Raw genomic sequence first — 57671 nt, forward strand, 5'->3', positions numbered from 1 at the left:
CACATACGGCGACAGGCGAGACATCGGCACACGCCTCCGAGCACGACGAATCACGGAGGCTCGGCGCTTCCCCCTGCCGAGACGCGGCTCAACTTACGACGCTGTACTTCCGAGCGCGACCACTAGCCCCGGTACGACGGTGGCCCAGGACCCGATCGGGTCCTGGGCCACCGTCGTCTCCGGATCAGCGGGCGAGCGCGGGCTCCGGCTCGTCGGCCTGCTCGGCCTCGGCGCGCATCCGCTCCTCGCCGTTCTCGGTCTTCAGCGCGACCTCACGGATCAGCAGGATCGCCGCCACGGAGACCACCGCGACCACCGCGGACACCAGGAAGATCCGGCCGGTCGCGTCGCCGTAGGAGACCGTGATCAGCTCGCGGATCGCCGGCGGCGCCACGGAGAGGTCGGCCAGGCCGACGTCCCCGGAGCCCGAAGGGGCCGCCCCCGCCGGCAGCCCGGCGCTGATCAGCGAGCCGACCCGGGAGCTGAGCACCGCACCCAGGACCGAGACGCCGATCGTGCCGCCGAGGCTGCGGAAGAAGGCCACCGCCGAGCTGGCCGCGCCGAGGTCCTGCGCGGCGACGGTGTTCTGCACCGCCAGGACCAGGTTCTGCATCGTCATGCCGATCCCGGTGCCGAGCACGAACAGGAAGATCCCGAGCAGCGGCATGGGGGTCGCGTGGTCGATCGTGGCCAGCAGCCCGAAGCCGACGACGACGGCGAACGAGCCACCCACGAGGAAGCGCTTCCAGCGGCCGGTCCGGGTGATGAGGATGCCGGAGACGGTCGAGGAGATGAGCATGCCGGCGACCATCGGGATGGTCAGCAGGCCGGCCGCCGTCGGCGAGTAGCCGCGCGAGATCTGCAGGTACTGGCCGAGGAAGACCGACGACCCGAACATCGCCACACCGATCGCGACGCTGGCGATGATCGCCAGGGTGGTGGTGCGGTCACGGAACAGCCGCAGCGGCACGATCGGCTCGGCGGCCCGCATCTCGGTCACGATGAACGCCACGACCGCGAGCAGCCCACCGGTCAGGAACAGCGCCGTCTCGGCCGAGGCCCAGGCGAAGGTGTCGCCGGCCAGGGTGACCCAGATGAGCAGCGCCGAGACGCCCGCGGTCAGGAAGGCCGCGCCCATGTAGTCGATCCGCACGTCGCGCTTGGTCACCGGCAGGTGCAGGGTCCGCTGGAGCAGGACGAGCGCCACGGCCGCGAAGGGCACGCCGACGTAGAAGCACCAGCGCCAGCCCAGCCAGCTGGTGTCGACCAGCAGTCCGCCCAGCAGCGGGCCACCGACGGTGGCCACGGCCATGACGCTGCCGAGCAGGCCGGAGTACCGGCCGCGCTCGCGCGGGCTGATCATCGCGGCCATGGCGATCTGCACCAGCGCCTGCAGGCCACCGAGGCCCAGGCCCTGGAGGACGCGCCAGGCGATCAGCGTCTCCACCGACTGGGAGAGGCCGGCCAGCATCGAGCCGACGATGAAGATCACGATCGAGAGCTGGATCAGCAGCTTCTTGCTGAAGAGGTCGGCGAGCTTGCCCCAGATGGGCGTGGAGGCGGTCGAGGCCAGCAGGGTGGCCGTGACCACCCAGGTGTACTGGCTCTGCGAACCGCGCAGGTCGGTGATGATCGTGGGCAGGGCGTTGGACACGACGGTCGAGGACAGGAACGCCACGAACATCGCGAGCAACATCCCCGAGAGGGCCTCGAGGATCTGGCGGTGACTCATCCGGCCCTGCTGTTCCACGGGTGCCGGTGCGTCGACGGTGCTGGTCACGGTTCTCCTGGGTGATTCGGGGAGGGGCACGGCCGCGGCGGTCACGAGGCGGCCCGGGAGGTCACGAGGCGGCCCGCGTCGGTCGCGGTGGCGTGCTCGAGGTCGACGAGGAGGCGCTCCACCAGCTCGGAGAGGCGCACGGCGTCGTCCTCGTCCCAGCCGGCGAGCGCGGAGGCCGCCCAGTCATCGCGCAGGGCGCGGGTGGTGGCCAGCGCGGCGGTGCCGGCGTCGGTGAGCCGCAGCAGGCTCGCGCGGCCGTCCCGGGGGTCGGGACGGCGCTCGACGTAACCGGCCCGCTCGAGGACGGCCACCTGCCGGCTGGCGACCGAGACGTCGACGCCGAGCGCTCCGGCCAGGGCGCTGCAGCGCTGCTCCCCGCCCTGCTCGAGCGGGACGAGGATCGCCCAGCCGTAGGAGGGCAGATCGCCGTAGAGGGAGCCGGCGGCGTGCACCGAGAGGTGGCGGCCGGCGCGGACCAGCTGGGCGAGACCGCTGGTCAGCCGGAGACGGGTGTCGGGCGTGGTGGGCATGGATCCCTCGATGTCAGGTACTTGCTGACAGCAACCATATATCCACTTGGTTGGCGTCTGCAACGACTGACACGCGTGACGTGCACCATGCCCCTCCGACGAGGGACCTCAGGGCGCTGCGGTCCCCCGGGCCTGCGCCTCACCCAGCCGGTTGAACCGGCCCAGCAGCTCACCGAGCCGGGCGACGTCCTCCACCGGCCAGTGCGACAGGTCGTCCTCCCAGCGGGCCCGGCGGGCCTCCCGGATCCGGGCGAGCCGCGCCGCACCCTCGGGCGAGGGGGTCAGCACCTGCGCACGCCCGTCGGAGGGGTCGGCCTCACGGCTGACGAGCCCCAGCTCGACCAGCGAGGACACCTGGCGGCTCACCGTGCTCTTGTCCAGCCCGAGCCGGACGACCAGGTCGGTCGCCCGCAGCGGCCCGGCGTCGGCCAGCAGTGCCAGCAGCCCGTAGGCCGCGCCGTCGAGCTCCGGGTGCAGCTCCCGGGCCAGCCGGGTGCTCATCGCCCGCGACCGGCGCAGCAGCAACCCGATCTCCCGCTCGACGGCGACGTAGGCCTCGTGGGTGTCGCCCGGGCGGTCCGTGCTCGTCGGGTCCCCGGCGCTCACCGCGACTCCCGCGGGCGCCACACCACGAGCGCCGAGGTGGCCGGCCGCATCGGCACCAGGGCGCCGCCGTAGCCGGGATCGCCCCCGTACCCGGCGCGCGCCGCGGACTCGGCGGCCATCCGGCGGTTCTCGGACACCTCGAGCTCCTCGATGAGCTCGCGCACGCGGTGCTGCAGCGCCTCGACCTGCGACTCCAGCTCGATGATCCGCTTGATCCCGGCGAGGTTGACGCCGTCCTCCTGCGAGAGGCGCTGCACCTCCCGCAGGAGCGCGACGTCGCGCGGGCTGTACCGGCGGCCGCCGCCGGCGGTCCGGCCGGGCCGGACCAGGCCGAGGCGGTCGTACTGGCGCAGGGTCTGCGCGTGCATGCCCGCCAGCTCGGCGGCCACGGAGATCACGAAGACCGGCGCGTCCTCGGCGACCGCCCGGGCCGCGTCCGCACGACCGCCGTCGGTCGGGGCCGTCATCGCGCGCCCCCACCGGAGACGGCCGCGGTGATCCGCGGCCGCGGGTCACCGAGCTCGGCCTCGAGGGTCTTGATCGCCTGCTCGGCCACGGCCGAGACCCGCTTGGGGACGGCGACCTCGACGGTGACCAGCAGGTCGCCGGCGCGCCCCTTGCCCGGCACGCCGCGACCGCGCACCCGCAGGGTCTGGCCGCTCGCGGTCCCGGCCGGGACCCGCAGGGAGACGTTGCCGTCGAGCGTGGGCACCGTCAGCGTCGTGCCGAGGGTGGCCTCGCCGAAGGTGATCGGGACGCTCAGCGTGAGGTCGTTGCCGTTGCGGCCGAACAGCTCGTGCTCGGCGACGTGGACGACGACGAACAGGTCGCCGGCCGGTCCGCCGCGCCGTCCGGGGGCCCCCTTGCCGGCCAGCCGGATGCGCTGGCCGTCCTTGACGCCGGCCGGGATGCGCACCGTGATGGTCCGCGTCTGGGTGGTCACGCCGCTGCCGGTGCAGGTCGGGCAGGGGTCGTCGACGACCTGACCGCTGCCGCGGCAGTTGCGGCACGGCTCGGAGAAGGCGAACGCGCCCTGACTGCGGCTGGTCACCCCCGCGCCCTGGCACACCGGGCAGGTGTGCGGCGAGGTGCCGGGCTTCGCCCCGCTGCCGGCGCAGGTCGGGCAGGTGCCCGGGCTCTGCATCCGCAGCGGCACGGTCACCCCGAGGACGGCCTCCTCGAAGGAGAGCGTCGCCTCGGTCTCGACGTCCTGGCCGCGGGCCGGACCGGACGCGGCCTGGCTGCGCGCGCGAGCGCTGCCGGGCGCCGCCCCGCCGCCGCCGAAGAGCCCCCCGAGCAGGTCCCCGAGGCCGCCGGCACCACCGGCGCCCCCGGCCCGCGCGCCGCCCGCGGCGCCGAACAGGTCACCGAGGTCGAACGGCTGACCGGCACCGGCGTTGTTCGGGAAGCCGCCGGGGAAGCCGGCCCGGGCGCCCGCGCCGCCGGACCCGAACAGCCGCCGGGCCTCGTCGTACTCGGCCCGCCGCTTGGGGTCCGACAGCACGTCATAGGCCTCGGAGACGTCCTTGAAGCGGGCCTCGGCGTCGGCGTTGCCCGGGTTCTTGTCCGGGTGCAGGTCGCGGGCGAGCTGGCGGTAGGCCTTCTTGATCGCGGCCGCGTCGGCGTCCTGGGCGACGCCCAGCGCGGCGTAGTAGTCCTTCTCGATGAAGTCCCGGGTGCTCATCGGGCGCCTCCTCTCGTGCTCAGTCGGACGCCGGGGAGCCGTCGGCCGGCTCCTCCGCGGCCGGGGCGCTCGCGGCCGGGGTCTCGGGCTCGGTCACCGCGACCATGGCGGTGCGCAGCACGCGGTCACCGCGGCGGAAGCCCTGCCGGAGGATCGTGCTGGCCGTCGGCACGGTCACGTCGGCGGACGTGTCGTGCATGACCGCCTCGTGCAGCGCCGGGTCGAACTCGTCGCCGCTCGCGCCGAACGCCTCGACCCCGAGGCCGTCGAGCACCCCGAGCACCCGGTCGGCCACGACCTTGAAGGCACCGGTCAGGTCGCCGTGGTCCCGGGCGCGCTCGATGTCGTCGACGATCGGGAAGAGCCCGGCGGCGAACCGCTCGGCGGCCTGGTCGGCGACCAGCGCGCGGTCGCGGTCGACGCGGCGCCGGTAGTTGGCGTACTCGGCGGTGACCCGCTGGAGGTCCTCGGTCCGCTCGGCCAGCTGGCGGGCGAGGTCGCCGTCCGCCGGGCTGCCGCTGTCCGGCTCCGCCGCGGGCTGGGCGGGCGTCACCGTCTCGTTCTCGCTCATCTGCTCCCCTGCTGCAGGACTGGTGGGCGGGCCCGGCGGGGAGCCGGCCGGCTGTGCGCCGGCCGGCTCCCGCACCGTGCCGCTGGTGGGGTCGATCCGCCGCTTGTCACGGATCACGACCCGCGGCTGCTCGTCCCCCGTCGTCATCGGCGGGTGTCGTCCTCGTCGACGATCTCGGCGTCGACGACGTCGTCGTCACCGGCCGGAGCGCCGGCGGGACCGCCGGCCTCCGGGCCGGCCCCGCCCGCGGCACCCGCCGCGCCCGCCTCGGCCTGCTGCGCGTAGAGCGCGCCGCCGACCTCCTGCGAGATGCGGGCCACCTTCTCCTGCGACGCCTTGATGGCCGCCATGTCGGAGCCGCCGAGGGCCGAGCGCAGCTCGGTCAGCGCCTCGCCGAGCTCCTCCTTCTTGTCGGCCGGGATCTTCTCACCGTTCTCGGCCAGGAACTTCTCGGTCTGGTACTGCAGCGACTCCGCCAGGTTGCGGGTCTCGGCCTCGTCGCGGCGGCGCTTGTCGTCCTCGGCGTGGGCCTCGGCGTCGCGCATCATCCGCTCGATGTCCTCCTTGGGGAGGGCCGAGCCACCCGTGATCGTCATCGACTGCTCCTTGCCCGTGCCCAGGTCCTTGGCGGACACGTGCACGATGCCGTTCGCGTCGATGTCGAAGGCCACCTCGATCTGCGGGACGCCGCGCGGCGCCGGGGGCAGACCGGTCAGCTCGAACATGCCGAGCTTCTTGTTGTACATGGCCATCTCGCGCTCGCCCTGGAACACCTGGATCTGCACCGACGGCTGGTTGTCGTCGGCCGTCGTGAAGATCTCCGAGCGCTTGGTCGGGATCGTGGTGTTCCGCTCGATGAGCTTCGTCATGATCCCGCCCTTGGTCTCGATGCCGAGGGACAGCGGGGTGACGTCGAGCAGCAGGACGTCCTTGACCTCGCCCTTGAGGACGCCGGCCTGCAGGGCCGCACCGATCGCGACGACCTCGTCCGGGTTGACGCCCTTGTTGGGCTCCTTGCCGCCGGTCAGCTCCTTGACGAGCTCGGAGACGGCGGGCATGCGGGTCGAGCCACCCACGAGGACGACGTGGTCGATCTGGCCGACGGAGATGCCGGCGTCGCGCACGGCCTGGTTGAACGGCGCGCGGCAGCGGTCGAGCAGGTCCTGCGTGAGCCGCTGGAACTCCGCGCGGGTGATCGTGACGTCCAGGTGCAGCGGACCGTCGGCCCCGGCGGTGATGTAGGGCAGGTTCACGTTGGTCGACTGCGCGCCGGACAGCTCGATCTTCGCCTTCTCGGCGGCCTCGCGGAGCCGCTGCATGGCGAGCTTGTCCTTGGACAGGTCGATGCCGTTCTGGGCGTTGAACGTCTGCACCAGGTGCTTGACGACGCGCTCGTCCCAGTCGTCACCACCGAGCAGGTTGTCGCCCGCGGTGGCCTTGACCTCGATGACGCCCTCGCCGATCTCCAGCAGCGAGACGTCGAAGGTGCCACCACCGAGGTCGAAGACGAGGATCGTCTGCTCGCTCTCGCCCTTGTCCAGCCCGTAGGCCAGCGCGGCGGCGGTCGGCTCGTTGACGATGCGCAGGACGTTGAGGCCCGCGATCTCCCCGGCCTCCTTGGTGGCCTGGCGCTGCGCGTCCTCGAAGTAGGCGGGGACGGTGATGACGGCGTCGGTCACCGGCTCGCCCAGGTAGGTCTCGGCGTCCCGCTTGAGCTTCTGCAGGATGCGGGCGCTGATCTCCTGCGGCGTGTACTGCTTGCCGTCGATCTCGCTGGTCTTCCAGTCGGTGCCCATGTGCCGCTTGACGCTGCGGATGGTGCGGTCGACGTTGGTGACCGCCTGGTTCTTGGCCGACTGCCCGACGAGGACCTCGCCGTTCTTGGCGAAGGCGACGACCGAGGGCGTCGTGCGCGAGCCCTCGGAGTTGGCGATGACCGTCGGCTCGCCGCCCTCCAGGACGGTGACGACGGAGTTCGTGGTGCCGAGGTCGATTCCGACCGCTCGAGCCATGGAGTGGCCTCTCTTCCGTAGTGCGAGGGGTGCTGCGTGGTCACGGGGGCCGCCGAGGGACGCCGTCGACCATCTTGCGTCGGGTCCGCTCAACTTTCCTGCCCACCCTAACGGCACGCCGCGCCACGGTGTTCCCGGGTGCCGCACGTGGCGTGGACCACGCAGCGCCGTGCTCCACGCCCCTGCCGCGGCACTGCCGCGCTACGGGGGCGGGTGCCGCGCTGTGGGACGGCGATCGCGCCCGTACGGCGGCACCCGGCTCGTCCACCGCCGCGCGTGCTGTCCACAGCTCCGCCACCGCCGCCCGCCCTCCGGCGCGGATGCCGAGGCTGATGCCGTGCACCCACTCCTGCGCGCGGCCGCCGACCGTCGGCTCGGGATCTTCACGACGGTCGACGCACGACGGGCCGGCTACGGCTCCGACGAGATCCGCCACCTCCTCCGGTCCGGCACATGGCGTCGCCTGCGCCGCGGCGTCCACGTGTCCACCGAGGACCTGGACCGCGCCGTGGCCAGAGGTCGAGGGCACTGGCTCGAGGCGCTGGCGGTACAGGTCGCCCTCGGCCGGCCCCAGGCCGCGCTGAGCCACCTCACGGCCTGCCGGCTCTGGGGTCTGCCGATCCCCCGGGACGCCGATCCGATCATCCGGCTCACCGACCCGACGCACACGCGGACCGGACGCGGCTACCGCGTCACCTGCGGGCCGCTGGACGACGACGAGATCCGCACCGGTGGACCGCTGCGCGTGACCAGTCCCGCCCGGACGTTGGTCGACTGCGCACGGGAGGGCCCGCTCCAGGACGCCGTCATCGCGATGGACCGCGCCCTGCTGATCAAGCGACTGACGGTGGCGGAGCTGGCGACCGCCGCCGCCCGGGCCGCGCGCTGGGCAGGGGGGCCCCGGGCGCTGCGTGCGGTCTCTCTCGCCGACGGTCGGGCCGAGTCGCCGCTCGAGACGCGCGGCCGCCTGCGGATCCTCGGCGCCGCACTGCCGCCGTTCGACCTCCAGCGGGAGATCTGGGTCGACGGCCGGATGGTCGCCGTCGCCGACCTCTGGTTCGACGACGCCGCCGTGATGGTCGAGTTCGACGGCGAGGTGGAGTACACCGACCCGTGGCGCGACCCCGGTCGCGTCCTGTGGGACGAGAAGCGCCGGGAGGACACGGTGCGCGCTCTCGACGTCGGCGTCGTCCGCGTCGTGTCGGCGGACCTCGGCGGCGGATGGCCCGCCCTCGAAGCACGCCTGCGCCACCTCACGAGCGGACCCGGACCGGCGCGGAGGCGGTTCACCACCGTCCCGCGCACCGAGGGGAGGGTCCGCGCCGGCTGACAGGACCGGCAGTGCCGCGGTGCGGGAACGGCTGCCGCCCTGCGACGCGGCGGTCACCCCTCCACCGCGGCACCCGGGAGGACGACGGGGAGGCACGGCCGGGAAGCGAGGGTCCGCGGACGTCACGGGCGGGCGGCGGTTCTGGTTACCGGCGAGTAGCCTGAGGCCGCGCCGCTATCGTGCGCAGGCGTGCGGGCAGCAGCGCCCGTGGCGGTCCGCCGCCGGCCTCCCACGGCCGGCGCGCGACGGCGTCGGCTCCCGCCCTCGCCCGCGGACCGGAGATCGTCCGACGCCGACGGGCGTCCGGGAGGGAAGCACATCCATGACGGGTCCGCTGCAGGTCGTCCTCGGGACGATCAGCGTCCTGTTCCTGATCGTCGCATCCGTGCTCGCCTACCGGGCGGTCCGCGCGATGATCCGCATCATCAAGATCGGCCAGCCCGACAGCAGCCGCAACGGCCCGGTCGGCCCGCGCCTCAAGACGCTCGCGGTCGAGTCGCTCGGCCACACCCGGATGCTCAAGTGGTCGGCCATCGGCGCCGCCCACTGGTTCGTCTTCCTCGGCTTCTACGGCCTGTTCCTCACCCTGGTCGAGGCGTTCGGCGAGGTCTGGAACCCGGAGTTCCACCTGCCGCTCATCGGTGAGTGGAGCCTGTGGAACCTCTTCGCCGACATCATCGGCACCGGCACGATCCTCGGGATCATCTACCTGATCTACCGGCGCCAGCGGGACCACCCGCGCCGGCAGGGCCGCACGAGCCGCTTCGCCGGGTCGAACGAGGGCCGCGGCTACTTCGTCGAGGCCGTCGTCCTCACCGTCGGCGTCTGCATCCTGCTGATCCGCGCGCTCAAGGTCTCCTCCCACCTGACCGACGCCCCCGGCTGGTCGCACCCGGTCTCCGGCGCCCTGGCGAACGTGCTGCCCGACAGCCCGACCCTGCTCTCGGTCGTCGCCTTCATCAAGATCGTCGTCTCGCTGACCTGGCTCGTGGTCATCAGCCGCATCCTCAACATGGGCGTGGCCTGGCACCGGTTCAGCGCCTTCTTCAACATCTACTTCAAGCGGAACGACGACGGCACCGTCGCCCTCGGCCCGCTGCAGCCGATGACCTCGAACGGCAAGCCGATCGACTTCGAGGACCCCGGCGAGGACGACGTCTTCGGTCGCGGCAAGATCGAGGACTTCACCTGGAAGGGCATGCTCGACTTCACCACCTGCACGGAGTGCGGTCGGTGCCAGAGCCAGTGCCCGGCGTGGAACACCGGCAAGCCCCTGTCGCCGAAGATGGTGATCATGGACCTGCGGGACCACCTCTACGCGAAGGCCCCGTACCTGCTGGGTGAGAAGACCGCCGCCGAGACCGCGCCGGACTACGACATCCTCAAGCCCAGCGACGAGCAGGTCTGGGCGTCGGGGTACGCCCGCATCGAGGGCACCAACGACGCCCAGGCGCACCGCCCGCTGGTCGGCACCCTCGAGGAGGGCGGGGTCATCGACCCCGACGTCCTGTGGAGCTGCACCAACTGCGGCGCCTGCGTCGAGCAGTGCCCGGTGGACATCGAGCACATCGACCACATCGACGACATGCGGCGCTACCAGGTGCTCATCGAGTCCAGCTTCCCGTCCGAGGCCGGCGTGATGATGCGCAACCTCGAGAACCGCGGGAACCCGTGGGGCGTCAGCCCGAGCACCCGCGGCGAGTGGATCAAGGAGATGGACTTCGAGATCGAGGTCGCCGACGGTCCGCTCGACGAGGACGTCGAGTACCTGTTCTGGGTCGGCTGCGCCGGCGCCATCGACGACCGCGCGAAGAAGACCACCAAGGCCGTCGCCGAGCTGCTGCACACCGCGGGCGTGCGGTTCGCCGTCCTCGGCGAGGGCGAGACCTGCTCGGGCGACCCGGCCCGCCGCATGGGCAACGAGTTCCTGTTCCAGATGCTGGCGCAGGAGAACGTCGCCACCCTCGACGGCGTCTTCGAGGGCCGCGTGCCCGGCATGCGCAAGGTCGTCACGACCTGCCCGCACTGCTTCAACTCGCTGGGCAAGGAGTACCCGCAGGTCGAGGGCCACTACGAGGTCGTGCACCACACGCAGCTGCTCAGCCAGCTGCTCGAGGACGGCCGGCTCACCCCGGTCACCCCGGTGGACCGCAAGATCACGTACCACGACCCGTGCTTCCTGGGCCGGCACAACAAGGTCTACACGCCGCCGCGCGAGATCCTCGACTCCGTCCAGGGCCTCTCCACCCAGGAGATGCACCGCTGCAAGGACCGCGGCTTCTGCTGCGGCGCCGGCGGCGCGCGCATGTGGATGGAGGAGAAGATCGGCAAGCGGATCAACGTGGAGCGCACCGAGGAGGCCCTCGGCCTCGACCCGGACGTCATCTCCACCGCCTGCCCGTTCTGCATCACGATGCTCTCGGACGCCCTCACGTCCAAGAAGCAGAACGGCGAGGCCGCCGAGCACGTCGAGGTCCTCGACGTCAGCCAGATCCTGCTCCGCTCGATGGCGCCGGTCGGCACCCCGGGCACGGAGATGGGGGCCGACGTCGGCACCAAGGACGACGACGTGGCCGGGACCGGCTCCGCGGCCACGCAGCACGACTGAGCACCACCCGCACCACCCCACGACGGCGCGTGTCCCCCTCAGGGGGCACGCGCCGTCGCGCGTCTGCGGATAGAACTGGCCGGTGCTCCTCCAGCTGCGGGTGACGGTCCCCCCGGACCGCACCGACGCCGTCCGCGACCTCTTCACCGCGTGCACGGGGACCGCCCACCTCGCCGTCCTCCCCGGTGCCGCGGTGAGCCCGCCCGGCGACCTCGTCCTCGCCGACGTCGCGCGCGAGTCCGCCGACGGGCTGATCCGCGCGCTGCGCGAGCTGCACGTCGACCGGGACGGCGCCATCGCCATGGAGACCGTGGACGCCGCGGTCTCGGCCGCCGCCGAGCGGGCGGAGGAGGCGGCCCCCGGCGACGGCGCCGACGCCGTGGTCTGGGAGCACGTGGTGCGCGCGACCGCCGCGGACTCGGCGCTGTCGGTCTCCTACCTGGCGTTCCTCACCATCGCGACGCTCCTCGCGGCCGCGGCGATCGTGAACGACTCGGCGATCCTCGTGATCGGGGCGATGGTGCTGGGGCCGGAGTTCGGGCCGCTGGCCGGGCTGGCGGTGGCCGCCGTCGACCGGCGGCGCTCCGTCGCCCGCACCGCGGCGCGGGCGATCGTCGTCGGCTTCGCCGTCGCCATCGCCGTCACCGCCCTGGTGTGCCTCGCCGGGCGCGGCCTGGGCTGGTTCGGCGTGGAGCTGCTCGGGTCCGAGCGCCCGCAGACGGGGTTCATCACCCGGCCCGACCGGTGGTCCTTCGTGGTCGCCGTCCTGGCCGGGGTGGCCGGCGTGCTGTCGCTGACCTCGGCGAAGAGCGGAGCGCTGGTCGGCGTCTTCATCTCGGTGACCACCGTGCCCGCCGCCGCGGACATCGCCCTGTCCCTGGCGCTCGGTGGTGCGGACGAGCTGGCCCGCGCCGCGCTGCAGCTCGGGATCAACCTCGCGGGGATCCTGCTCGCGGCGACGGCGACGCTGGCGGTGCAGCGGGCCGTCTGGCACCGCATGCCGCGGGTGGTGCCGCGGGTCGACGCCGTGCGGACGGCGACTCCTTAGCCCGGCGAAGGACCCGGTGGCGACCCCGCGCGTCCGCCGGAGGACCATCGACCGGTGACCCGCAGCGCCGACCGCACCACCCCCGCCCTCCCCGCGACGGCGGAACGGACCGGGGGCGGACGGCGGGGGCTGCTGCTCGTGGGCGTGGCCATCGTGCTCACCGGGCTGAACCTGCGCACGGCGGTCAACAGCGTCGGCCCGGTGCTGGAGGAGCTCGAGCGCGGCCTCGGCATCTCCAGCAGCGCGGCCGGGCTGATCACGACCATGCCGGTGCTGTGCTTCGCGGCCATCGGCTTCGCCGGTCCGCCGCTGGCCGCGCGCTACCGCGACGGCCACGTCCTCGCCGGCGCCCTGCTGGCCATGGCCGCCGGCCTGGTGGTCCGGGCGGTGGCCGGGTCCTTCGCCCTGTTCCTCGTCGGCACCGTTCTGGCGATGGTCGGCGGAGCCCTGGGCAACGTGCTGCTGCCGAGCCTGGTCAAGCGCCACTTCCCCACCCGGACCGGGCTGCTCGTGGGCGCCTACAGCGCCGCGATGGCCTCCGGTGGCGCCGTCGCGTCGCTGGCCGCCGCCCCGATCGCCGAGGCCGGTGGGGAGGACGGCTGGCGGTGGGCGCTCGGCGTCTGGGCGGTGCTGGCCGTGGTCGCCGCGCTGCCGTGGCTGGCGGTGCCGGCCCGGCCCGGCGCCTCCCGGGGCACGCACGTCGCCGTGCGGATGCGCTCCCTGGCCCGCAGCCCGCTCGCGATCGCGCTGGCGGTCTTCTTCGGGCTGCAGGCCACGCAGGCCTACGTCGTCGTCGGTTGGTCGGCGCAGTACCTGCGGGACTCGGGGCTCAGCGCGGCCACCGCGGGCCTGCTGCTCGCCCTGAACACCGCGGTGGTGATCCCGATCAACGCCGTCGTCCCCGCGCTGACCGTGCGACCGCACCTCCAGCGGCCGATGCTGCTGGGCTTCATGGCCTGCTACGTCGCCGGCTGGGTGGGCCTGTGGGTCGCGCCGACCGCGGCGCCGTGGCTGTGGATGTCCCTGCTGGCGGTCGGGCTGGGCACCTTCGCCATGGTCCTGACCCTCATCGGGCTGCGTGCCCGCACCCCGGAGACCACGGCCGCGCTGTCCACGGTCACCCAGGGCTGGGGCTACGTGCTCGCCGGCGTCGGGCCGCTGCTGGTCGGCGTCCTGCGCGGGAGCACGGGTGGCTACACGGGGATGTTCGTCATCGTCCTGGCCGGCGTCGCCGGGCTGACCGCCACCGGCTGGCTGGTCACGCGGCAGCGCTACGTCGACGACGAGGTCCCCGGCTGGGCACCGCGCCGGGAGGACGACGTGGTGGGGACGGCGAGCGGAGAGCCGCCCGTCGTCGTCAGGGAGCCGGTCGTCAGGGAGCCGGGCGGCGGGTCTCCGCGCGGGTGAAGTTCCGGAAGGACCGGGACGGCGTCGGTCCGCGCTGGTCCTGGTAGCGGGAGCCGTACACCGCCGAGCCGTACGGGTGCTCCGCGGCGCTGGTGAGCCGGAACAGGCAGAGCTGGCCGATCTTCATGCCGGGCCACAGCGTGATCGGCAGGTTCGCCACGTTGGACAGCTCCAGCGTGATGTGCCCCGAGAAGCCGGGGTCGACGAAACCGGCCGTGGAGTGCGTGAGCAGACCGAGCCGGCCCAGCGAGCTCTTGCCCTCCAGCCGGGCGGCGAGGTCGTCGGGGATGGAGACGACCTCCAGCGTCGAGCCGAGCACGAACTCGCCGGGGTGCAGCACGAAGGGCTCGTCGCCCTCCGGCTCGACCAGCGTGGTCAGGTCGTCCTGCTGCTGCGCGGGGTCGATGTGGGTGTACCGGGCGTTGTTGAACACCCGGAAGAACCGGTCCAGCCGGACGTCGATGCTCGACGGCTGGACCAGGCCGGGGTCGTGGGGCTCGATGCCCAGACGCCCCTCGGCGATCGCGGCCGTGATGTCGCGGTCGGACAGCAGCATGGCCGGAGTCTAGGGACACGCCGCGGTCACCCCTTCGGACTGATCCGGCGCCACCTGCCTCAAGACCCGCGCGGACCTGGTCGATCCCGTTCCGCCGGTCCATGCACGGACCGGTCGTCGTCCGGGGGAGCGCCCCGGCCCCGTGGGGAGAACATCCGTGCCACACCTGACCAGGCGTGCCCAGGCCGTCGTCCTCGTGACGGCGGCCGTGGCCGGCTACTCCGGCGCCGCCGTGTACTCGGCTCTGGCGGGTCCGGACCTGCCACCGGTGCAGATCGCGAGCGACTTCGGGCCCGGTGACGGGCTCACCCGGTACGTGGTGACCGCGAGCGCCGGGGACGCCACCCCGCTGCTCGGGGCGCTGGAGGTCCTGCCCGGCGTCGCCAGCGCCCAGCGGCTGACCGACGGCAGCGCCCTGGTCGCCACCGACGGCCTCGCCCCCGACGTGCTGCGCGCGGTGACCGGCGTGGCCGACGTCGCCCCCAGCCCGACGCTCCCGGTGTTCGGCACCGTGACCGACCCGTACTGGTCGTCCTACGGCTGGAACCTGGAGAACAGCGGCAGCAACGCCTACCAGCAGAGCGCCGTCGCCGACGCCGACGCCGACGCGACCGCGGGCTGGGAGGCCGGCACGGGCGGTGGCGTCGTGGTGGCCGTCGTCGACACCGGCTACGACTCCGACCACCCGGACCTGGCCGGGGCGCTGTGGACCAACCCCGACGAGCGCTGCGGCGGCGCGGACACCGACGGCAACGGCAAGGCCGGCGACTGCCACGGCTGGAACTTCACGACCAACTCCGCCGACGTCGACAACGGCGTCAACGGCACGCACGGGGCCAGCGTGGCCGGCGCCGTGGGCGCCCGCGCCGGCAACGGCCGGGGGACGGCGGGCATCGCGCCCGAGGTCACGATCATGCCGCTGGTCATCGGCAGCGGCAGCGGCGTCGACGTGATGCTGGGTGCCGAGGCGATCCGCTACGCCGCCGACCACGGCGCGGACGTCGTCAACGCCTCGTGGGGCGGCCAGGTGAGCGGCTACCCGCTCACCGTGCTCCGCTCCGCGGTCGCCTACGCCGCGACGAAGGGCACCATCGTGGTGGCCGCGGCGGGCAACGACTCCGCCGACCGCGACACGTCGCCGGTGTACCCGGCGAGCCTCACCGAGGACACGGTGGTCACCGTCGGCGCGACGACCGCCTCGGACACGGTCAGCGACTTCTCCGCCTACGGCGCGACGTCGGTCGACGTGTTCGCCCCTGGCACGCTGGTCTTCAGCACCTGGAACGACGGCGGCTACCGGCTGACCAGCGGCACCTCGATCGCCGCACCGCAGGTGGCGGGGGCCCTGGCGCTGTACCGGGCGGCCATGCCCGGAGCCACCCCGCAGGAGGTCCGGCAGGCGCTGCTGGACGACGCACAGCGGGTCCCCGCGCTGGCGGGCCGTGCGGTGACCGGGGGCCGGCTGACCCTCGAGGGGCTGGCGGCGGTCGGTACCGGCGCCGTCCGGTACAGCTTCGCGTCGGTGAACGCCCCGGCCGCCGGCCCGGTGACGCCGACGGTGAGCGTGACCGGCACCGCCGCGGCGGGCACCTACGCGGTCACCCTGGGCCTGGGCATGGCCCACGACGGCGAGGTCTGGGCCGTCGCCGACGAGCCGATCACCCTCGCCGGCGCGACCCTGACCACCGGGGACACCGGCATGGTCGGCTTCACCCTGGGCGGCCGCGCCTCGCTCGACGGCCTGGTGCTCTCCCCGCGCCTGGACCTGGGTGAGGGCCGCTACGTGCTCACCGTCCAGCTGTACCGCGACGGGGACCCGCTGGGTCGCACCACCGCCGTGCCGGTGCTGGTGGGCGCTGCGGCGACGACGCCACCGGCCGATCCGGGGACCGGCGGGGGCACCACCCCCGGCACGGGCGGCGGCACCACTCCGGGCTCGGGAGGCAGCGGCTCCGGCGGTGGCACGCCCGGCACCGGTGGCGGCACCACCCCGGGCTCGGGCGGCGGCACCACCCCGGGCACCACGCCGGGCACCACGCCCGGCGGCACCGGCGGCGGCACGCCCGGCACCGGCGGCAGCGGCACCCCGGGTACCGGCGGCGGCACCACCCCGGGCACCACGCCCGGAGACAGCGGAGCCGGCACCACGCCCGGCGACAGCGGGGCCGGCACCACGCCCGGCACCGGTGGGAGCGGCAGCACCCCCGGCAGCACCCCCGGCACCACGCCGGGCAGCGGCGGCTCCGGCACGGGCGGCTCGGGTACGGGCGGCTCGGGTACCGGCGGCGCCGGCTCCGGGGGCACCACGCCCGGCTCCGGGGGCACCGCGCCGGGCGGCGGGGGCACCGCGCCGGGCGGCGGGACCATCACCTATCCCGCGACCGGTCCCTTCCAGGTCACCTCCATCAACCCCACGCAGGTACCCGAGGCGGGCGGCACGACCGTGACCGTCACGGCCCAGGCGCTGCCTGCCGGTGTCCGGGTCCGTGTCGGCGACACGGCCGCGGCGACGGTGGTCAGCTCCTCGACCACCCGGGTGGTCTTCCGGGCGCCGGCCCGTTCGGCCGGCACCTACGACGTCCACCTGTTCGCCCCCGACGGCACCACCCAGGTGCTGACCGGCGCGCTGACGTACGTCGGTGCCGCCGGGACCGGCGGCGGGACCCCCGGGACGGGCGGCGGGACCCCGCCGGGCACCGGCGGGGGCACCACGCCCGCGCCGGGCGGCACGACGCCGGGCACCACGCCGGGTGGCACGCCGCCGGGCGGGTCCACGCCCGGTGGGACCACACCGGATGGCTCGACGCCGGGCACCGGGGCCTCGAGCACGACCGGGCCGAACGGCGAGCGGCTGGTCCGCACGACACGGTTCGGCTCGCTCGACGCCGCGTTCTGGGCGATGGACTGCTCCACGTCCTGCTACGGCCGGGCGCTCTGACGGCACCCGCACCACCGCACCACCGCAGCGCCCGTCCGGGACCCCCGGGCGGGCGCTGCGGCGCTCACGGGAAGCGGCCGAACCGGTTCCGGCCGACCGAGGCACTGCCGATGAGGGAGGCGTTCCGTCCGTACCCGACCATGGAGCCCCCGTGCCGGACACCCTCGCCCCTCCCGGCGCCTCCCGGACCGCGCGCCGCGTCGTCCGTCCCACCGGGGAGGAGCGCACCTTCTCCGCCGACGAGCTGATCGTGTCCAAGACCGACCGGCGCGGGCTCATCACCTACGCCAACGACGTGTTCCTGCGGGTCGGCGCCTACACGCTGGACGAGGTCATCGGGCAGCCGCACAACCTGATCCGCCACCCGGAGATGCCCCGGGCGGTCTTCAAGCTGCTGTGGGACACCCTGGCCGAGGGCCGCGAACTGTTCGCCTACATCGACAACCTGGCCGCCGACGGCGCCTCGTACTGGGTCCTCGCGCACGTGACGCCGTCCTACGACGCCGGCTGCCGCGTCGTCGGCTACCACTCCAACCGTCGCCGCCCGTCACCGCGCGCGGTCGACCGCCTCCGGCCGCTGTACCAGCAGCTCCTCGCCGAGGAGCGCCGGCACACCAGCGCCCGCGCCGCCGTCGAGGCCTCCTCGGCCCTGCTCGCCGAGCTCGTCGCGGCACAGGCGGGGTCGTACGAGGAGTTCATCTGGTCGGTCATCGACGCCGAGGAGCGCTGACGTGGGCATGCGGGCGAACGGACGGCGCGGTGACGCCGAGGAACTGGCCGTCTACCGGGCCTTCGTGGCGCAGCTGACCGCGTCCTGCGCCGCGGCGGCTCGCGGCGACCTGGAGGCGAGGGTCACCCCGGTGCCGGGCTCGGACGCACTGCCGGACCTGGTGGCACTGGGGGCCGAGGTCAACCGCGTGCTCGACGTCGGCGACGCCTTCGTCCGGGAGTCGAGCGCGGCGCTCGCAGCGGCTGCCGAGGGCCGCTACCACCGGAAGGTGCTGCTCACCGGGCTGGCCGGCGCCTACCGGAAGGCGGCGACCGACATCAACACCGCGCGCGAGGCGATGCAGCGGACCAGCGGCCGGGTCGCCGAGGCCCAGGACGCCCGGCTGACCATGGCCGACGGGTTCGAGTCGGTCGTGCTGGCGATGTCCGAGCAGGTCGCCGCCGCGGCCACCGAGCTGAGCGCGACCGCGGCCGGCCTGGCCTCGGCCGGGACGGCGGCCACCACCGAGGTGGAGAACGCGCAGAGCACGATCGCGTCGCTGACCCGGTCCTCCGCCGAGATCGTCGAGATCATCGCGCTGATCGACGCCATCGCGGCCCAGACCCGGCTGCTGGCGCTCAACGCGACGATCGAGGCGGCTCGCGCCGGGGAGGCCGGCAAGGGCTTCGCCGTCGTCGCCTCCGAGGTCAAGGAGCTGGCCGACCAGACCGCACGGGCCACCGAGCGGGTCGCCGGCCAGGTCGAGCAGATCGGCAGGGCGTGCGAGGACGTCGCCTCGGTGATGAGCGGCATCGGCGGCACGGTCGGCGAGATGAACGGGCTGAGCGACGGCATCGCCGAGGCGGTCGACGGCACCCTGTCCGCGGGCCTGGCCGGTACCGAGGGCGCGGGCCTCTCCCGCATGGCCGAGCAGCTGCGCGCGGAGGCGATCTCCTTCCTGGGCGAGATGCGCCGCTGATCGGGCCGGCGCCGGGGCGGTCCGCCCCGGCGCCGGACGGCCGCCGGACGCCGCATGTACGGTTCTGGGGATCGCGGGGACGGCCCACTCCCGGGCCCAGCACCGGTGGACGCGTGTCCCCCTCCGCGCCATCGGCCAGCGGATCGTCGCGGAGCGTGGGAGGTCGTGCGTGCCAGCGGAGGAACCGGCTGCGCCCTCCGGGGCCGACCTCTTCTCCGGCGGCGGTGAGAACGGGCGCCTGATGGCGGCGCTCGACTGGTCCCGGACGCCCATCGGCCCGGTGTCCGCGTGGCCGGCCAGCCTCCGCTTCGCCGTCCGCACCGTGCTCGCCTCGCGCTTCCCGATGATCCTCACCTGGGGCCCCGAGTACACCCAGATCTACAACGACGCCTACGCCCAGCTGATCGGGGCCAAGCACCCGGGCGCCATCGGCGACGACCTGCGGATCACCCTCGCCGAGGGCTGGTCGGCCCTGCAGGGGCCGGTCGAGCACGCCATCGCCACCCGGGAGCCGAGCTGGATCCCCCAGCTCCTCCTCCCGCTCGAGCGCGCCGGCTACCGCGAGGAGGCGTACTTCACCGTCTCCCACGCCCCCGCCTTCGGTGACGACGGCGAGGTGGCCGGCATGCACGCCGTCTGCACCGAGGTGACCCGACAGGTGCTCGCCGAGCGTCGCCAGGAGCTGCTGCGCCGGGTGGCCAGCTCGGGCGGCCGGCTCGACGACGACGCCGCCGTCGTCCGGGCCATGTGCGCGGCGATCGACGAGGAGGCCGTCGACGTCCCGCTCGCCGCGGTCTGGCTCGGCCGGTCCGACGGCGAGGGGTTCGACGGCGAGGGGTTCGACGGCGAGGGGTTCGACGGCGAGGGATTCGACCTGGTGGCCGCCTGCGGGTGCGAGCAGGACCGGCTGCCCGCGACGGTCCCGTCGGCGGCCGCGCTCGAGGACCTCCGGGTCGGCGACCTGGGCGCCCGCGGCGGCCCGCTGGGCGACCCCGTCACCGAGCTCGTCGTGCTGCCGCTCACGGCCGGCACCGGGGGCGGGCACCTCGGGGCGCTCGTCGTCAGGGTCAACCCCAACCGGGCCCTGGACGCGGAGTACCGCTCGTTCCACGAGCTGCTGGCCGGGCAGGTCGCCGGCGCCGTGGTGAACGCCCGGGCCTACGCCGCCGAGCGCTCGCGCGCGGAGTCCCTGGCCGAGCTGGACCGGGCCAAGACGGCGTTCTTCTCCGACGTCAGCCACGAGCTCCGCACCCCGGTGACGCTGCTGCTCGGCCCGCTCGCCGACGTCCTGGCCGACAGCGCGGACCGGCTGCCCGCCGACGTCCGGGACCGGCTCGTGCTCGCCCAGCGCAACGGGCACCGGCTGCGCCGGCTCGTCGACGACCTCCTGGACTTCGCCAGCATCGAGGCCGGGCGCACCGGCGCCGTCCGGGTGGCCACCGACGTCGCCGCGCTCACCGCGGAGCTCGCCGGCGTCCTCCGGGCCGCCGCCGAGCGGGCCGGCCTGCAGCTCACGGTCGACAGCCCGCCCCTGGCGCGGACCGCGTACGTGGACCCGCGCATGTGGGAGAAGATCGTCCTCAACCTGGTCAGCAACGCGGTCAAGTACACGTTCGTCGGCAGCATCGCCGTCGCGCTGCGCGGTGCGGACGACGGGCTGGTCCTGCAGGTGTCCGACACCGGCGTCGGCATCCCCGCAGACGAGCTGCCGCACGTGTTCGAGCGCTTCCACCGCGGCTCGGACAGCCGCGCGCGCAGCCGGGAGGGCACCGGCCTGGGCCTGGCGCTGGTCGCCGAGCTCGTGGCCCTGCACGGCGGCGAGGTCACCGTCGCCAGCGAGCCCGGCGTGGGCAGCACGTTCACCGTGCGGGTGCCCTACGGCCGGCCCGACGCCGACGGCACCGGCGCGTCCGAGGCCTCCGACGCCGCGCGGGCCTCCGCCCTCACCCCGTGGGACGACGACCCCGGCTGGTCCGATGCCCCCGCGGCCGCTCCGGGCGAACCCCGGACCGCGGTGCTCGTCGTCGACGACAACGCCGACATGCGGGCCTACCTGACCCGGCTGCTCTCCCCGCACCACGACGTCCGGACGGCGGGGGACGGCGAGGAGGCGTTGCGGGAGATCGCGCGGTCGCACCCCGACCTCGTGCTGACCGACGTGATGATGCCCGTCCTCGACGGCTTCGAGCTCCTCCGGGCGCTGCGCGGGGACCCCGCCACCCGGGACCTCCCGGTCGTGATGCTGACCGCGCGCGCGGGGCAGGAGGCGGCGGTCGAGGGGCTGGATGCGGGCGCCGACGACTACCTGCCCAAGCCCTTCGAGTCCGCCGAGCTGGTCGCGCGGGTGCGCGCCGTCCTCGACCGCGCGGCCGGCACCCGGTCGGAGCCGGCCGCCGAGGCCCCCGCCCCGCCGGTCGACACGGCGCCGGCGCCCACCGTCGCGCCGCGGCCTCGGGACCCGATGAGCCTGGCCCCCGCGCCGCGCCCGGAGAGCACGCCTCCCCCGCCGGCCGACCGTTCGGAGCGCTGGCGCTTCCCCTCGACCTCGGCGTCCATCCCGGCCCTGCGCCGTCGGCTCCGGGCGCTGTTCGAGAGCGCCGGCCTCGACGAGGACCTCGCCTACGACCTGCTGCTGGCCACCTGCGAGGCGGCGACCAACGCGATCGAGCACGCCCAGGACCCCACCGAGCCGGTGATCGAGGTGGCCGTCGCCGTGGGGGACGACGACGTCGTGGTCACCGTGCGCGACTCCGGGCACTGGCGCGAGCGGGTGCCGAGCATGGACCGCGGCCGGGGATCGATGCTGATGAGCGCCTTCGCGGAGGTGACCGCCACCCCGAGCCCGGAGGGCACGACCGTCGTCATCCGGGCCCGCCGGGCCTGAGCCGGCGGAGCGGGTGTCCTGACCGGACCAGCGGCCGTGTATCCTCCACGGGACTGTTCGTTCGGCTCCCGGCCGAGGCTCCGCGGCTGAGAAACCGCAGGTCAGAGCAGTACGCGGGTGTAGTTCAATGGTAGAACATCAGCTTCCCAAGCTGACAGTGCGAGTTCGATTCTCGTCACCCGCTCTCCTCGCCCGGCCCTCCGGTCAGGCGTTGCCCTCCCGCACGGCGGTCACCGCCCACAGCGGGTCCCCGAACCCGGGCGGGGTCCGCAGCGCGACCGCCGGCTCGGCGAAGCCGCCCGCTCGCCGCACCAGCTCGGCCACCAGGTCTCCGCGGCGCTCCTCCGGCGTGTACAGCCACCCGCGCACCGCCTTGGTGGGGAAGCACCGGTTGGAGAACGTCACCGCCAGGACGCCGCCCGGGCGCAGGACACGGGCCACGTCGGCGAGGACCTCGATCGGCCGGGTGAGGTAGTCGAGCGAGACGCAGCAGACGACGGCGTCCACGTCGGCGTCGGGCAGCGGCACGCGCGGGTCGGCGTTGAGGTCGTGGACGATCCGGTCGGTCGCCGCCCCGTTCGCGGCGAGCTCGGCACCGTTCATGCCGAGGACGACGAGCTCGGCCGGCGGGACGCCGAAGTGCGAGATCCACGACGACATCAGGTCCAGCACCCGCACCGGGCGGGCGGCGTCGCCGTCGATCCCCAGCTCCGCGTACAACGCCCCCACTGCGGCGATCGCTCTCTCGTCGATGTGGGTGACCAGGCGCTCCGGCCGGTAGAAGACCGCGTCGGGGGTCTCGTCGGCCCGGGAGAAGAAGCCGGCGGGGAAGCCTGCGTAGGGGTCCACCGACCGAGTCTGGCCCGGCTCCCGGCCCCGGGCACGGCAGACTCCCCCGGTGCCCCTGCCCTCTCCCGCCGCCGTCGCCGGCACGCTGCGTGCCGCCGGCTGCGTGTTCGCCGAGGACGAGGCCGCGGTCCTGCTCGACGCCACCGACGACCCCGCGGAGCTCGCCGACCTGATCGCCCGCCGGGTGGCCGGGGAGCCGCTGGAGCAGGTCGTCGGCTGGGCGCAGTTCGGCGCGGTGCGGGTGCCGGTCGAGCCGGGGGTGTTCGTGCCCCGGCAGCGCAGTCGGCTGCTCGTCGACCTCGCCCTGGCCGCCGCGCCCTCGCCGCGGGTCGTCGTCGACCTCTGCTGCGGCACCGGCGCCCTGGGTGCCGCCGTCGCCACCGCCGCGGCGGGCCCGCTGGAGCTGCACGCCGCCGACCTCGACCCCGTCGCCGTCCGGTGCGCCGCGCGCACCCTCGCGCCGTTCGGCGGGCAGGTCCACCGCGGCGACCTCTACGCGGCCCTGCCCGCCGGCCTGCGCGGCCGGGTCGACCTGCTGCTGGTCAACGCGCCGTACGTGCCGACCGACGCCATCGCCCTGATGCCGCCGGAGGCCCGGCTGCACGAACCGCGGACCGCCCTCGACGGCGGTCCCGACGGGTTGCACCTGCACCGCCGGGTCGCCGCCGGCGCTCCCGACTGGCTCGCCCCCGGCGGTGCGCTGGTGCTCGAGACCAGCGACGAGCAGGCCGAGGGCACGGCCGCGGCGGTCCGCGCGGCGGGCCTGCGCGTGCAGGCGCACTCGGCCGACGAGCTCGGCGCGACCGCCGTGGTCGGCGTCCGGGGGCGGAGACTGCACAGCGCGACCGAGTGATGACGTTCCGAAACCGCATCGGCCCGAGGAACGCGCAGGTCAGCAGGCCCTAGGTCCCTGTACGGCGCGTCGCGGCGCCGCCACGATGGGGTCATGTCAGACGTGGAGCCACTCCGCCTGGGCCACCTGCGTCCGCGGCGGCAGCCCCCCGCGCTGCTCGTGGACGTCGACGGCAGTCCCACTGCCCACCGCTCCCTCGTCTGGGCGCTGCGCGAGGCCGCCCGGCGCGAGGCGACCGTCATCGCGGCCTGCGTGACCGACGGTGCCGCCGAGCCGTCGCCGGCCGTGGTGGCCTCCGCGCGCGCCCGCGTCGAGGCGCAGCTCCTGCGGGCCATCGCCGAGACCGGCGTGCACGGCCGCGCCCGCACCGCGGTCCTCGAGCGCCCGGTGTTCGACGCGCTCTCCGGTGCCGCCCGTGGCGGGGACCTCGTCCTCGTGACGGGCAGCGGCAAGACGCTCCTGCGCCCCGCCGTGCCGCGCACCCCCGCCCGACGTCTCGCCCGCGGCGCCTGAGCGGCGGCGTCCCCCACCGGCCGTGACGTCGTCCTCCGATCGGGCCGTGCCCCCGCTCGATCGGGAGGGCACCGCCGCGGCGACCCGGCTCGCGGCCGCCCTCCGTGCTGCCGCATCCGTCCGCGGGGCCGCCGACGGCGGGCGGCTCGACGCCACGCTCTCCGAGGTGGTCCGCACCGCGGTCGAGCACGCGGGCGCCACCTTCGGCGCCCTCGGCGTGCTCTCGGCCGACGGGCGCCGGCTGGAGCGCTTCGTCGTGGTCGGCATGGACGACGAGGACGCCGCGCGGATCGGCCGGCTGCCGGACGGCCGCGGGATCCTCGGCCTGCTGGTCGACGACCCGGTACCGCTGCGCCTCGACGACCTCTCCTCGCATCCGGCAGCGGTCGGGCTGCCGCCGGGCCACCCGCCGATGCGGTCGTTCCTCGGGGTGCCCGTGCCCGCCGGCGAGCGGGTGTTCGGGCACCTCTACCTCACCGAGAAGCGGGGCGGCGGTGGGTTCACCGGCGCGGACGAGGAGGTGGTCGAGGCCCTCGCGGCAGCCGCCGGCCTCGCGGTGGAGAACGCCCGCCTCGCCGAGGCCGCCGAACGGCGCCAGGGATGGGCGCAGGCGGCGGCGGCCGTGGTGACCTCGCTGCTGTCGGGAACCGATCCCGACCGGGTGCTGCACGAGGTGGCCGAGCGGGTGACGGAGCTGGCCGACGCCGACCTCTGCGGCGTGCTGGCCCCGCACGAGGGCGACGAGGACACCTTCACCGTCCTCGCCGCCGCAGGGGAGCGGGGCGCCGACGCCGAGGGCGTGCGGATGCCGATGGCCGGCACGCGACTGCGCGCGGCGCACGCCGCGGGCGTGCCGGTGCTGCTCGACGACATCACCGCCGTCGCCGAGAGCCGGCCCTACGCGCCGGTGGTGCGCGAGCTGATGGCGGGGGGTTTCGGCCCCGGGCTCGTCGTGCCGCTGCCGGGGCGACCGGCGCCGGCGACGATCGTGGCGGTCCGGTCGCTGGGCCGCCCGGCGTTCGACGCGGAGACCCTCGAGCTCGCCTCGGCCTTCACCGCCCAGGTCGGTGTGGCGCTCGAGCTGGCGCGCAGCCAGGCACGGGAGCGCGATCTACGGGTGAGCGCCGACCGTGACCGCATCGCCCGGGACCTGCACGACCACGTGGTGCAGCGCATCTACGCGACCGGCCTCGCCCTGGACCGGATCAGCCGCTCGCTGGAGAGCGAGGTCCCGGCGGCCGCGGCCCGCATCGCGGAGCGGGTGGACGAGCTCGACGAGACGATCGCCCGGATCCGGACGGCGATCTTCGAGCTGCACGAGGACTCCGCGGGCTCGTCCGACGTCGTCCGCGCCCGGCTGGCCGAGGTGGTGCGGTCGGTGACCGAGGGTCACGGCCTGCGGGTGGACCTCCGCGTCCGGGACGGCTCGGAGGACCTGCCGCCCGCACTGGTGCACGACGTCGTCGCGGTGGTCCGGGAGCTGCTCACCAACGTGGTGCGGCACGCGGGCGCCACCCGGGTGACCGTCGAGGTGCTGGCCGACGGCGAGGTCGCGGTGGTCGTCACCGACGACGGATGCGGCATGCCGGCCGTCGCGGCGCGCAGCGGGCTGGCCAACCTGGCCGACCGCGCCGAACGTCGCGGTGGGCGGATGGTGGTCACGGCCGGCCCACCCGGGACGGCGGTGCGGTGGGCCGTCCCGCACCCCCCGCCCGGCTGATCAACCGCGGTCGCGCAGCTCGGTGGCCAGGATCGCCGCCTGCGTCCGGCGCTCGAGGCCGAGCTTGGCCAGCAGGTGGCTGGTGTAGTTCTTCACGGTCTTCTCGGCCAGCCCCATGCGCTCGCCGATCTGCCGGTTGGTCAGCCCCTCCCCGATGAGCCCCAGCACCGTGCGTTCCTGCTCGGTGAGGGTGGCCAGGCGGCGGTCCCGCTCCGGGGCCCGGGACCGGGGGACGGCACGTTCCGGCGGGGCGACGCCGAAGTGGGTTCCCCCCGCCGCGACGGCCAGGACCGCCGACACGAGCGCGGCTCCGCGGACCTGCTTGAGGAGGTAGCCCGCGGCACCGGCGGCGACCGCGGCCGCCACCGCCTCCTCGTCGGCGTAACTGGTCAGCACCAGGCAGCGCAGCGCCGGCACCAGCTCGCGCAGCCGCCGGCACACCTCGGCGCCGTCGCCGTCGGGCAGGCGCATGTCCACGACCGTGACGTCGGGCCGCACCGCGGGCACCCGCGCGAGCGCCTCGGCCACGGAGCCGGCCTCGCCGACGACGACGATGGCCGGGTCGTCCTCGAGCACCTCGGCGACGCCCCGGCGGACCACCTCGTGGTCGTCGACGAGGAACACCCGCACCGTGCCCGGCACAGCCACCGCCTCTCTGTGAGCGGCGTCACAGCCGCCTGTCACGGAGAGTAGTACCAGCAGGTGGGGCGCACATCTCGACGACGCGCGCGGCGACCTAGGCGGGGAGCAGCAGCGCGGCGTAGAGCGTGAGGCCGGGACCGAACGCCATCGCCACGACCGGGCCGTCGGCGTCGGCCAGCTCGTCGAGGACCAGCAGGACGGTCGCCGACGAGCAGTTCCCGTGCTCGGCGAGCACCCTGCGTGACGCCGCCATCTGCTCCTCGGCCAGACCCAGCTCGTCGCGGACGACGTCGAGGATGCGCGGACCGCCGGGGTGCACCGCCCAGCCGGCGACGTCCTCGACCCGCAGGCCGGCGTCCGACAGCAGCTCGTCGACCACGCCGCCCACGTGCCGGGAGAGGACGTCGGGCACCCGCGGCGACAGCCCCATGCGGAAGCCGAGGTCGGTCACGTCCCAGGTCATGTGGTCGGCGGTGGAGCTGTCGGTCCGGGCCACGACCCCGGCCAGCCGCCGCCCGCGGCCGGCGCCGGGCTCGACCACCACGGCCGCGGCGGCGTCGGAGAACAGCGCGTGCGCCACGACCTGCTCGAGGTCCCGCTGCGCCGGCTGCACGTGCAGGCTGGTGAGCTCGCAGCACAGCATCACGGCCGGCTTCGCCCGCGCGGTCACGTAGTCGCCGATCGCGGCCAGTCCGGGGATGGCGGCGTAGCAGCCCATGTGCCCGACGAGCAGCCGCTGCAGCCCGTCGGGCATGCCCAGGTCGCTGGCCAGCCGGATGTCCAGGCCGGGGGTGGCGTACCCGGTGCAGGTGACGACGGCGAACAGGCCGACGTCCCCCGGGGACAGGCCCGCGCTGTCCAGCGCGCCGGCCACCGCCTGCTTGCCCAGCGGCAGCGCCTCCTGGACGTAGCGCGCCATCCGCGCACCGGTGCCCCAGCCGCTGAGGTCCTCGTCGATCGGGTTGGCCACGGCGTGCCGGCTGCGCACGCCGGCACCGGCGAAGATCCGCTTCGCCGCCCGCACCCCCTCGTAGTGGCGGGCGAAGAAGCCCTCCCACGCGGCGTCCTGGTCCAGGGTGGCCGGCAGCGCCTGGCCCGACCCCGTGACGACCGCGCTCACCACCGCGGTCCCCGGACGTCCGCGCTGTTCAGCCAGGCGCTCATGTCACGACGGTAGGCGGGGACGGCGATCCGTGCCGCCTCACCGGGTCGTGCCCACCCGGTCCCGCCGCGGCGACCGTGGCGCGCTTCACGCCCGAGCCGGCGAACAGGACGCTGGTGAGCGGGAGACGGCGCATCCGCACGGTCGCCCGCCGGCCCCGCCGCCAGGCCACCAGGTCCCGCACCGACGGCCGCAGTCCCCACAGCCGCAGGTCCAGGCCGAGCCGGTCGGCCGCGGCCAGCAACCGGCGCCGGTCGACGAACAGGGCCGGGTCGTGGATCCCGGGCGGAGGGCCGCCGGGGATCCGCTCGAACAGGTCGACGGCGATCCAGCCGGCCAGCCGGGTGTCGGCGATCGCGTCGACGACCAGGGTGCCGCCCGGCCGCAGCAGCCGGGCGCACTCGGCGAGCACGGCGACGTCGTCCTCGACGTGCTCGAGCACCTCGCCCGCGACCACGACGTCGGCGCACGCGTCGGCGAGCGGGACCTGCAGCACCGAGCCGCGCACCGCCAGCACGCCGTGCTCGCGCGCCGTCCGGAGCCCGGACAGGTTCAGGTCGACGCCGACGTGCCGGTAGCCCAGCCGGGCCGCGTGCGGCGCCATGAGGCCCCCGCCGCAGGCCAGGTCCACCAGCACGGCGCCGTTCGCGGCGGCCGGCGGGATGTGCTCGGCGCGGGCGGCGGCCAGCCAGTGCAGCATCGCGAACCCGCCGGCGGGCTCCCACCACTGGTCGGCGAGCTCGTCGTACTGCGCGTTGTCGTTGCGCCGGGGGTCGTTCCGCCGCATCGGGCTCCTAGCTCTTCTCCAGTGGGTCGTGACCCCAGTTCATGAGCGAGTACCGCCAGTTGGAGGTCTCGACGTCCGTGCTCGGTCCCTGCGCGAGGTGCCGCTGGACGTAGCCGTGCACCTTCCGCATGTGCGCGAGGTCGTCGTCGGTCAGGTCGTCCTTCTTCGTCCTCAGCAGTTCCACGATCCGGCGCCCGGACTCGTGCCCGGTGGACTCGCCCGATCCGCCGCTCTTCTGACCCACGGACTGCGACTCCTCGGTCTGCAGCCAGTCCTCGAGCTGCTTCGGCGTCATGTTCACCGCCTCCCCGAACTCGCGGCGGATGGTGTCGGGGTCCTCGTCGGCCATGCGTCCTCCTCGGTCGTCGCCGCTCCCGACCTACCCGAGGGGGACCGCCCGGGAACCGCCCCGGTCGGGCAGGGTGGACGGCGTGGGAGACCAGCCGCGCAGCCGTTTCGACCCCTCGGCCGCGGAGCGGAGCGCGGAGGCCCGCGGCGAGAGCCTCGACCAGCTGCTGGACCGCAACCTCGCCGAGCTCCTCCAGGAGCTGCGGGTGGCGATCACCGGCGTGCAGGTGCTGTTCGCCTTCCTGCTCGGCCTCGCCTTCACCCAGCGCTTCGCCGACCTCGACGACTTCGGCGTCGCCGTCTACACGGTCACCCTGCTGACGACGGCGCTCGCGACCGTGCTGCTCATCGCCCCGGTGTCGTTCCACCGGCTGGTGTTCCGGCGGCGGCAGAAGGCCACGCTGATCCGGGTCGCCGACCTGCTGCTCCGGGCCGGGCTGGCCATGCTGGTCATCGCGATCACCTGCGGCACCCTGCTCGTCCTGGACGTCGCGCTCGGCCGCGGGGCCGCGTTCGCCGGCGGCGGGCTGGTCCTGCTGACCGGTGCCGTCACCTGGTACGCCCTGCCGCTGTGGGCCCGCCGCCCCGGCCGGTCGGGTTACCCGGCCGGACCAGCGGATACAGGGCGGGACGTCGACCACGAGGAGGTCCCCCGATGAGCGAGTCGAGCAGCGGCCGCACGCCGCACCCCGAGCAGCCCGCCGAGAGCGGCGAGCAGGAGCCCGGTCAGGAGGGCAGCGGCCGCACCCCGCACCCGGAGCAGCCCGCGGAGGGCGCCGACGAGGCCGGGGGCGAGGGCGCGGACACGCCGTCCTGACCCCCTCCCCCCGCTCGACCGACGTCCCGCATCGATCTCGCGATGCGGGACGTCGTCTCTCTTGACGGTCCCGGCGACCGTGCCCTAGCGTCGTCGACACAGCTCGCGCAGGCACATCCCGGGGAGGCAGACCGTGACCGCAGCCGGCCCCTCCGCCCCGTCCCTGCGTCCGAGCATCCGTCCCGGCACCGCCGCCGGGGCCGTGCAGGTCCCCTTCTAGCCGGACCCCCCTCAGCCCGCTGACGTCTGCCGACGTCCGCGGGCTCCAGGCGCATCCCCTGCTCCCGCACGCCGTCCCCGCGCACCCCAGTCCCCGTGGAGGAACCCATGACCAGCACCGTCTCGCTCTCCCCCGTGGAGGGCCCCGCCGCCTGGCGCGGCGACGTCCTCTCGCGGTCCACCGAGTGGATCTACGAGCTCTCCGACGCCGAGCGCACCGAGCTCGAGGAGGTGGGCCGCCGGTTCGTCGCCGACGACCCCGACCTGCGCGCGGTGACCGCGGAGCAGTACCCGATCCCGGCCAACGCCGGGCACCTGGAGGAGGTCGCCCGCCAGCTCGACAGCGGCCGCGGCTTCATCCTCGTCCGCGGCCTGCGCACCGAGGAGTACGGCGACGTCCTGGCCAGCGCCATCTTCTTCGTCATCGGCCTGCACCTGGGCGTGCCGATGAAGCAGAACGAGGTCGGCGACCTGCTCGACCACGTGATCGCCACCTCGAACCTCACGATGGCCGACGGGGCGCTGCCCTCCCGCGTGCGCGACCGGCTGCCCTTCCACTCCGACAGCTCCGACGTCGTGGCTCTGATGTGCCTGCGCGGCGCCAAGGCCGGTGGGTCCAGCAGCCTGGTCAGCGGCGCGACCATCTACAACGAGATCCTGCGCCGCCGTCCCGACCTGGCGCCGCTGCTGTTCGAGACCTGGTACTGGGACTGGAAGGCGCAGGACAAGGACGCCCCGGCGGACTACTACACCTCGCCGATCTGCAGCTGGGTGGACGGCGTCTTCTCCAGCTACGCGGGCAGCTCGATGATCGAGTCCGCGCAGCGGTTCCCCGACGTGCCGCGGCTGACCGACGCCCAGCGCGAGCTCCTGGCCCTCTACGACGAGGTCTCGCAGGAGGCCGGGCTGCCGATCGACATGGACTTCCAGCCCGGCGACGTGCAGTGGCTGCTGAACTACGCCGCCCTGCACTCGCGGACCTCCTACGAGGACTTCCCCGAGGTCGAGCGCCGGCGCCACCTGCTGCGGCTGTGGCTGCGCCGTGACGTCGGCCGCCCGCTGGTCGAGGACTTCGGCAAGAACTCCGTCGTCCAGGGCCGCGACAGCGACCGCAGCGACAAGGAGGACGTGGAGCGCATCTCGCACATCGCGAGCGCCGCCGTGCCGGACATGAACTGGGGTCTGTAGGCATAGTTTCCTGACCCAGGCGGCGGCGGGTGCCCTCGGGCCCCGCCGCCGTCCGCTGTCCGCCCCTCCCAGCCCAGGAGTCCCCGCGTGTCCGTCACCGTCGTCGGCAGCCTCAACGAGGACGTGCTCATCACCGTCGACCGCCTGCCCGGTCGCGGCGAGACCGTCATCGGCAGCGCCTCGAGCACCGCGCCGGGCGGCAAGGGCGCCAACCAGGCGGCCGCCGCCGGGCGCCTGGGCCCGGGCGTGCACATGGTGGGCCGGGTCGGCGACGACCCCGCCGGGGCGCGGATGCAGGCCGCGCTCGCCGAGTGCCGGGTGAACGTCAGCCGGGTGCAGCGCACGCCGGGCATCCCGACCGGGACGGCGACCATCCCGGTGGAGGCGGGCACCGGCGAGAACCTCATCGTCGTCGTGCCGGGCGCCAACGCGGTGCTGACGCCCGAGGACGTCGACGTCCCGCCGGTGCAGCGCGCCGACGTCCTGCTGCTGCAGCTGGAGGTGCCCATGGAGACCGTGACCGCCGCGGCGCGCCTCTCCGGCGGCACCGTGGTGCTCAACCCCGCCCCGCCGGCGCCGCTGCCCGCGGAGCTGCTGGAGCGGGTCGACGTCCTGGTCCCCAACGAGCACGAGCTGGCCGCGCTGGCCGGCGTCCCGGACACCGAGCGCTCCCCCCGGGAGGTCGCCACGCTCGCCCGCGACCTGGTCGGCGCCGGGACCGCGGTCGCGGTGACCCTCGGGGCCCGCGGCGCGGTCGTCGTCCCGGCCGACGGCGGGGCGCCGCTGCTGCAGGCACCGCCGCGGGTCACGCCGGTGGACACCACCGGCGCCGGGGACTGCTTCTGCGGAGCGCTGTGCCAGGCGCTGGCCCGCGGTCAGGAGCTCGCCGAGGCGGTGCGGTACGCGGTCACCGCCGCCGCGCTGTCCACGACCGGCGCGGGGGCCCGGGGGGCACTGCCGGCCAACCGCGACGTGCAGGCCGCGCTGAAGACCACCCCCGCGGCCGAACCCCTCGGCTGATTCTGGGGCATGGGAAGCGATCCCCACGTCTCGGCGCCCAGGACGCGGGGATCGCTTCCCATGCCTCAGGGGGTGGCGAGGGTGACCGCGACGTCGGCGTAGAGGTCGGCGAACGCGTCGAGCTCGGCCAGCGCGAACCGGTCGCGGCGCGGATCCGCCGGGTCCGGCCACGCCGCCGGACCGCAGCGCGCGGTGTCGATCCCGGCCGCGCGGAAGACGACGCCGTCGGTCGACCCGGTCCAGTCTCGGACGGCGACCGGCGGCTCCGGCCGGCGACGACCCCAGGCGGCCTCAGCGGCCCGCACCACCGGAGCGTCGGCGGCGGTGACCCCGGCCGGGTGCAGCGGTTCCGCGGTGACCTCGACGGCGCACCCGGCCAGCGGCGTCCGCGCCAGGTCGGCACGCACCGCCGCGGCCAGCTCCGCGCCGAGGACGGCGAGGTCGTCCCCCGGCACGGTCACCGCGTACAGCCGCAGGTCCAGCACGGCGGGCAGCAGGTCGGGCTTGTCGGCCAGCCCGCCCGAGAGGGCGCCCAGACCCAGCTCGCCGGCGAGCCCGTCGGGGCGACCCCGGCGGGCGGTGCGGAAGGCCACCCGCCACCGGCCGACGGCCTCCAGCACCGTGCCGGCGTGCACGAGCACCCCGCCGACCGGATCGGCCGACGTGGGCGTCAGGGCGGCGCCCATCCGGCCGGTGACGGTCAGCCGCAGGTACCCCGCACCCGGCTCGGCGCGCAGCACCCCCGGCGGTCCGGCCTTGGCCACCAGGACGGCGTCCGGGCGTGGCTGCCCGGCCAGGTGCGCCACGGCGCCCGCGGAGGAGGAGGGCCGGACCACTCCGGGGGGTGGTCCCGGAGGCAGCGCGCTGCGGTGGGTGCCGGAGCCGGCGAGCAGCAACTGGACGGTGCGGTGCGGACCGATCAGCCGCTCGGCCGCCCGCGCCAGCCCGGCCAGCGCGGTGGCGGCCGGGCCACGGGCCACCCCGAGGCCGGGCCCGCTCACCTCGCCGTCGTCCACCCGCAGCGGGCCCGGGGCATCGGCCCGCCCGGTGACCGGGGCGTCGACGGCGGGCAGCCCCGACAGCGACGTGTCCAGGTGGGAGACCAGCAGCAGCGCCGGCGGCCCGTCGCCCGGCAGCGTGACGACGACGTTCGCGCCGGCCTCTCCGACGGGGGTGACGGACCAGTCCAGTACCGGCAGTGCGCCGCGACCCCAGGCCGCGAACGCCTCCGCCGCGGGCCGCTCGCCGCCGTGCGGGGCGGGGGTCGCGGCGAGCACGCCGAGGGCGGCGAGGACCAGGTCCCCGCCGCCCCCGGTCGCGTGCCCGGTGCTGCTCAGAAACGGCCCCAGTCGTCGCTGGCCGGCCGCCAGACGTCGATGTTGCGCGGGTCGGCGGTCATCTTCCGGGCGCGGTGCGTCTCGTGCTCCTCGGGCGTGAACACCCGGTGCGCGTCGCACAGCTCGTAGCGCGGGCCGTACTTCGGGTCGTGCATGTAGAACGCGATCGACGTCGACGCCGAGTGGTTCACCATGTCCGACACGATCGGCCGGTCCTTGTAGAGCGCCCGGGCCCGCATCCGCATGACGTGGTCGAGGCTCTTCATCGCGAAGCACAGGTGGCCCACGAAGGAGCCCTCGCCGCGGCTGCGCGAGATGGCCAGGCTGTGGTGGTAGCGGTCCTCGCAGCGGAAGAACGTCGTCGACCCGACGACGTGGTCGCTGGCCATGAACCCGAGCACGCCCTGGTAGAAGCCGACCATCTCGTCGAACTTCTCGGTGATGAGGAACGGGTGCACGAGGTCGACCGGCCGCAGCTCGACGTGCGGCGCCTCGGCGTACTCCTGGAACTCGACGAAGAGCTCCACGAGCATGCCGTCGGGGTCCCGGACGGCGAAGCCGTCGTCGCACAGGCCGCGCTGGCGCTCCTCGAGCTCCAGCACCTCCAGCCCGGCGTCGACGACCCGCTTCTGGATCTGGCCGAGCACCTCGGCGTTCTCGACGCTGTAGCCGACCGCGACGGTGTGCCCGATCTCGCGGTGCGGCGCGGCGATGAGCTCGATGCAGTGGTGCTCGATGTCGGTGCGCAGGTAGGCGCGCTCCGCCGTCCGCTCCTCGACCTGCAGGCCCACGTGGTACTCGAGGAACTCGATGGTCTCGTCGAGGTCGGGCACCTCGATGCGGGCGTACTCCATGCCGTAGGGGCCGTGCGGGCGGGCGGGCTGCGTCATGGCGTCTCCTGCGCTGGGCGTGTACTCGTAGCTGACGATGGCGCGCTCGGCGACGACCGGGCGGAACACCTCGGTGACGAAGCGCTCGTGCCGCGCGCTGGACAGGTAGGCGACGAGCTCGGCCTCGGTGTCGAACTCGACGGAGAAGGCGTGCGTGAAGCGGTCGTCGCGGGCGCTGCGGTTCACCCCGGAGGACCACCGCCGCATGGCGGGGTACTCGGCGGGGAAGCCGTCGAGCTCGGCGAGCAGCGCGTCGATGGTCGGCTGGTCGACCTCGGGCTGGAACCGGAAGGCGACGGTGTGGTGGATCATGCGGTCCTCCTCAGAGGATGAAGGAGAGCCGGGCCCCGGCCTCGAGCCGCTCCAGCGCCAGCACCGACCGGCGCAGGCGGAAGCGCAGCCCGTCCTCGGTGACCAGCAGCCGGTGGGCGTAGCGGCCGGGGAAGGCGTTCGTGTGGCCGTCACGGGCGCGGTGCACGAGGAAGTTCGCCGCGACGGAGAGCTCGTCGCCGTCGCGCTCCAGCAGCCGCACGTTCGCGATCATCCGGTGCGTCAGCGAGGCCGGGTTCTCCGCGTGCGCCTTGCGGCTGCGCAGCCGCTTCACGCGGGCGCGCAGCAGGTCCCAGTCGTCGCAGACGAAGTAGCCGCCCTGGCTGGCCGGGGTGTCCCCGGCGTCCGTCGTCGGGATCTCGAAGCGGCCGCCCTCGACGAACAGGCCCAGCCACTCCTCGTAGCGCTGCGCGTCGAGCAGCGCCGCCTCGGCGAAGAGGAAGTCCTCGACCTCGGCGCGGGTCACCGTGCGGGTGGAGCCAGGCAGGGCCGTGTCCAGCGCGGTCATCGGGCCGCCACCTCGTTCCCGGTCTCCAGCCCGGCGAGGATCTCGTCCAGACCGTGCGGCCGCTTGCTCGGCAGCGGCGTCGGCTCGGGGTGCCCCGCCGGTGGCGTGCCCACGTCGACCGGTCCGCCGGCGCCGACGACCGTCGCCCAGTGCCGCCAGAAGCCGCGCATCGCGCCCTCGTCGGTGGACCGGCCGCGCCGACCGGTCCCGTCGTCGGCCATGCCGCGGGACATGTCGCTGTAGTCGAGCTCGGCGCGGCCGTCGCCGGCGGTCGCCTCGATGCCGCGCTGCACGGCCTCGTAGGCCTCGATGTCGTCGGGGGTGGCCAGGCCACCGGGGCCGACGAAGCTGACCATCGTGCGCATCCGCAGGTCGCGGACGGCGGGGTCCTCGCCGCGCGGCGCGAGCTGCCAGGCGCGGACGTCGGTGTGCCCGGGGGCGACCGGCTCGAGCTGGCGGATCGACAGGCCCTCGAGGTCGAACAGCAGCAGGTTGGGGAAGACGAACAGGATGTGGCTCTCGTCGGCCACCAGGTGCGCCCGCTCGGAGCCCAGGCGCTGCTCCATCTCGCGCCGGTGCTCGGCCGTGCGGACCCGCTCGTCCTCGCCGAAGCGCGGCTCCCACAGCATGCTGATCCGCCCGCCGTGGCCGGTGAGGATGAGCAGCGAGTGGCCGTTGCCGAGGTTGTAGGCGTACTGGTCGTCGTCGTCGACGGCGAAGCCGCTCTCCCGCAGGTAGCCGACGAAGGTGTTGTGGGTCGGCGAGAAGTGGTAGCCGTCCATCGCGTTCTCGACGGCGAGCTTCCAGTTGCCGCGGACGCCGTACAGCTGCGTACCGGGGAGGACCTCCATGCCGGCGACGTGCTGCTCGCCGATCATCCGCATGTAGTCCGCGGCGGGGCCGAGGTGGTCGACCAGCGGCGGGACGTCGTCGGTGAAGGAGACGAAGACGAAGCCCTCGAAGACCTCGAGCCGCGCGACCTCGCGCAGCCGCATGCTGGCCTTGTACTCCTCGTCGGCGTAGGCCGACGGGTCCGGGATGGCGGCCACCTCGCCCGTGTTGTGGAACGCCCACGCGTGGTAGAAGCAGTTGAAGTGCTTGCTGGTCCCCTGGGTCTCCCGGCACAGCACGGTCCCGCGGTGCGGGCAGCTGTTCAGGAAGGCGTGCAGCTCGCCCTTCGCGTCGCGGGTGAAGATCAGCGGGCGGCCGCCGAGGGTGCGCACCTTGAAGTCGTTGGGGCCCAGCTCGGTCTCGTGGCCGAGGTAGAGCCAGGTGCGTTCCCAGATCCGCGCACGCTCGGCGGCGAAGAGGTCGGCGTCCCGGTAGGCACGGCGGTGCACGCGGAAGGAGAGGCGCTCCCAGTCCTGCACGACCAGCGGCGCAGCAGCGTCCGGCGCGGGGTGGGGGCTGGGCGACGTCACAGAGGCTCCCGTCTCCCCCGCCGGAGCGGGGGCGGCACGATGATGCGGTAACTCGTCTGAAACACATGCGAGACGCTGTCTCGCATGGCGGTACTGAGCATGTGCTGCCGGGTCCCGGGTGTCAACCAGTCGACCGGTGGCGATGCCGGAGAGGCCGCCTGCGGCACCGGCGTTGACCGTTCCCGTCTCGACGGTCAGGATGCTGTCTCACGACGGGAGACAAGAACGGTTCTCGTCGGCCCCCACCGCCTTCCGAGGAGCACCCCCGTGTCCGAGCCCGCCAGCCGCCCGGCACGCGACGGCGACGCCGCCGCGCCGACCATCCAGACGGTGCAGCGGGCCGCGCTCATCCTCGACGCCTTCACCCCCGCGAAGCCCTACCTCAGCCTCAACGAGATCACCCAGCGCCTGGGCGCCAGCAAGGCGACCGCCCACCGCTACACCAAGGCGCTGCGGGCGGCGAAGCTGCTGCGCTACGACGAGCGCTCCGCGCTGTTCTCCCTCGGCCCCCAGGTGCTGACCCTCGGCGCGGCCGCCAGGGCCGGCCTGCCGATCGTCAGCGCGGCCGAGCCGTTCATGGAGCGGCTGCTGCACCAGGTCGACGAGACCGTGGTCCTGTCGGTGTGGGACGGCGAGTCGCCGATCGTCGTCCGCTCGGTCGACAACACCGACCGCGTGATCCGGATCAGCGTGCGGGTGGGCTCCCGGCTGGACCCGGTGCAGTCGGCCCAGGGCCGGGTCTTCTGCGCCTGGCTGCGGCCCGAGGAGGTCGCCGGGCTGCCCCGGGCGCTCAAGCGCGACCCCGAGCTGCGCGCCGAGATCGACGCCGTGCGCGCCGCGGGCGTCTCGGTGAACGTGCCCGCGGTCAACGGCGTGCGCACCCTGGCCGCCCCGGTGTTCCAGGGTCCGTCGCTGGTCGGCGCGGTCGCCATCGTGGGGACGACGGCGTCGATCGACCCGGACGTGCACAGCCCGATGGCCGCCGCGCTGGTGCAGACGGCCAAGGAGATCTCGGCCCACCTGGGCACCGAGGACCCGACCCCCGCCGGCTGAAGAAGGACCCCACTGCCCCCCACCACTCGCGAGCTCGCGGCGGGGCCGACGGACGTCAGCCGGCGGGAGGGGCCGCGGTCAGCCAGCCGAGCGCGGAGGCGAAGTCGGCCCGCGGCGGCACGAAGAAGTCGATGTTCACGCAGGGCCCCTCGAGCGGCTCCACGTAGTGCTGGGCGCCCGCCGGGACCAGCAGGAAGGACCCTGCCCGCATCCGGTGCGGCGTCCCGGCGACGTGGTAGTCGCAGACGCCCTCGGCGATGTGGACGAGCTGGTCGAAGTCCGCGTGCGAGTGCGGGTTCAACGTCATGCCGACGTCCAGGCTGTGCCAGGCGATCATGATCTCGTCGGTGCTGTAGACCTTGCGCCGCACGCCCGGCCGGACGGTCTGCTCCGGGATGTCGTCCCAGTTCACCACCCGCCCGAACAGGGCGGCGTTGCGCGACGGGGTGCTGTCGGTGCTCATCGGGTCTCCGGGGACGGCGGGGGCGTCGGGCGGACGGGTGCCGCGGCACGGAGCGCGGCGCCGAGGAACTGCAGGTCGGAACCGACCACGAGGTAGGCCGCCGAGCCGAGGCCGAGCCCCTCGGCGGCGTCGGGCCGGGGCGCCCAGCCGCCGAACACGACCCCGGCCGCACGCGCGGCGGCGGCCACCGCGTCCACCTCGGCGCGGATGGCCCCGGCGTCGGCCGGGTCCAGTCCCAGGGCGACGGTCAGGTCGGTGGTGCCGACGAACGCCACGTCCAGGCCCGCCACCACCTGCTCCACCGGGTCGGTGGTCCGGCACTCGATCTGACCCACGAGCAGCGGCGGCTCGCTCCGCTCGGTGACCAGGTAGTCGCCCAGCGACATCCCGCCGAAGTCCGCCGCCGTGTGCGCCAGGCTGACCGACCGCCGGCCGGCCGGGCCGTAGGCGACCGCGGCCTGGAGCTCCTCGCGCTGGGCCACCGAGGTGAGCATCGACAGCTGGATGCCCACCGCGCCGGCCTCCAGCACCCGGTTGACCAGCGGCGGGTCCACACGGGCCAGCCGGACCAGCGCCGGCAGGCCCAGCGCGTCGGCGTAGCGGAGCAGGGTGAACGCCTCGTCCTCGGCCAGCGTCGAGTGCTCCAGGTCGACGACGACGAAGTCGAAGCCGGCCGAGGTGGCCAGCTCCAGGACGTCGGGACAGGGCATCTTCACGAAGAGCCCGGTCACCCGCTCCCCGGAGGCGAGGGCGGCCCGCAGCCCCGCCCTCGCCCGGTGGACGTCGCTCACCGCCGACCTCCTGTCCCGAGGCTTCCGGAGCCGCTCAGGCCCCGAGCCCGCGCCACGGCACCAGCTCCACCGGCGCGCCGGCGTGCAGCACGGTCACCGGCTCGAAGCGGGGCGCCACGATCGAGTTGCCGGCGGCGTCGGGCAGCACCTGCTCGCCGACCTCCTCGACCACCGTGACGTGCGCGGGATTGCCCACCGTCAGGGCACCGTAGCCCTCGTCGGCGATGCCCAGCAGGCGCGCCGGGTCGATCGTCGCGCGCTTCACGATCTCCGGCAGCGGCGCACCGAGCGCGACCAGCTTCGACAGGCTGGTGAGCAGGTCGAAGACCGGGCCGCGCCAGTTGCGGCCACTGGTGTCGGAGGAGGCGATGTCCGGCAGGAAGCCCGCGGCGATCGCCGGGCGGGCGACGTCGTAGCTCAGGTTGCTCTTGCCGTGGGCCGAGTCGAACAGCACCCCGCGGGCACGCGCCTCGGCGACGGCGGGCTGGACCGCCCCGCCCTCGAGGATGTTGTACTCCTTGCCGGTGTAGCAGTGGGCCACGATGTCGCCGGGCCGCAGGTAGGGCAGCACCTCGGCCAGGGGCTCGGGGGTCTCGCCGATGTGCACCATCAGCGGCAGGCCGGCCTGCTCGCCGATGGCCAGCGACTTCTCCAGCAGCGGGCGCCACTGCTCGGCCGGGACGACGTCGGTCGAGAGCCGGATCTTGAAACCGCGGACGATGTCCGGGTTCTCCGCGGCGACCTGCAGCGCGTCCTCGGGCACCAGGGTGTCGGGGTTGAGCAGCTCGCCGAAGCGGAAGTCGATGAGCCCGAGGACCGAGACGTTGAGGAAGCTCAGGATCCGCATGCCGCTGGGCTCGACGACGAACTTCTTGAAGGCGTCGAACGTCGAGGCGCCCGCGGTGCCGGCGTCGGCCGCGGCCACCACGCCGCGGCGCAGGTGGGCCTCGACCGGGTTCGCGCCGACCTTCGACACCTTCTCGAAGATGTGCGTGTGGCCCTCCACCAGGCCCGGCAGCACGAGCCGGCCGGTGCAGTCGATCCGCTCGGTCGCCGGGCCGTCGATGGTCGGGGCGACCGCGCTGATCCGGCCGTCGCTGACGGCGACGTCGTAGCGGCCGTCGATGCCGTTGGCCGGGTCGAGGACCCGCCCGCCGGTCAGGACGACGTCGTGGACGGCGCTCGCGGCGTCCGTGCGGGTGTCGGCGGGTGCGGACATGCGGTGGGCTCCGTGTGCTCGGGGACGGCGGGGGTCGGGGGGCGCGTCAGTGCGCCGGGACGCTGTCCGCGCGCGGCACCGGGACGGCCGGTGCGGCGGCGGACGAGATCGTGGTGGTCAGCGGCGCCACGCCGTCGACCTCGACGGTGACGACGTCACCGGGGACGAGGAAGCAGCCGCGGTCCTGGCCGGTCCCCGCGGGCGTGCCGCTCAGGAACACATCGCCGGGCTCGAGCGCGGCGTACCAGGAGATCCGGGCCAGCAGCTCGGGGATCGACCAGATCATGTCCGCGCTCGTGCCGTCCTGGTGCCGGACGCCGTTCACCGAGCCGCGGACGCCGATCGACCCGGCGTCGGCCAGCGAGCGCGCGTCGAGCACCGAGGCGCCGAGCGGGGTGCAGCCGGGGAAGCTCTTGGCCAGCGCGGGCGTGCCGGTGGCCTTCATGACGTCGCGCGCGGTGAGGTCGTTGCCGGCCGTGACGCCCGCGACGGCGGCCCACGCCTCGCGCTCGGAGGCCCGGTGCAGGCGGCGGCCCAGGACGACGGCGATCTCGGCCTCGGCGTCCAGCTGGCCGGTGACGCCGGCCGGGTGTGGCAGGAGGCCGTTCGGGCCGGCCACGGACGAGGCGGCCGACACGTACAGGATCGGCTCGGCGGGCACCTCCCGGCCGGTCAGCTGCGCCTTGGAGTGGTAGTTCATCCCCACTCCCCAGACCGTCCCGGGCGCCGGGAGAGGCGGGAGCGCGGCGGCCAGCGCCTCGTCGGCGGGGAGCCGGCGGACGACGCGCGCGGTGCCCGCGGAGGCCAGTGATCCGGTGTCGCGGACCAGCGCCCCGACGTCCCGGTGCGGCAGGTCCAGGACGGCGACCTCGTCGCCCTCCCGGCGTGCCAGCCCCCAGGGCGTCGCGAGCAGGTCCATGTCGGCGATCCTTCGATGCGAGACGGCGTCTTGTCAAGCAATACGAGACGACGTCACGGAACGTGAGACGGGTGCCTCGTCAGTGGGCGAACGTGGTGGGACGAGCGGGGTCCGCGGGGGCGTCGTCGATCCGGCGGACCTGCTCCGCGGAGAGGTCGAGGTCGGCCGCCGCGGCGCTGTCCCGGATCGACTCCGGCCGGGTCGAGCCCGGGATGGCCACCACGGCCGGCGAGTGCGCCAGCAGCCACGCCAGCGCCGCCCGCTGGGGCGAGACGCCGAGCTCCGCGGCCACCTCCCGGGTGGCGAGCGCCCGCGCACCGTCACCGGCCACCCCGGCCAGCGGGGTGTAGGGCAGGAAGGCCAGGCCCAGCTCCTCGGCGCGGCGCAGCATCGGCTCGCCCCAGCGGTCCTCGACGGAGAACGGGTTCTGCACGCTGACCAGCCGGTCCCCCAGGACCCCGGCCGCGGTGTCGAGCTTCGCGACGTCGACGTTGCTCACACCGACGGTGCGCACCACCCCGGCGTCCACCAGCTCGGCCAGGGCTCCGACCGACTCCGCGTACGGCACCGACGGATCGGGCCAGTGCAGCTGGTACAGCCCGATCGCCTCGACCCCCAGCGCCCGGGCGCTGGCCCGGGCGGCGGCGTGCAGGTGCTCGGGGCGGCCACAGAAGTCCCAGCCGCCACCGGGGCGCGCCAGGCCGCCCTTGGTGGCCACCAGGACCTCGCCGGCGTCGCCGGACCACGTCCGCAGCGCGTCGGCCACCAGGCGCTCGTTGTGGCCGATCTCGGTGTCGTCGTGGCAGTAGACGTCGGCGGTGTCCACGACGGTCACCCCGGCGTCGAGCGCTGCGTGCATCGTCGCCGCCGCGTCGGCGTGCGCCGGCCGGTCGGGGCGGCTGGAGAGGTGCATCGCACCGAGGCCGACCGAGCCGACCTGCCAGGGACCGATCCGCCGAGTGCGCATGCGTCTCACTCTAAGAGACACCGTCCCGTCCCGTGAACCACCGATCCGGGCAGTACCGCCGCATTGCCCCCTGCACCACCGCCACGTCGCACGGCGGGACCACCGTGTCGGCCGCGTCGCCATCGCACGCCGGAGGCCCCGCCCACCGGGAGCGGCGGGCGGGGTCGGCGGACGGCGGGGATCAGCCCCAGAGGTCCTGGATGGTCGCGAACACCTTCTGGTTGTGCGAGAACTCCAGGACGTTCCCGTCGGGGTCGAGGACGGCGCAGATGTAGCCGATGTGCTCGGCCATCTGCGTGGGCTCCCACTGCAGCCGGCCGAGCTCCCTGGCCTTGGCGGCGACGTCGTCGACGTCGGAGCGGTTGGGCAGCTCGATGCCGATGTGCGCCCACGGCGAGAACGTCGGGTCGGGGACGCCGTCGACGATGCCGAAGCGGGCACCGACCTCGGGGATGAACTCCCCGAGCACCAGCACGAACGGCGTCTCCACCTGGCCGGGGTTGGAGAGCCACGCGCTGCGGCCGCTCTCGTCGGCGTTCTGCTGGACCAGGACCAGCGGGGTCACGGACGTGTAGAACTCGATGGACCGGTCGATGTCGCGCACGGGGATGGCGACGTGGGTCCAGCGGGCCTCGGTCAGTTGGGGCATGACGGGTTCCTCCTTCGGTGGGTGGGACTTCAGTGGGTGGGCCACTTGGCCCGGTCGGGGAGTCCGGAGCGGGCGACGACGCCCTCGCCGCAGGCCTGCGCCCGGTGCAGCAGGTCGTCCTCGTCCACGGTGGTGCAGCGGTAGTCCTCGACCACCGCCCGGCCACCCACGAGCACGGTGTGCACCCCGCGGCCGTCGGCGGACCAGACGAGCTGGTTGGCCACGTTGTGCAGCGGCCGCCACTCGGGGCGGTTGGTGTCGTGCAGCACCAGGTCGGCCTGCTTGCCGACCTCCAGCGAGCCGAGCTCGTCCTCGGCCTGCAGGGCGCGGGCGCCGTTGCGGGTGGCCATGGCGAACGCGTCCTCGGCCGGGAACATCGTCGCGTCCCGGCGGGCGTCCTTGAACAGGCCCGCGACGAGGTAGGTGGCCCGCATCAGGTCGTGGTAGTTCGACGCGTTGTTGCCGTCGGTGCCGATGGCCACGTTGACCCCGGCGGCCACCATCTCGGGGAACTTCCCGATCTGCGTGACCCCGTAGGAGACCTTGAGCGCCGTGGTCGGGCAGTGCGCGATCGAGGTGCCGGTGCGCGCCAGGGCGGCGATCTCCGAGTCGTCGACGTGGACGGCGTGGGTGAGCAGCACGTTCCGGTCGAGGACGCCGATCTCGTCGAGGTGGATCATCGGCCGCTGACCGAAGGTGGCGAGGAAGCCCTCGGGGTCCATGGCGGCCGGGGACATGTGCGCGCTCATCCCCGTGCCGCGCTCGTCGGACATCCGCTTGGCGGTCTGCCAGAGCTCGTCGCTGCAGGTGGTGTGGCCGATGACGATGGGCCAGGCCTGCACCCGGCCGTCGGCGGCCGAGCCGTAGGTGTCCATCGCGTACGTCATGGCGCCGACGGCCTCGGCCGTCGTCATGCGCAGCGCCTCGTAGTCGCCCACCAGGTCCCACGCCCACGGGCCGACGCGCGCCCGGATGCCGATCTCCGACAGCCCGTCGACGACGGGGTCGATGAAGCGGACGGTCCCCGCCTCCAGGAACGCCGTCGTCCCCGACTTGAGCATCTCCAGCGCGGCCAGCTGCGCGGAGACGTGCTCGTCCTCCTCCGTGTAGTGCGTGTGGATGGGGGTGAGCCACTCGAAGACGTTCTCGAGGAACGGGGTGTCGTCGGGCACGAAGCCGCGGGTCAACGGCTCGCCGGTGATGTGCACGTGGGTGTTGATCAGCCCGGGGGTGACGACGAACCGCTCGCCGCCGAGCGTCTCGCGGGCGTCCCAGCGGGCCGACAGCTCGGCCGCCGGGCCGACGGCGACGATCCGGCCGTCGCGGATCGCAACGGCGCCGTCGCGGAGGACCCGGCGCTCGTCGTCCATGGTGACGACGTGCGAGCCGAGCACGAGGGTGTCGCAGGGCTCGCCCGCCGGAGCGGTGCGGTTCTCGGTCATGGTTCATCCCTCTCGGTGGCGGGGGCGGTGCGGATCAGGAAGACGGTCTGGCGGGGCACCGGCTGGAGGACGTCGGTCAGCTCGGCGCCGCAGCCGGCGGCCCAGGCGCGCAGGTCGGCGACGGTGACGCCGCGGCCCGGCGTCGCGGCGGCCATGGTCAGCGAGAGCACGAGCTCGTGGCGGGCCGCGGCGAGGACGGCGTCCCGGCCCGGGTCGGGCTCCGCGGCGCGGTCGGGGCGCGGGTAGTCCGCGACCACGACCACCCCGCCGGGCGCGGCCAGGTCCACCGCCCGGGCCAGCAGCTGCCGGGCCCGCTCGGGCGGTTCGGCGCGCAGCACGTGGGCGAGGACGACGACGTGGGCGCACCCGGCCGGCAGATCCACCTCGAGGTAGTCGCCCTCGATCAGCGTCACCCGGGCGGAGAGGCCGGCGTCGTCGACCCTCGACGCGGCGACCGGGAGGACGCCGGGCAGGTCGACCCCGACGGCCGTGGCGTCCGCGCGGTCGGCGAGCAGCGCGGTCAGCCAGGCGCCGGAGCCGCAACCCAGGTCGACGACGTGGGGCGCCTCGGGCCACAGCCCGCGCTCGGCCAGGGCCGCGGCGACGCCGGTCGCCACCGCCCGCTGGGTCGGCGCGGTCGCGCGGACCAGGTCCGGGTACATCGCGGTCAGGTCGGCGGCCGTCCCGGCGGGCACCGACCCGCTGCGGATGGTCCCGGCCAGCTGCTGCCAGCCCGACCAGGGGCCGGGCGACAGCGTCGCCAGGGCCGCCATCGACGCCGGTGAGTCCCGGGTCAGGAAGCGCTCGGCCACCGGCGTGAGGCCGAAGGCGACCCCGTCGGTGGTCAGCAGGCCCAGCGAGACCAGCAGCTCGGCCAGGAGCTCCACGGCGCCGTCGTCGGCCGCCCCCACCGCCGCGGCGAGGTCCGGCGCGGGCAACCCGCCGTCGGCCAGGGCGTCGACGAGGCCGAGCTCGAGCGCGGCTCCCAGCGCCCCGAACGCGGCCAGGCCGTTGACCGCGTCCCAGACCGGGCCGGGCCCGACGGGTGGCGCACTCACGGCCGGAGCACGATCTTGCCGGTGGCCCGCCGCGACTCCATGTGCCGCTGCGCCGCCGCGGCGTCGGTCAGGGCGAACTCGCTGTCGACCGGCGTGCGGAAGCCCGAGCTCCAGTACCGCTCGAGCATCGGTGCGAACTCGCGGCGGTCGTAGGGGTCCGAGCCGAGGAACCGCAGCCCGAAGTGGTAGGCGTAGACGAGGTCGAACGACGTCCGGTCGCCGGTGGTGTTGCCGAGGAAGACCATCCGGCCGCGGGGCGCCATGCTGTAGACCGAGGCATCCCACACCGCGGGCCCCACGTGGTCGACGACGAGGTCGACCCCGCGGCCGTCGGTGAAGCCGCGGGCGGCACCGACCAGGTCCGTGGTCGAGGTGTCCACCACCAGGTCGGCGCCGAGGGCCTCGGCGTAGGCGACCTTGCCCGGGCTGCTGACGGTGGTGAGGACCCGGGCGCCGGCCGCTCTCGCCAGCTGGATCGCCGCGGTGCTGACGCCGCTGGCACCGGCGTGCACGAGCACGGTCTCGCCGGCCTGGACGGCCGCCACCTCGACCAGCGCGTGCCAGGCGGTCATCCAGATCGTCGGGACCAGCGCCGCCTCGACCAGGTCCACGCCGTCGGGCACCCGGTGCACGTTGGCCGCCGGGACGACGACGTACTCGGCGTACCCGCCGGCGACGTTGCCGCCGACGACGCGCGCGGTGCCGCACAGCCCGTCGGCGCCGCTGCGGCAGGCCGGGCAGTCGTCGCAGGGGACGGCGGGGTTGACCACGACCCGGGTGCCGGAGCGGGCGTCCGGGAACGCGTCGAGGTCGACGTCGGGACCGAGGCCGACCACGGTGCCGGCCACGTCCATGCCGGCCACGTGCGGCAGGTCGAAGCCGGGGATGAGGGCGGGGCCCCGGCGCTGGAGGACGTCGAGGTGGTTGAGGCCGCAGGCGGCGACGGCGACGAGCACCTCGCCGGCGCCGGGGGTGGGGACGTCGGACTCGGCGACCTCGAGGACGTCGACGTCGCCGTGGACGCGGTACTGGATGCTCTTCACTGGCTTCTCCCGGGGAGGACCGACACAGGGTCCGGCCGGGCGTCCCGGTTCCGCGGCACGCCCGATCGGCATGCAACGGCGGGATCCAGCGGGCGTCGTCGCCGCGCTCCCCCATCCCGGTCTGTTGCCGACGCGGGTGGGTCGAGGGTGGTGCAGGAGGGTCAGCGGGCCGCTGCGTCGGCGGCCTCGATCTGGGCGGCGACCACCTCCCCGTCCCAGTAGTCCGCGCGGGCGGCGACCAGGCCGTCGCGCACGCGGAACCGGAAGACCCCGCGCACGTCGACGGGCACCTCGGGGGCGCCGTCGCGCTGCATGCGCGCGGTCATCCGGTAGGCGAGCGCCGCGCGGTCGCCGTCCACCAGCAGCTCCTCGACCTCGTACCGCAGGTCGGCGAACGTGCCGAGGAAGCCCGGCAGCCGCTCCCGGTACGCCGCGCGGCCGGTGAGGCTCCGCCCCCGGGCACTGGTGTGCTCGTTGACGAAGTCCTCGGTCACGCGGGCGGCGACGGCGTCGGCGTCGCCGTCGTTGAGGGCCGCCAGGTAGTCCAGGACGGCGCCGCGGGTGTCGCTCACTCAGGCACCCGTGCCCCACTTGCCGCGCACCAGCTCGTACACCTTCTGGTTGTGCGAGATCTCGATGACGTTGCCGTCGGGGTCGTTGAGCGCGCAGATGTAGCCGACGACGCCGGGCATGTCGCGCGGCTCCCACTGCAGCGTGCCCGCCTCGCGCGCCTTGTCGGCGATCGCGTCGACGTCCTCGCGGTTGGGGACCTCGATGCCCAGGTGCGCGAAGGGCTTGAGCAGGCCGAGCTTGCCCCCCTTGGCGCTGTTGAACGACACCAGGACCAGCACGAACGGGGAGTCGGCCTGCTTGTCGTTGGACAGCCACGCGCTCTCGCCGTCGTCGTCGGCGAACCGCTCGACGACGACCAGCGGGGTGAGCGACGTGTAGAACTCGATCGAGGCGTCCAGGTCGCCGCAGGGCAGCGCCACGTGCGTCCAGCGGGCCTCGGTCAGTCGGGTCTCGGTCATGCGGGGTGCTCCTTTTCTGCGTCGGCGACGGTGCCGTGCGGGCTCACACGAGCCCTCTCTCGAACGGTTTGCTCAGGGCGCGGGGCTCGCGCTGGGACTTGGCCATGACCACCATGACCGCCAGGGCCAGCAGGTACGGGGCGGCGACCAGCAGCTGGGCGTTCAGCTCGACGCCGAGCGACGGAAGGGCCAGGCGCAGCGCGTCGGCGGCCCCGAAGAGGAAGCAGCCGAGCAGGGTGCCCTTGAGCCGCCACGCGCCGAAGATCACCGCGGCGATGACGATGAAGCCGCGCCCCGCGGTCATGTTGTTGTTGAACGAGCCGACCAGGCCGACCGACAGGTAGGCCCCGCCGAGGCCCGACATCACGCCGCACCACATGAGCGCCTGGCGCCGGCGGACGTTCACCTTGATGCCGCTGACGTCCGCGGCCTGCGGGTTCTCCCCCACCGCGCGCAGCTCCAGGCCCCACCGGGTGCGGTTGACCAGGAACCAGGTGAGCGGGACGACGAGCAGGAGCAGGTAGAACGGCCAGCGCTGCTCGAACAGGACGCCCAGCAGCGGGATCTCCGCCAGGCCGGGGACGCGCAGCACCCCGACCTGCGAGCGGCTGAACTCCGTCGTCTGCAGCAGGAAGCTGGTCATCCCGAGCACGAAGATGTTGATCACCAGACCCACCACGAAGGTGTTGATCTGGATCCGGTGCGACAGGTTGGCGTGGACCAGGGCGACGAGCAGGCCCACGAGCGCACCGGCGAACAGGCCCACCGTGGGGCTGCCCGTCGCGCTGCCGACGGCGATCGCGCCGAAGGCGCCGGAGAGCATCATGCCCTCGACGGAGATGTTCAACGTCCCCGCGCGCTCGGCCAGGTACTCGCCGCACGCGGCGAAGGCCAGCGGGGCGGTCAGGCGCAGGGCGCTGGCGAGCACCGTGCCGCCGTCGTCGAGCCACATCAGACCGGCACCTCTTCCTTGGCGGGCGCGGCGGCCGACGGCCGTGCCGGGGACTCGGGGACCGCACCGCGGTTGCGGATGCGGCGTCCCCACAGCGCCGAGAGCACCGGCGGGACGACGAACGCGAGGACGAGCAGCGCCTGGATGACGTCGACGAGGTAGCTGGGCACGCCGGTGGAGGCCAGGTAGCTCGAACCGGCCCGCAGCCCGCCGAAGAGCACCGCGACCGGCAGGGCCAGGCCGGGACGGCTGCGGGCGACGAGGGCGACCAGCAGGCCGTCCCACCCGAAGTTGTTGGAGATCGCGGGCTGGAGCCGGAAGACCGTGCCCATCAGGATGACCCCGCCGGCGAGGCCGGCGAAGGCCCCCGACAGCACCAGGGCCGAGCCGCCGAGCCGGGAGGCGCGGATGCCCGCGTGCCGGGCGGCCAGCGGGTTGAGCCCCAGCATGCTGAGCCGGAAGCCCCAGCGGCTGCGGCCGAGCAGCACGGCCAGGACGACGGTGGCGACCACCGCCAGGATCGCCCCGACCCCGATGGTGAGGTCGGGGTACTGGCCGAAGCTGGCCAGCCGCAGGAACTCCGGCACGGCGTCGGACTGCGGCCGGGCCGGCCCGTTGCCCATGCCCTGCTCCTGCAGCAGCGACGGGCTGAGGACGGCGAACTGCACCACCTGGGCGGCGACGAAGGTCAGCAGCAGCGTGGTGACGACGACGTTGACCCCGCGGGTGTAGTACATCGCCGCGCTGATCCCCGACCAGGCGCCGCCGCCGGCCGCGGCCGCGACCAGCGCGACGGTGATGACCAGCCAGGCCGGCCCCTGCAGGCGGAGGGCGACGAAGCAGCCCACCATCGCGCCGATGAGCAGCTGGCCCTCCTGGCCGATGTTGAACACCCCGGCCCGGTTGGCGATGCAGGCGCCCAGCGCGACCAGCAGCAGGGGAGCGGCGTTGACGAACGTCTGCGACCAGCCGGCGGCGTCGGCGATGCTGCCGGTGTAGAGCGCGTCGACCACCTCCGAGGGCGACCCGTCGGAGATCGTGACGAGCAGCGCGGCCAGCGCCATCGCGAGGGCGACGCAGCCGACCGTGATGCCGGCCGTCCGCCACGCATCCGCGCTGGGGCGGCGCAGCCCGGTGCTGCCGACGACGTAGCTGGCCAGGGGCCGGCGGACGGGAGCGGGACCGGTCACGCCGCCTCACCCCCGACGAGCATGCCCAGGCGCTGCGGGGAGGCCTCGGCGACGTCGAGGACACCGGTGATCCGGCCCGACGAGATGACCGCGATGCGGCTGGCCAGCGCCATGACCTCCTCCAGTTCGGTCGAGATGAGCAGGACGGCCACGCCCGAGGCCGCCGCCTCGCGCAGCCGGGCGTACATGTCCTCGATCGCCCCGACGTCCAACCCGTGGGTGGGCTGCGCGGCGACGAGGACGGTGGGCCCGGCGGAGAGCTCGCGGGCCAGGACGACGCGCTGCTGGTTGCCGCCGGACAGCGTGCGCAGCGGGGCGTCGATCGAGGGGGTCCGGATGGCGAACCGCTCGATCAGCTCCTGCGCCTGGGCGCGGACCTGCGCCCGGCGCATCAGCAGCCGGCCGCTGTACCGGCGCAGGTCGGTCATGACGAGGTTCTCGGCGACGCTCATGTCCAGGACGACGCCGGAGCGGTGCCGGTCCTCGGGGATCACGCCGACGCCCGCCTCGTGCAGCGCACCCGGGCGGTCGAGCACGACGTCGGTGCCGTCGACCCGCACGGTGCCGGCGTCGGGCTCGAGCAGGCCCGAGAGCAGGTCGCCCAGGGTCGCCTGCCCGTTCCCCTCGACGCCGTAGAGAGCGACGATCTCGCCGGTCGCCACCTCCAGGTCGAGGGAGTCCAGCAGCACCCGGCCGTCGGGTCCGGTCACGCACAGCCCGTGCAGGGCGAGCGCGGCGGTGCCCTGGACGTCGGCGGACACCTGGGGGGCCGGCGGCTCGGCGGGGACGGCGTCCAGGCCGCCCGCGAGCACGGGACTCAGGTGCTTGGCCGGGTCGTCGGTGACCACGAGCCCCAGGGCGGCGCCCTCGGCGTGCAGCGACACGTCGCGGCCGACCATCTGTCGGGCCAGCTCCGGGGCCGAGGTGTCGGCGGTGCGGCAGGAGAACGCCAGCCGCCCGCGGCGCAGCACCGACACGACGTCGGTGGCCGCGGTGATCTCGGCCAGCTTGTGGCTGATCAGGATGACGCCGCGGCCCTCGGCGGCGACCGCGGTGCGCAGCACGTCGAACAGGGCGGCGGACTCGGCGATGGTGAGCACCGAGGTGGGCTCGTCGAGGATCAGCACCCGCGGATCGCGCCGGAGGGCCTTGATCAGCTCGACCCGCTGCCGCTCGCCGGCCGAGAGCCGCTCCACCGTCCTGGTGGGGTCGACGACCAGGCCGTAGCGCTTCCCGACCGCCTCGACGTCGGCGCACACGGCGTCCTTGTCGATGCGGCCGGGCTCGCCGAGCGCGACGTTCTCCCAGACGGTGAGCGGCTCGATCAGGCTGAAGTGCTGGTGCACCATGCCGAGCCCGTGCTCGGCGGCCTGCAGGGGGGTGTCGATCTCCACCCGGCGGCCGTCGCGGTGCACCTCGCCGGCGTCGGCGTGCACGAGGCCCATGAGGACCTTCATGAGCGTGGACTTGCCGGCGCCGTTCTCCCCGAGCAGGCCGTGGACCTCACCGCGCTGGACGGTCAGGTCCACGGCGTCGCAGGCCACGACCGGCCCGTAGCGCTTGCTGATGCCCCGCAGTTCCAGCGCGGGGACGAGCCCGTCGGTACGGGCACGGTCGTGGCTCATGCGTTCAGCTCCCCAGGCGCTCGACCTCGGCGTCGGGGTCGATCGTGCCGTCCCCGACGGAGGCGATGAAGTCCGCCAGCTGCTGCTCCTGCTCGGGCGTCACGCCACTGTCCTCGCAGAACTGGACGGTGGGCAGCGGGTCGACGCCCATCTTCCACAGCCGCGTGGTGCCACCCTCGAGCTCACCGTTGGCGAAGTCCTCGAGAGCCACGGCGAAGTACTCGCCCGGGTCGAAGATCACCGAGATCGCGTAGCCGTCGCCGCAGCGGTCGGTCCCCGGCGTGAGGACCGGGATGCCCGCCTCGAAGCCGAGCTCGGCGGAGGCGTCGGTGGCGCCACCCAGGTACGGGTAGAGCCCGCCGATGCCCTGGCCGATCTGCGCCTGGGTGGCCTCCACGGCCAGGCCCGAGTCGTCGAAGTCACCGGTGTAGGTGGTGACCACCTCGGCGTCGGGGACGATCTGCCGCACGCCGGCCTGGAAGGCCTGCGCGGCGATGATGCTGAAGTCCAGCTCCGGGCCGGTCACGAAGCCCGCCGTGGTCGCGCCGCTGCCCTGCATGAGCAGGCCCAGGGCGTACCCGGCCGCCAGCAGCGACTCCGACGCGGAGTCCTGGCTGAGCACGACGTTGTCGGCGAGCTCGTAGCCCTCCGTCTGCGACGGCAGGTACCAGATGGTGCCCGCGCAGACGTCCTCCTCGGCCGCCGGCAGGGCGTCGGCGAGCTCGGAGGCGGCGAGGGCGACCATGTCGACGCCCTGGCGGCACATGTTGCGGGCCTGCTCCAGGGCGTCGGCCGGGTTGATCTCGCCGACCTTGATGAGCTCCCAGCCGTCCTGGCTGTCGACGAACTCCTGGGCCTTGACCACGAACGACTCGTAGTAGCCGTTGTCGTTGAGGTCGCCGGGGCTGAGGACGCCGATCTTGACGTCGCCGTCGCCGTTGACGTCCGGCTGCTCGCCCGAGGCGCTGCTGCCGCCGCCGGAGGACCCGCCGTCGGAGCCGCCGTCGTCGTCGGCGTTGTTGCCGCAGGCGCTGAGCGCGACGACGGCGACGGCCGCCAGCGCGGCGGTGCGCCGCAGGGGTCGGGTGGATGACATGTGCTGCCTCCCGGGTCGAGGTGAGGGGGTCGGGGACTGTGGAGCCGGTGGTGCGGTGTGCTGCGCGACCGGCTCAGCCGGCGCTGTCGACCAGGTCCGCGTACGCGACGCGCTCCTGCTCGAAGACGGCGTCGCCGGTGGCGGCGACGAAGTACGGGAAGCCCATCCGGCCGATCGCGGCGACCCGGGTCGGGTCGATCCGGGTCTCGCTGTCGTCGGCCAGCAACTCCTCCGAGACGCGGATGTTCACGACCTCGGCCAGCACGATGTGCACGCCGGAGAAGCAGGAGGTGGGGTCGCCGCGGTCGATCGACTCGAGCACCCGGCACTCCATGTGCGCCGGGCTCTCGGCGACCGACGGCGCGGCGACGACCTCCGAGGGGCGGGTGGTCCAGCCGACGAGCTCGGCCTCGTCGACGCCGGCCGGGTACTCGCGGGCCACGGTCTCGATGTGGTCGGCCATCGCCGTCGTCGTCAGGTTGATGACGAACTCGCCGGTCGCCTCCAGGTTCACCCAGGTGTCCTTGGGCTCCGGCGTCTCCTCGCGGACCGTGCCGATGGTGACGGCGACCGTGGGCGGCAGCCCGCAGACCGGCATGAAGTAGCTGAACGGCGCGACGTTCACCCCGGCCGGGCCGGTCGTGGAGATCATGGCGATCGGCCGCGGCACGACCAGCTGGGAGAGCAGGCCCTGCAGCTGCGCCGGGGAGCGGCCGGCCAGGTCGATGGTCTTCACGCGGGGGTCCCTCCCGGGACGAGGGCCGGCCGGACCGGCCAGCTGGGGACGGGGTCGATGCCGGCCCGGCGCAGCAGCGACGCCCGGCGGGCCGTGGCCTCCTCGCGGAGCGCGGCGAGGTCCACCGTGGTGACCCGGCCGTCGCGGACCACCGGCCGACCGTCGACGAGGACGTCGCGGACCGTGCCGCTGGGCGCGCCCCACACCAGGTGCAGGGCGAGGTCGCCGCGCGGCGTCCACGCCGGGGCGGTGCCGTCGAAGACGACGAGGTCGGCGCGCTTGCCGACCTCGATGGAGCCCACCAGGTCCCCGAGGCCGAGGGCCTCCGCGCCGGCGCAGGTGGCGACGGCGAAGGCGTCGGCAGCGGTCAGCGGCGGGTCGCCGGCGGCGGTGTCGCGGGAGACGCCGGCCAGCAGCCAGGCGGCGCGCAGCACGTCGGGGGTGTCGCCGGCGTTGTGGGAGTCGCAGCCCAGCGCCAGGCGGCCGCCCGACCGCAGGAACTCCGCGTGCCGCGAGGCGCCGGTGTAGCCCTGGCCGAGCCGCAGGTAGGCACCGGGGCACACGGCGATCGCGGTGCCGGTGTCCAGCAGGGCGCCGAGCTCGTCGTCGTCCAGGTGGACGGCGTGGCCGAGCACCAGCCGCGGGCCCAGGACGCCGAGGTCGGCCAGGTGGGTGACCGGGCGCTTGCCGCTGCGGGCGGCGTAGGCGAGCCCGTCGTCGGTGCTGGGCGACAGGTGCCAGGTGACCTGGGTGTCCGCGCGCTCGGCGAGGGCCGCGGCGCCGGCGAAGAGCGCGTCGCTGGCCAGGTCGTGCCCGACCAGGGTGACCCAGGCGCCGACCAGGCCGTCCGGGGGCAGGTCGGCGAGCAGCTGCTCCTGGCGGGCGAGCACCTCGGCGGCGGGCCCCGACCACGGCAGGCCGGGCGCGTCCCAGCCCCACGTGCCGACCCGGCCACGGATGCCGGCGGCCGACAGGCCACGGGCGACCGAGAGGGGGGCGGCCACGGTGCCGGGCTCGGCGATCGTCGTGACGCCGTTGGTCAGCGCCTCGACCGCGGTGAGGGTCGCCGCGAGCTCGTCGTCCGCCGGCTCGTGCGCGGCGTGGATCGGCACCGCCCAGTCGAAGATCGACTGCTGGGAGTCGATGTCGTCGGGGATGGTGCTGCGGACCAGCGGGTCGCCGGTGGTGTGCTGGTGGGCGTCCACCAGCCCGGGGGTGACCACGCAGCCGGCGGCGTCGATCTCCGTCGCGCCGGGGAACTGCGCGCGCAGCTCGGCGGCCGGGCCGAGCGCGGCGATGGCGCCGTCGACGACCGCGACCGTCGTGCGCTCGAGCACGGCCCGGTCCGGGGCCATCGTCACGAGGTCGCCGTCGACGACGAGGAGCGCGCGCGATGCCCGCTGTTCGCTCCCGCGGTCGCTCCGCTCCTCGCTCGCAGACCTCGCTGCGATGCTCACTCCCTGTCCGCTCACGGGATCACCAGCACCCGGCCGACGGTGCTCCGGTCGCACAGCAGGTCCTGGGCGACGCCGGCGTCCTCCAGCGCGAAGCGGCCGGCGACGGTGGCGGTGCCGCCGTCGGCGAACAGCTGGAGGGCCGCGGCCATGTCGCTGGGCAGGTAGCCGCCGGCGCCGAGCAGCTCCAGGCCGCGGTGGAAGGCGTCGGAGAGGGAGAAGGTGACCTGGTCGCCGGTGGTGTTGCCGAGGAAGACCAACCGGCCGCCGATCCGCAGGGCGGACATGGAGGCGGCCCACGTCGCGGGGCCGAGGTACTCCAGCACGACGTCGGCGCCGCGGCCGTCGGTGACCTCGGCGACGAGCGAGGGCGCGTCCTCGGTGCCGACGACGACGTGCTTGACGCCGACCGCGGCCAGCGCGGCGGCCTTCTCCGGGCTGCCGACGGTGGCGACGACGTGCGCGCCGACCCGCTGGGCGATCTGCACCGCGGCCAGGCCGACGTTGCCGGCGGCGGCGTGCACCAGCAGGGTCTCCCCCGCCCGCAGCCGGCCGACGCGGACCACGGCGGAGTAGGCGGTGGCCCAGGGCGTGGGCAGGCATGCGGCCTCGACGAGGTCGATCCCCTCCGGCAGCACGTGCGCGGCCGAGGCGGGGGCGAGGACGAACTCGGCCAGGCCGCCGTCGATCGTGGCGCCGAGGATCCGCAGGTTCGGGCAGTGCCCGCCGCGACCCTCGTGGCAGAGCGGGCAGGCGCCGCAGGGGAGACTGGGGTCGAGGACGACGCGGGCGCCCACCGGCACCGGGGAGTCCTCCCCGGCCGCCTCGACGACGCCGGCGACGTCCATCCCGGCCACGTGCGGCAGCTCGAGGCCGGGCAGCCGGACGTCACCCCGGCGCTGCAGGACGTCGAGCTGGTTGAGGCCGCAGGCGGCGACGCGCACCAGAACGTCGGCCGGGCCCGGGGAGGGCACCGGGACATCGGCGAGGCCGAGCACGTCGGGGCCGCCGAAACCGGTCTGGACCATCGCTCGCACCGCCGCTCCACCTCCCTGCCGAGTGACCCGCACCGTCTCGCATCGTGAATCGATGAATCACCATGTGGACCGGTGCGGTCACTGTGGTCGGCGTGGCGCGGCCGTGTCAACGGTCCGGCCGAGCCCGTTACTGAATCAACGTGGACGTAACACGGCGGACCGCAGGAGTGACCCCCGCCACTGACAAGGAGTGGCGGCGGTCACGTCGTGCCCGGTCACGCGTCGAACGTGAGGACCGCCTTGCCCACCCGACCGGCGCGGACGTCGTCCAGCGCGCGGTTGACCTCGGTGAACGGGTAGTGCGTCAGCAGCCCGTCGACCGGGAACCGCCCGGCGCGGTGCAGCTCGACCAGCCGCGGCAGGAACTCCTGCGGGACGCTCGCGCCGGCCGTGATGCCGACGACCGACCGACCGGTGCCCAGGATCGAGCGCCACTCGAACGACATCTCGGCGCTGGCCCCCACCCCGATGACCCCGCAGACACCCAGCGGGGCCAGGGACTCGACCGCGGCCCGGAGCACGTCGGCGCGCCCGGTGGTGTCGAGGCTGTACTGCAGCCCGCCGGGGACCTCCGCGCGCACCCGCTCGGCCAGGTCCGGCTCGCCGGCGGCGACGGTGTGCGTGGCCCCGAGCGCGCGGGCCTGCTCGAGCTTCGCCGGGTTCACGTCGACGGCGACGATCGTCGTGCAGCCGGCCTCGACCGCGCCCAGGATCGCCGCGGCGCCCACCGCGCCGGCGCCGAAGACGCCGATCGAGCTCCCGGGCGCCGGCCGCAGCACGTTGAGCACACCGCCGGCGCCGGTCTGGAAGCCGCAGCCGAACGGGCCGACCACGCCGAGGTCGGTCCCCTCGGGCACCTTCACGACGCTCCCCCGCCGGGCGACGACGTGGGTGGCGAACGAGGACTGGCCGAGGAAGTGGCCGTGCACCGGCTCGCCGTCCTGCGACAGCGCCGTGCTGCCGTCGGGCCGGGTGCCGATGAAGTTGTACGCCCAGAAGTTCTCGCAGTAGGCCATCGCGTCGGCACGGCAGGGACCGCACTCGCCGCAGAAGGCGAACGTCATGGCGACCGGGTCGCCGACCGCGAGGTCGGTCACGCCCTCGCCGACCTGCTCGACGATCCCGGCGCCCTCGTGCCCGAGCACGACCGGCGGGGTCATCATGGAGCGGAACTCCAGGTCGGTGCCGCAGATGCCGGTGCTCACCAGCCGCACCACCACCTCGTCGGCCCGGGGTGGGGCCAGCTCCAGTTCGACGAGCTCCAGGGGCCCTGCGGGGTCGCGCAGGACGGCGGCGGTCACGGCAGTGGGTCGACCGGTCATGCGTGTCACGTTACGAGAGACCGTCTTGACTGACGAGATGCTCGCGCCCGACGATCACGGCATGACGACGTCGGTGCGCGAGGGCCTCAACTTCATCGACGGGGCGTGGACCACGGCCGCGGGCGGCGGGCGGCTGGAGCTGGTCGACCCCGCGACCGGGCAGCCGTTCGCCACCGTCGCGGAGGGCACCGCCGCCGACGTCGACGCCGCGGTCGCCGCGGCCCGCCGTGCGGCTCCCGGCTGGGCGGCGACCAACCCCACCGACCGCGGCGCCCTGATCTCCCGCTGGTCGCAGCTGGTGTTCGAGAACGCCGAGCGGCTCGCGGCGCTCGAGGCGCAGGACGTCGGCAAGCCGCTGTCCGGCGGCCGGATGAACGCCTTCATCGCCGGGGGGATCATCGGCTACTTCGGCGGCGCCGCCGACAAGCTCACCGGGGTCACGCTGCCCACCCGGACGCCGGACTTCCACGGCTACACGCTGATGGAGCCCCTCGGCGTCTGCGCCGTCATCACGCCGTGGAACGTGCCCGCCGTCCTCACCGCGGCCAACGCCGCCCCCGCGCTCGCCGCCGGGAACGCCGTCGTCCTCAAGCCGTCGGAGGTCGCCCCGCTGGTGGTGCTCGCCCTCGTCGAGCTGGCCGCCGAGGCCGGGATCCCGGCCGGCGTGCTCAACGTGGTCACCGGCGGACCGCAGGCCGGGGCCGCGCTCTCGGGGCACGCCGACGTCGACCACCTCAGCTTCGTCGGGTCCACGGCCACGGGCCGGGCGATCATGCGCTCGGCTGCCGAGAACCTGGTCCCCGTCAAGCTCGAGCTCGGCGGCAAGTCGCCGAACCTGCTCTTCGCCGACGCCGACCTCGACGCGGCGGTGCCGGCGATCGTCGGCTCCATCACCGAGAACGCCGGGCAGAACTGCTACGCCGGCTCCCGCCTGGTGGTGGAGGAGTCGATCGCCGACGAGGTGCGCGAGCGGGTCGTCGAGGCGATGCGCGCGGTGCGGATCGGCGCCTGGGACGAGGACCTGGACATGGGCCCGCTGGTCAACGCCACGCAGCGCGACCGGGTGCTGGGCTTCCTCACCGAGCTGCCGGGCAGCGGCGCCCGCGTGCTCACCGGCGGCGGCGTCCCCGGCGACCGGGACGCCGGCTGGTTCGTCGAGCCCACCGTGGTCGACGGGGTCTCCCCCGACGCGCGGATCGTCCGGGAGGAGGTCTTCGGGCCGGTGCTGGCGATCCAGACCTTCCGCGGCGACGCCGAGGCCCTCGAGCTCGCCAACCGCACCGACTTCGGGCTGCTGTCGTGCATCTGGACCTCCGACGTCTCCCGCGCGCTGCGGATGGCAGCCGGGGTGCGCAGCGGCCAGGTCGCGGTCAACCAG

General features: G+C 74.6%; 53 protein-coding genes and 1 tRNA gene (1 of these 54 running past the window's edge). 18 read left to right on the plus strand and 36 right to left on the minus strand.

Annotated features, from left to right (window positions below; all coding sequences use genetic code 11):
- Positions 1-184 precede the first annotated feature (184 nt).
- The 7 genes from DQ240_RS17485 to dnaK all read right to left on the minus strand — a co-directional run bounded on the left by DQ240_RS17485 (position 185) and on the right by dnaK (position 7183).
- A complete protein-coding gene (locus tag DQ240_RS17485; RefSeq protein WP_233498800.1) occupies positions 185-1780 on the minus strand; it encodes a DHA2 family efflux MFS transporter permease subunit in 1596 nt (531 codons plus the stop codon).
- Between the two features lie 41 nt (positions 1781-1821).
- Positions 1822-2310, minus strand: a complete 489-nt coding sequence (locus DQ240_RS17490; protein ID WP_113840908.1) for a MarR family winged helix-turn-helix transcriptional regulator — start codon at positions 2308-2310, stop codon at positions 1822-1824.
- A 108-nt stretch (positions 2311-2418) separates the two neighbouring features.
- The gene (locus DQ240_RS17495; RefSeq protein WP_233498801.1) at positions 2419-2916 is read right to left on the minus strand and encodes a MarR family winged helix-turn-helix transcriptional regulator; all 498 of its coding nucleotides are present in this window, start codon (positions 2914-2916) and stop codon (positions 2419-2421) included.
- Positions 2913-3383, minus strand: a complete 471-nt coding sequence (locus tag DQ240_RS17500) for a heat shock protein transcriptional repressor HspR (RefSeq protein WP_113840909.1) — start codon at positions 3381-3383, stop codon at positions 2913-2915. The genes DQ240_RS17495 and DQ240_RS17500 overlap by 4 nt, the downstream gene beginning before the upstream one ends.
- On the minus strand, positions 3380-4600 hold the full coding sequence (gene dnaJ, locus DQ240_RS17505; RefSeq protein WP_113840910.1) for a molecular chaperone DnaJ: 1221 nt from the start codon (positions 4598-4600) through the stop codon (positions 3380-3382). Before dnaJ ends, DQ240_RS17500 begins: the two co-directional genes overlap by 4 nt.
- A 19-nt stretch (positions 4601-4619) precedes the next feature.
- Complete coding sequence (grpE, locus tag DQ240_RS17510) at positions 4620-5318, minus strand: nucleotide exchange factor GrpE (RefSeq protein WP_113840911.1); 699 nt, start codon at positions 5316-5318, stop codon at positions 4620-4622.
- Positions 5315-7183, minus strand: coding sequence for a molecular chaperone DnaK (dnaK, locus tag DQ240_RS17515; RefSeq protein WP_113840912.1), 1869 nt, complete (start codon positions 7181-7183; stop codon positions 5315-5317). The genes grpE and dnaK overlap by 4 nt, the downstream gene beginning before the upstream one ends.
- A gap of 337 nt (positions 7184-7520) precedes the next feature.
- Here dnaK and DQ240_RS17520 point away from each other — a divergent pair, with 337 nt between their 5' ends.
- The 4 genes from DQ240_RS17520 to DQ240_RS17535 all read left to right on the plus strand — a co-directional run bounded on the left by DQ240_RS17520 (position 7521) and on the right by DQ240_RS17535 (position 13576).
- A complete protein-coding gene (locus tag DQ240_RS17520) occupies positions 7521-8513 on the plus strand; it encodes a type IV toxin-antitoxin system AbiEi family antitoxin domain-containing protein (protein WP_113840913.1) in 993 nt (330 codons plus the stop codon).
- Positions 8514-8835: 322 nt separating this feature from the next.
- Complete coding sequence (locus DQ240_RS17525; RefSeq protein WP_113840914.1) at positions 8836-11121, plus strand: (Fe-S)-binding protein; 2286 nt, start codon at positions 8836-8838, stop codon at positions 11119-11121.
- 82 nt (positions 11122-11203) lie between these two features.
- Positions 11204-12169 (plus strand): DUF389 domain-containing protein, encoded by a 966-nt coding sequence (locus DQ240_RS17530; RefSeq protein WP_113840915.1) that lies wholly within the window; start codon positions 11204-11206, stop codon positions 12167-12169.
- A gap of 54 nt (positions 12170-12223) precedes the next feature.
- Positions 12224-13576 (plus strand): MFS transporter, encoded by a 1353-nt coding sequence (locus tag DQ240_RS17535; protein WP_113840916.1) that lies wholly within the window; start codon positions 12224-12226, stop codon positions 13574-13576.
- Here the strand turns inward: DQ240_RS17535 and dcd are convergent.
- A complete protein-coding gene (gene dcd, locus DQ240_RS17540) occupies positions 13542-14132 on the minus strand; it encodes a dCTP deaminase (RefSeq protein ID WP_113840917.1) in 591 nt (196 codons plus the stop codon). The two genes, DQ240_RS17535 and dcd, sit on opposite strands and share 35 nt — an antisense overlap.
- Before the next feature lie 157 nt (positions 14133-14289).
- On the opposite strand from dcd, the gene DQ240_RS17545 reads away from it, so the two are divergent.
- The 5 genes from DQ240_RS17545 to DQ240_RS17565 all read left to right on the plus strand — a co-directional run bounded on the left by DQ240_RS17545 (position 14290) and on the right by DQ240_RS17565 (position 21826).
- Positions 14290-17070: a S8 family serine peptidase gene (locus DQ240_RS17545; protein ID WP_147262018.1), complete on the plus strand. Its 2781-nt coding sequence runs from the start codon at positions 14290-14292 to the stop codon at positions 17068-17070.
- A 151-nt stretch (positions 17071-17221) separates the two neighbouring features.
- Entirely contained in the window at positions 17222-17800 is a 579-nt protein-coding gene (locus tag DQ240_RS17550; protein WP_199589375.1) for a PAS domain-containing protein, read from the plus strand.
- 421 nt (positions 17801-18221) lie between these two features.
- On the plus strand, positions 18222-18758 hold the full coding sequence (locus DQ240_RS24535) for a methyl-accepting chemotaxis protein (protein ID WP_369832017.1): 537 nt from the start codon (positions 18222-18224) through the stop codon (positions 18756-18758).
- Between the two features lie 169 nt (positions 18759-18927).
- Positions 18928-21642, plus strand: coding sequence for an ATP-binding protein (locus DQ240_RS17560; RefSeq protein WP_233498802.1), 2715 nt, complete (start codon positions 18928-18930; stop codon positions 21640-21642).
- Between the two features lie 113 nt (positions 21643-21755).
- A tRNA-Gly gene (locus DQ240_RS17565) sits at positions 21756-21826 on the plus strand.
- Positions 21827-21846: 20 nt separating this feature from the next.
- Here the strand turns inward: DQ240_RS17565 and DQ240_RS17570 are convergent.
- Positions 21847-22491, minus strand: a complete 645-nt coding sequence (locus DQ240_RS17570; RefSeq protein ID WP_113840920.1) for a methyltransferase domain-containing protein — start codon at positions 22489-22491, stop codon at positions 21847-21849.
- Positions 22492-22540: 49 nt separating this feature from the next.
- On the opposite strand from DQ240_RS17570, the gene DQ240_RS17575 reads away from it, so the two are divergent.
- From DQ240_RS17575 to DQ240_RS17585, 3 genes are all read left to right on the plus strand, one after another.
- On the plus strand, positions 22541-23344 hold the full coding sequence (locus DQ240_RS17575) for a putative protein N(5)-glutamine methyltransferase (protein WP_113840921.1): 804 nt from the start codon (positions 22541-22543) through the stop codon (positions 23342-23344).
- Positions 23345-23437: 93 nt separating this feature from the next.
- Positions 23438-23857 carry a universal stress protein gene (locus DQ240_RS17580; protein WP_113840922.1) on the plus strand — a complete coding sequence of 140 codons (420 nt, stop codon included), beginning with the start codon at positions 23438-23440 and terminating at the stop codon, positions 23855-23857.
- 46 nt (positions 23858-23903) lie between these two features.
- Positions 23904-25577 carry a GAF domain-containing protein gene (locus DQ240_RS17585; RefSeq protein WP_113840923.1) on the plus strand — a complete coding sequence of 558 codons (1674 nt, stop codon included), beginning with the start codon at positions 23904-23906 and terminating at the stop codon, positions 25575-25577.
- On the opposite strand, the gene DQ240_RS17590 is transcribed toward DQ240_RS17585, so the two are convergent.
- From DQ240_RS17590 to DQ240_RS17605, 4 genes are all read right to left on the minus strand, one after another.
- A complete protein-coding gene (locus DQ240_RS17590; RefSeq protein WP_113840924.1) occupies positions 25578-26225 on the minus strand; it encodes a response regulator transcription factor in 648 nt (215 codons plus the stop codon).
- 88 nt (positions 26226-26313) lie between these two features.
- Complete coding sequence (locus tag DQ240_RS17595; protein WP_233498803.1) at positions 26314-27339, minus strand: type III polyketide synthase; 1026 nt, start codon at positions 27337-27339, stop codon at positions 26314-26316.
- Positions 27340-27379: 40 nt separating this feature from the next.
- The gene (locus DQ240_RS17600; RefSeq protein WP_113840926.1) at positions 27380-28168 is read right to left on the minus strand and encodes a methyltransferase domain-containing protein; all 789 of its coding nucleotides are present in this window, start codon (positions 28166-28168) and stop codon (positions 27380-27382) included.
- A 7-nt stretch (positions 28169-28175) separates the two neighbouring features.
- Complete coding sequence (locus DQ240_RS17605; protein WP_113840927.1) at positions 28176-28517, minus strand: DUF3140 domain-containing protein; 342 nt, start codon at positions 28515-28517, stop codon at positions 28176-28178.
- A gap of 82 nt (positions 28518-28599) precedes the next feature.
- On the opposite strand from DQ240_RS17605, the gene DQ240_RS17610 reads away from it, so the two are divergent.
- The 4 genes from DQ240_RS17610 to DQ240_RS17620 all read left to right on the plus strand — a co-directional run bounded on the left by DQ240_RS17610 (position 28600) and on the right by DQ240_RS17620 (position 31760).
- Positions 28600-29175 carry a DUF6328 family protein gene (locus tag DQ240_RS17610; RefSeq protein ID WP_199589377.1) on the plus strand — a complete coding sequence of 192 codons (576 nt, stop codon included), beginning with the start codon at positions 28600-28602 and terminating at the stop codon, positions 29173-29175.
- Positions 29172-29333 (plus strand): hypothetical protein, encoded by a 162-nt coding sequence (locus DQ240_RS23370; RefSeq protein ID WP_158548773.1) that lies wholly within the window; start codon positions 29172-29174, stop codon positions 29331-29333. Before DQ240_RS17610 ends, DQ240_RS23370 begins: the two co-directional genes overlap by 4 nt.
- Positions 29334-29660: 327 nt before the next feature.
- Entirely contained in the window at positions 29661-30740 is a 1080-nt protein-coding gene (locus tag DQ240_RS17615; protein ID WP_113840928.1) for a TauD/TfdA family dioxygenase, read from the plus strand.
- Between the two features lie 87 nt (positions 30741-30827).
- Positions 30828-31760: a ribokinase gene (locus DQ240_RS17620; protein WP_113840929.1), complete on the plus strand. Its 933-nt coding sequence runs from the start codon at positions 30828-30830 to the stop codon at positions 31758-31760.
- Positions 31761-31825: 65 nt separating this feature from the next.
- Here the strand turns inward: DQ240_RS17620 and DQ240_RS17625 are convergent, their stop codons facing one another.
- Genes DQ240_RS17625 through DQ240_RS17640 form a run of 4 tightly spaced genes read right to left on the minus strand, consistent with a single transcriptional unit; the run spans position 31826 to position 36246 of the window.
- Positions 31826-33037: a hypothetical protein gene (locus tag DQ240_RS17625; RefSeq protein ID WP_113840930.1), complete on the minus strand. Its 1212-nt coding sequence runs from the start codon at positions 33035-33037 to the stop codon at positions 31826-31828.
- A 56-nt stretch (positions 33038-33093) separates the two neighbouring features.
- Positions 33094-34299 (minus strand): Dabb family protein, encoded by a 1206-nt coding sequence (locus DQ240_RS17630; RefSeq protein ID WP_113840931.1) that lies wholly within the window; start codon positions 34297-34299, stop codon positions 33094-33096.
- Between the two features lie 10 nt (positions 34300-34309).
- Complete coding sequence (locus DQ240_RS17635; protein WP_113840932.1) at positions 34310-34825, minus strand: aromatic-ring-hydroxylating dioxygenase subunit beta; 516 nt, start codon at positions 34823-34825, stop codon at positions 34310-34312.
- Complete coding sequence (locus DQ240_RS17640) at positions 34822-36246, minus strand: aromatic ring-hydroxylating dioxygenase subunit alpha (RefSeq protein ID WP_113840933.1); 1425 nt, start codon at positions 36244-36246, stop codon at positions 34822-34824. Before DQ240_RS17640 ends, DQ240_RS17635 begins: the two co-directional genes overlap by 4 nt.
- 267 nt (positions 36247-36513) lie before the next feature.
- On the opposite strand from DQ240_RS17640, the gene DQ240_RS17645 reads away from it, so the two are divergent.
- Complete coding sequence (locus tag DQ240_RS17645; RefSeq protein ID WP_158548775.1) at positions 36514-37299, plus strand: IclR family transcriptional regulator; 786 nt, start codon at positions 36514-36516, stop codon at positions 37297-37299.
- Between the two features lie 55 nt (positions 37300-37354).
- Here the strand turns inward: DQ240_RS17645 and DQ240_RS17650 are convergent, their stop codons facing one another.
- From DQ240_RS17650 to DQ240_RS17740, 19 genes are all read right to left on the minus strand, one after another.
- Positions 37355-37762 carry a cupin domain-containing protein gene (locus tag DQ240_RS17650; RefSeq protein WP_113840935.1) on the minus strand — a complete coding sequence of 136 codons (408 nt, stop codon included), beginning with the start codon at positions 37760-37762 and terminating at the stop codon, positions 37355-37357.
- Positions 37759-38553, minus strand: a complete 795-nt coding sequence (locus DQ240_RS17655) for an aldolase/citrate lyase family protein (RefSeq protein WP_113840936.1) — start codon at positions 38551-38553, stop codon at positions 37759-37761. The genes DQ240_RS17650 and DQ240_RS17655 overlap by 4 nt, the downstream gene beginning before the upstream one ends.
- A 34-nt stretch (positions 38554-38587) precedes the next feature.
- The gene (locus DQ240_RS17660) at positions 38588-39772 is read right to left on the minus strand and encodes an amidohydrolase/deacetylase family metallohydrolase (protein ID WP_113840937.1); all 1185 of its coding nucleotides are present in this window, start codon (positions 39770-39772) and stop codon (positions 38588-38590) included.
- A 46-nt stretch (positions 39773-39818) separates the two neighbouring features.
- Positions 39819-40691, minus strand: coding sequence for a fumarylacetoacetate hydrolase family protein (locus DQ240_RS17665; RefSeq protein WP_113840938.1), 873 nt, complete (start codon positions 40689-40691; stop codon positions 39819-39821).
- A gap of 79 nt (positions 40692-40770) precedes the next feature.
- Positions 40771-41658 (minus strand): aldo/keto reductase, encoded by an 888-nt coding sequence (locus DQ240_RS17670; RefSeq protein WP_113840939.1) that lies wholly within the window; start codon positions 41656-41658, stop codon positions 40771-40773.
- Positions 41659-41839: 181 nt separating this feature from the next.
- Positions 41840-42307 (minus strand): VOC family protein, encoded by a 468-nt coding sequence (locus tag DQ240_RS17675; RefSeq protein ID WP_113840940.1) that lies wholly within the window; start codon positions 42305-42307, stop codon positions 41840-41842.
- A gap of 29 nt (positions 42308-42336) precedes the next feature.
- Positions 42337-43749: an amidohydrolase family protein gene (locus DQ240_RS17680; protein ID WP_113840941.1), complete on the minus strand. Its 1413-nt coding sequence runs from the start codon at positions 43747-43749 to the stop codon at positions 42337-42339.
- Positions 43746-44807, minus strand: coding sequence for a class I SAM-dependent methyltransferase (locus tag DQ240_RS17685; protein ID WP_113840942.1), 1062 nt, complete (start codon positions 44805-44807; stop codon positions 43746-43748). The genes DQ240_RS17680 and DQ240_RS17685 overlap by 4 nt, the downstream gene beginning before the upstream one ends.
- Positions 44804-45850 (minus strand): zinc-binding dehydrogenase, encoded by a 1047-nt coding sequence (locus DQ240_RS17690; RefSeq protein ID WP_199589378.1) that lies wholly within the window; start codon positions 45848-45850, stop codon positions 44804-44806. The genes DQ240_RS17685 and DQ240_RS17690 overlap by 4 nt, the downstream gene beginning before the upstream one ends.
- Before the next feature lie 161 nt (positions 45851-46011).
- Positions 46012-46422 (minus strand): nuclear transport factor 2 family protein, encoded by a 411-nt coding sequence (locus DQ240_RS17695; protein ID WP_113840944.1) that lies wholly within the window; start codon positions 46420-46422, stop codon positions 46012-46014.
- Positions 46423-46881 (minus strand): VOC family protein, encoded by a 459-nt coding sequence (locus DQ240_RS17700; protein ID WP_113840945.1) that lies wholly within the window; start codon positions 46879-46881, stop codon positions 46423-46425.
- A 43-nt stretch (positions 46882-46924) separates the two neighbouring features.
- Positions 46925-47833, minus strand: a complete 909-nt coding sequence (locus DQ240_RS17705) for an ABC transporter permease (RefSeq protein WP_113840946.1) — start codon at positions 47831-47833, stop codon at positions 46925-46927.
- Complete coding sequence (locus DQ240_RS17710) at positions 47833-49023, minus strand: ABC transporter permease (protein WP_199589379.1); 1191 nt, start codon at positions 49021-49023, stop codon at positions 47833-47835. The genes DQ240_RS17705 and DQ240_RS17710 overlap by 1 nt, the downstream gene beginning before the upstream one ends.
- Complete coding sequence (locus tag DQ240_RS17715) at positions 49020-50648, minus strand: ABC transporter ATP-binding protein (protein ID WP_113840947.1); 1629 nt, start codon at positions 50646-50648, stop codon at positions 49020-49022. The genes DQ240_RS17710 and DQ240_RS17715 overlap by 4 nt, the downstream gene beginning before the upstream one ends.
- A gap of 4 nt (positions 50649-50652) precedes the next feature.
- Positions 50653-51744, minus strand: a complete 1092-nt coding sequence (locus DQ240_RS17720) for a BMP family ABC transporter substrate-binding protein (protein ID WP_113840948.1) — start codon at positions 51742-51744, stop codon at positions 50653-50655.
- Positions 51745-51817: 73 nt separating this feature from the next.
- Positions 51818-52480 (minus strand): flavin reductase family protein, encoded by a 663-nt coding sequence (locus DQ240_RS17725; RefSeq protein WP_113840949.1) that lies wholly within the window; start codon positions 52478-52480, stop codon positions 51818-51820.
- Positions 52477-53937 (minus strand): amidohydrolase family protein, encoded by a 1461-nt coding sequence (locus DQ240_RS17730; protein WP_199589380.1) that lies wholly within the window; start codon positions 53935-53937, stop codon positions 52477-52479. Before DQ240_RS17730 ends, DQ240_RS17725 begins: the two co-directional genes overlap by 4 nt.
- 11 nt (positions 53938-53948) lie before the next feature.
- Entirely contained in the window at positions 53949-54962 is a 1014-nt protein-coding gene (locus tag DQ240_RS17735) for a zinc-binding dehydrogenase (protein WP_233498809.1), read from the minus strand.
- A 224-nt stretch (positions 54963-55186) separates the two neighbouring features.
- Positions 55187-56293: an NAD(P)-dependent alcohol dehydrogenase gene (locus tag DQ240_RS17740; RefSeq protein ID WP_113840951.1), complete on the minus strand. Its 1107-nt coding sequence runs from the start codon at positions 56291-56293 to the stop codon at positions 55187-55189.
- Between the two features lie 61 nt (positions 56294-56354).
- On the opposite strand from DQ240_RS17740, the gene DQ240_RS17745 reads away from it, so the two are divergent.
- Positions 56355-57671 carry the 5' portion of an aldehyde dehydrogenase gene (locus DQ240_RS17745; protein ID WP_158548777.1) on the plus strand. It continues 144 nt past the right edge of the window, so only the first 1317 of its 1461 coding nucleotides appear in the window; it begins with the start codon at positions 56355-56357; its stop codon lies beyond the right edge, outside the window.

Origin of the sequence: Blastococcus sp. TF02A-26, assembly GCF_003319125.1 — a bacterium.
Lineage (GTDB): Bacteria > Actinomycetota > Actinomycetes > Mycobacteriales > Geodermatophilaceae > Trujillonella.

What these genes read in the sequence shown, in the direction of transcription:
- dnaK (WP_113840912.1), bottom strand. Translation starts at nt 7,183, where the DNA reads ATGGCTCGAGCGGTCGGAATCGACCTCGGCACCACGAACTCCGTCGTC.
- DQ240_RS17605 (WP_113840927.1), bottom strand. Translation starts at nt 28,517, where the DNA reads ATGGCCGACGAGGACCCCGACACCATCCGCCGCGAGTTCGGGGAGGCG.
- DQ240_RS17580 (WP_113840922.1), top strand. Translation starts at nt 23,438, where the DNA reads ATGTCAGACGTGGAGCCACTCCGCCTGGGCCACCTGCGTCCGCGGCGG.
- DQ240_RS17680 (WP_113840941.1), bottom strand. Translation starts at nt 43,749, where the DNA reads ATGACCGAGAACCGCACCGCTCCGGCGGGCGAGCCCTGCGACACCCTC.
- DQ240_RS17715 (WP_113840947.1), bottom strand. Translation starts at nt 50,648, where the DNA reads ATGAGCCACGACCGTGCCCGTACCGACGGGCTCGTCCCCGCGCTGGAA.
- DQ240_RS17720 (WP_113840948.1), bottom strand. Translation starts at nt 51,744, where the DNA reads ATGTCATCCACCCGACCCCTGCGGCGCACCGCCGCGCTGGCGGCCGTC.
- DQ240_RS17650 (WP_113840935.1), bottom strand. Translation starts at nt 37,762, where the DNA reads ATGAGCACCGACAGCACCCCGTCGCGCAACGCCGCCCTGTTCGGGCGG.
- grpE (WP_113840911.1), bottom strand. Translation starts at nt 5,318, where the DNA reads ATGACGACGGGGGACGAGCAGCCGCGGGTCGTGATCCGTGACAAGCGG.
- DQ240_RS17490 (WP_113840908.1), bottom strand. Translation starts at nt 2,310, where the DNA reads ATGCCCACCACGCCCGACACCCGTCTCCGGCTGACCAGCGGTCTCGCC.
- DQ240_RS17500 (WP_113840909.1), bottom strand. Translation starts at nt 3,383, where the DNA reads ATGACGGCCCCGACCGACGGCGGTCGTGCGGACGCGGCCCGGGCGGTC.
- DQ240_RS17635 (WP_113840932.1), bottom strand. Translation starts at nt 34,825, where the DNA reads ATGACCGCGCTGGACACGGCCCTGCCTGGCTCCACCCGCACGGTGACC.
- DQ240_RS17630 (WP_113840931.1), bottom strand. Translation starts at nt 34,299, where the DNA reads ATGATCCACCACACCGTCGCCTTCCGGTTCCAGCCCGAGGTCGACCAG.
- DQ240_RS17670 (WP_113840939.1), bottom strand. Translation starts at nt 41,658, where the DNA reads ATGCGCACTCGGCGGATCGGTCCCTGGCAGGTCGGCTCGGTCGGCCTC.
- DQ240_RS17705 (WP_113840946.1), bottom strand. Translation starts at nt 47,833, where the DNA reads ATGTGGCTCGACGACGGCGGCACGGTGCTCGCCAGCGCCCTGCGCCTG.
- DQ240_RS17740 (WP_113840951.1), bottom strand. Translation starts at nt 56,293, where the DNA reads ATGACCGGTCGACCCACTGCCGTGACCGCCGCCGTCCTGCGCGACCCC.
- dnaJ (WP_113840910.1), bottom strand. Translation starts at nt 4,600, where the DNA reads ATGAGCACCCGGGACTTCATCGAGAAGGACTACTACGCCGCGCTGGGC.
- DQ240_RS23370 (WP_158548773.1), top strand. Translation starts at nt 29,172, where the DNA reads ATGAGCGAGTCGAGCAGCGGCCGCACGCCGCACCCCGAGCAGCCCGCC.
- DQ240_RS17615 (WP_113840928.1), top strand. Translation starts at nt 29,661, where the DNA reads ATGACCAGCACCGTCTCGCTCTCCCCCGTGGAGGGCCCCGCCGCCTGG.
- DQ240_RS17525 (WP_113840914.1), top strand. Translation starts at nt 8,836, where the DNA reads ATGACGGGTCCGCTGCAGGTCGTCCTCGGGACGATCAGCGTCCTGTTC.
- DQ240_RS17700 (WP_113840945.1), bottom strand. Translation starts at nt 46,881, where the DNA reads ATGACCGAGACCCGACTGACCGAGGCCCGCTGGACGCACGTGGCGCTG.
- DQ240_RS17600 (WP_113840926.1), bottom strand. Translation starts at nt 28,168, where the DNA reads ATGCGGCGGAACGACCCCCGGCGCAACGACAACGCGCAGTACGACGAG.
- DQ240_RS17660 (WP_113840937.1), bottom strand. Translation starts at nt 39,772, where the DNA reads ATGTCCGCACCCGCCGACACCCGCACGGACGCCGCGAGCGCCGTCCAC.
- DQ240_RS17665 (WP_113840938.1), bottom strand. Translation starts at nt 40,691, where the DNA reads ATGGACCTGCTCGCGACGCCCTGGGGGCTGGCACGCCGGGAGGGCGAC.
- DQ240_RS17675 (WP_113840940.1), bottom strand. Translation starts at nt 42,307, where the DNA reads ATGCCCCAACTGACCGAGGCCCGCTGGACCCACGTCGCCATCCCCGTG.
- DQ240_RS17735 (WP_233498809.1), bottom strand. Translation starts at nt 54,962, where the DNA reads ATGGTCCAGACCGGTTTCGGCGGCCCCGACGTGCTCGGCCTCGCCGAT.
- DQ240_RS24535 (WP_369832017.1), top strand. Translation starts at nt 18,222, where the DNA reads ATGTCCGAGCAGGTCGCCGCCGCGGCCACCGAGCTGAGCGCGACCGCG.
- dcd (WP_113840917.1), bottom strand. Translation starts at nt 14,132, where the DNA reads ATGCTGCTGTCCGACCGCGACATCACGGCCGCGATCGCCGAGGGGCGT.